Raw genomic sequence first — 55,303 nt, 5'->3', positions numbered from 1 at the left:
GGTTCTCCTCTTGATGTGTTTTCTTTTCCTCGGCCGCTTCTCTCCCCCGACGGGAGAGAAAAGCGGTCAGGCAACAAGCATAGCGGAGTGGACGGTGATCCGCATTTGGCGGGTTCCCGGCTGTTTACTTCACACCCAGCCGCCAGAGCGAGGTTACTTCCGCTGAGCGCGCCGCGTGCAGCGAGTCGGCAGCGTCTGTAGCGCGCGGGTGCCGCGGGCGGATGTCCGAGCGGTCCAGCACCTGCAGTCCGGCCGCGTCGATCCAGCCGAGCAGTTGCTCGCGCGAACGCAGCCCGAGGTGTTCGGCGAGGTCGGACAGTAGCAGCCAGCCTTCGCCGCCGGGTTCGAGGTGCGCGGCCAGCCCGTCCAGGAAGCCGCGCAGCATGGCGCTGTCGGGGTCGTAGACCGCACGTTCCACGGGCGAGCTCGGCCGTGCCGGCACCCAGGGCGGGTTGCACACGACCAGCGGCGCGCGTCCCGGCGGGAACAGGTCGGCTTCCAGGATTTCCACCTGGCCGGCCACGCCAAGCTGTTCGATGTTCTCGCGTGCGCAAGCCAGTGCGCGGGGATCCTGGTCGGTGGCCACCACGTGCTGCACACCGCGTCGGGCCAGCACGGCCGACAGCACGCCGGTACCGGTGCCGATGTCGAAGGCAAGCGTCTTCGCCGGCAGCGGCTCGTTGGCGACGAGGTCCACGTACTCGCCGCGTACCGGCGAGAACACGCCATACCACGGGTGGATGCGCGCGCCCAGCGCGGGAATCTCCACGCCTTTGCGGCGCCATTCGTAGGCGCCGATCATGCCGAGCAGCTCGCGCATCGACGCCACGTAGGGTTCGCCGGCGTCGCCGTAGACCTGCTCGCACGCCTGGCTGACGTCCGGCGCGCGGCGTAGCGGTACGGTGTGGCCGGCCTCGAACGGCAGCAACAGCATGCCCAGCGTGCGTGCGCGCTGCGACTGGGCCAGCCGGTGCTGGTGGAATGCCTCCATCGTCGACTCGGGCGCGGCGGGTTTGTGCCCCGGCCGGCTCTTCTTCTTCGGTTTGCGCTCGGTGCGGCGGGCCATGGCCTGCAGCAGCTGGCGTGCGTTCTGGAAATCGCCGCGCCACAGCAGCGCGGTGCCTTCGCAGGCCAGGCGGTAGGCGGTATCGGCGGAGGTGGTGTCATCGGCCACCACCACGCGGCGCGGCGGCGGCAGGCCGGCTTCCGAGCGCCAGCGCGCACTGTGTTCCGCGCCGTCCTCGGTCCAGTGGATCTGCGGGAATTCGCTCACGGGCGGGCCTCCGGCTGCGGGTGGCACGGGCGTGCCAGGGAAAGGTGCATGAATAGTGTCCTGCTTATATAGAAAGGGAGGGCGGAGGTGCCGGGGCTCAGAGTTCGTAGGCCTCGTGCTCGCCCGACATGGCCTGCTCCACCAGCTTGCGGTTCAGCGTCGGTGAGAACAGTTCGATGAAGGTATAGACGAAGCTGCGCAGGTAGGCGCCCTGCTTGACGGCCAGATGCGTCACATTGGTGCCGAACAGGTGGCCGGCGGGAATGCCGCGCAGGTTGCGGTCGCGCTCGGCATCGTAGGCAAGGCCCGCGACAATGCCGATGCCGAGCCCGATTTCCACGTAAGTCTTGATCACGTCGGCGTCAATGGCCTCCAGGATGATGTCCGGCTCCAGGTGGCGCAGCGCGAAGGCCTTGTCGATCTTGGGTCGACCGGCGAAGTTCGGGTCATAGGTAATGAGCGGGTAGCCCTTCAGGTCTTCCAGCGCCAGGTGCTTTTTTTCCAGCAGTGGATGGTCTGGTGGCGTAATCACCACATGTTGCCACTGGTAGCCGGGCAGCGAGACGAGGGTCTTTTCGTCGGAAATGCCTTCGGTGGCGATGCCGATGTCCGCCTGGTCATGAAGCAGCATGTCGGCAATCTGTGCCGGGTTGCCCTGCTGGATCGACAGCCGCACCTTCGGGTAGCGCTTGGTGAACTCGCTAATGACCCGCGGCAGGGCATAGCGTGCCTGCGTGTGAGTGGTGGCAATGGTGAAGTTGCCCTGATCCTGTGCGGCGTAATCCATGCCCACGCGCTTCAGGCTTTCCACCTCCTGCAGGATCTTTTCCACCGAGTTGAGGATGCGCCTCCCGGGCTCGGTCAGGCTGCGGATGCGCTTGCCATGGCGCGTGAAGATATCGACACCCAGCTCTTCTTCCAGCTCGATGATGGCCTTGGATACACCCGGTTGTGATGTATAGAGCGCTTTTGCGGCTTCCGTCAGATTGTAGTTCTGGCGTACCGCTTCACGCACAAAACGAAACTGGTGCAGGTTCATATAACTTCGATCGTATAAACAAACAACTTCTTATTAGTTTGAGGTATGAGGCCAGTTTATTACGATTCTCGAACTTTGTTAATGAATGGCCAGCCCGCATTGCGCCCGCAGTTGCCACCCTGAAAGTGGCGCCGGCAAGACGGACTGGCTCAGCCGAGCCTTCCCCATGTCCCTTGCCTATACCGTTTCTGGTTTGCTGGTAGGCGTCCTCGTCGGTCTGACCGGTGTGGGCGGGGGCTCGCTCATGACGCCGCTGCTGACGCTGCTGTTCGGTTTCTCGCCGGCCACCGCCGTGGGCACCGACCTCGCCTTCGCGGCCATCACCAAGGGCTTCGGCACCCTTGCGCACCGTGCGCACGGGCATGTGCAGTGGCAGGTCGTGCGTCGCCTGTGCATCGGCAGCCTGCCTGCCGCGGCCATCGCCATCCTCATCCTCAAGAGCGCCGGCGAACTCGATGCCCAGTGGCTGCATGCCATCCGCGTGACGATCGGCGTGTCGGTGCTGCTGACCGTGCTGTCGCTGCTGTTCCGCAAGCAGATGCTGGCCTGGCTCGGGCGCAACCCGCGCTTCCAGCTGCATGGCCGCGCACAGGTGATTGCCACCATCGTGGTCGGCGCCGTGATCGGGGCGCTGGTCACGGTGTCGTCGATCGGTGCCGGCGCGGTTGGCGCCACGCTGATCCTGCTGCTGTATCCCCATATGAAGCCGGCCGAGGTGGCCGGCACCGACATCGCCTACGCCGTCCCGCTGACGGCGCTGGCCGGGCTGGGCCACGTGTGGCTCGGCACCGTCGACTGGAATCTGCTGCTGGCGCTGCTGGTGGGCTCGATCCCCGGCATCTGGCTGGGTGCTCAGCTCTCCCGCGCGCTGCCCGAGCGCCTGGTGCGCGCGGCCCTGGCCACCACGCTGACCCTGGTCGCCATCAAGCTCGTCTCCTGAATTCAACGAATACTGAACGGACCCCGCCATGTATCAGTACGACCAATATGACCAGCGTATCGTCAAAGAGCGCGTCGCCCAGTTCCGTGACCAGGTGCGCCGCCGCCTGTCGGACGAACTGACCGAGGAAGAATTCCTGCCGCTGCGCCTGCAGAACGGCCTGTACATGCAGCGCCACGCCTACATGCTGCGCGTGGCGATCCCGTACGGCCTGCTGGCGTCGAAGCAGCTGCGCAAGCTGGCGCACATCGCGCGCGAATACGACCGCGGCTACGGCCACTTCTCGACCCGCCAGAACATCCAGTACAACTGGATGGAGCTGGAGCGCGTGCCCGATGCGCTGGCCGAGCTGGCCAGCGTGGAAATGCACGCCATCCAGACCTCCGGCAACTGCGTGCGCAACATCACCACCGACCACTTCGCCGGCGTCGCGCCGGACGAGAGCGTGGACCCGCGCGTGCTGGCCGAGCTGCTGCGCCAGTGGAGCACGTTCCAGCCGGAATTCGCGTTCCTGCCGCGCAAGTTCAAGATCGCCATCTCGGCCTCGAAGGACGACCGCGCCGTGGTGCAGATGCACGACATCGGCATCTACGCCTACAAGAACGACGCCGGCGAGACCCGCATCCGCGTGCTGGCTGGCGGCGGCCTGGGCCGCACCCCGATCCTCGGCACGATCATCAAGGACGACCTGCCCTGGCAGCACATGCTGACCTACGTCGAGTCCGCCATCCGCGTGTACAACCGCTATGGCCGCCGCGACAACAAGTACAAGGCGCGCATCAAGATCCTGGTCAAGGCCATCGGCGCCGAGAAGTTCGCGCAGGAAGTCGAAGAGGAATGGCAGTACAGCAAGGACGGCCCCGGCACGCTGACGCAGGACGAATTCGACCGCGTGGCGCAGTACTTCACGCCGCCGGCCTATGAAAAGCTGGCCGACACCGACGCTTCGTACGAGAAGCACCTGCTGGAAGACAAGGCTTTCGCCCGCTGGGTGAGCCGCAGCGTGCACGGCCACAAGGTGCCCGGCTACGCAGCCGTGACGCTGTCGACCAAGCCGGGTCCGGTCTCGCCCCCGGGCGACGCCACGGCCGAGCAGATGGAAACCGTGGCCGAGCTGGCCGACCGCTTCGGCTTCGGCGAACTGCGTGTCGCGCACGAGCAGAACCTGGTGCTGCCGGACGTGAAGAAGCACGACCTGTACGACCTGTGGCAACTCGCGAAGAAGGCTGGCCTGGCCACTGCCAACATCGGCCTGCTGACCGACATCATCGCCTGCCCGGGCGGCGACTTCTGCTCGCTGGCCAATGCCAAGTCGATCCCGATCGCGCTGGCCATCCAGGAGCGTTTCGACAACCTGGACTTTGTCCATGACCTGGGCGAGGTGTCGCTGAATATCTCGGGCTGCATCAACGCCTGCGGCCACCACCACGTCGGCAATATCGGCATCCTCGGCGTCGACAAGGATGGTTCCGAGTGGTACCAGGTCACGCTGGGCGGTGCCCAGGGCAACAACACCGCGCTGGGCAAGGTCATCGGCCCGTCGTTCAGCGCGGAGGAAATGCCCGACGTGATCTCGCGCATTATCGAGACCTTCGTGGCCAACCGCATCGAAGACGAACGCTTCATCGAGACCGTGAACCGGATCGGCATTGCTCCGTTCAAGGAGCGCGTCTATGCCGACAAGCAGCCGCGCGAGCGCGCCGAAGCCTGAGGACCGGAGAAAGACACATGGCAAAGATCATTCAACTGCAACGTACTGCCGACGCAGTCACCCCGGTCATCGTCGAAGACAGCTGGACCGTGCTGCGCGGCGCCGAAGGCCAGCCGCTGACCGACGAGCTGATCACCGCCGCGGTGCAAAGCCAGGATGCCGTCCTGTTCCCGTTGACGGTGTGGAAGTCGCATGAAGGCCTGCTGGCCGGCCGCGCGCGCGAGCGCACCGGCGTGTGGCTCGCACCCGAAGACGAGCCGGGCGATGTCCAGCCGCTGTTCGACGGCGTGGCCGTGGTCGCGGTGGATTTCCCGGTGTTCCGCGATGGCCGCGGCTTTTCCACGGCTTACCTGCTGCGCAGCCGCTACCAGTGGAAGGGCCAGCTGCGCGCCATCGGCGACGTGCTGCGCGACCAGCTCAACTTCATGAAGCGCTGCGGCTTCGACACCTTCGCGGTGCGCGCCGACAAGAACATCGACGATGCGATCAAGGGCTTCACCGAATTCACCGTGACGTACCAGGCTTCGGTCGACGAGCCGCTGCCGCTGTTCCGCCGCGCGCGCGCCGAGGTTGGCGCAAGGGAATCGGCATGACCAGCGCATTGAGCGATATCGCGGTGGTGGATGCCGGCGCACCGGCATCGGCGCTGCGTCCCGCGCTGTGGACCATGCCCGAGTACACGGGCAGCCTGGCGGCGCTGGAAGAGAAGGAGCGTGAGCTGGCGACCCGCCTGGCGGGCATTGCCGGGCGTTTCTTCCGCGCGCGCTTCGCCACCAGCCTCGCAGCCGAGGACATGGTGCTGACCGACGCGATCCTGCGCGGCACGCAGGCGGTGCGCACCGGCATCCGTGTGTTCACGCTGAACACCGGCCGCCTGCATGCGGAGACGCTGGCCGTGCTGGACCAGGTGACCGACCACTACGGCTACACCATCGAGCAATACACGCCGGATTCCGAGGCAGTGGAAAACTACCTCAAGAAGCACGGACTGAACGCGTTCTACGACAGCGTCGACCTGCGCAAGGAATGCTGCGGCATCCGCAAGGTGGAACCCCTCAACCGAGCGCTGTCGCACGCGGATGCCTGGATGACCGGCCAGCGCCGCGAGCAGGCCGTCACGCGCGCCGAGCTGCCGTTCGAGGAAATGGACGAAGCCCGCGGCATCCCGAAGTTCAATCCGCTGGCGGACTGGACCGAGGCAGAGGTGTGGGCCTACCTGAAGCGCCACAACGTGCCGGTCAACGCGCTGCATGCCAAGGGCTACCCCAGCATTGGCTGCGAACCCTGTACGCGTGCGGTGCGCGCGGGCGAAGACGTGCGCGCCGGGCGCTGGTGGTGGGAGAGCAAGGACTCGAAAGAGTGCGGGCTCCACGAACAGAACATCAAGCATTGACGCATTGAAGCATTCGAGGCCGAACGACATGGGCATCATGAACGACATCGCAAGCGCCGCCAGCAACGTGGCGCACCTGCTGCAGGTACAGAACGACCACCTCGACCGCCTGGAGGCCGAGTCGATCTACATCATCCGTGAAGTGGTGGCCGAGTGCCGCAACCCGGCCCTGCTGTTCTCGGGCGGCAAGGACTCGATCGTCATGCTGCACCTGGCACTGAAGGCCTTCCGCCTGGGCGACCGCAAGATCGAGCTGCCTTTCCCGCTGGTGCACATCGATACCGGCCACAATTACCCGGAAGTGATCGCGTTCCGTGACCAGCGCGTGGCCGAACTCGGTGCGCGCCTGGTGGTGGGGCACGTGGAAGATTCCATCAAGCGCGGCACCGTGCGCCTGCGCAAGGACACCGACTCGCGCAATGCGGCGCAGGCCGTGACGCTGCTGGAAACCATCGCCGAGCACCAGTTCGACGCACTGATGGGGGGGGCCCGCCGCGACGAAGAGAAGGCCCGCGCCAAGGAGCGCATCTTCTCGTTCCGCGACGAGTTCGGCCAGTGGGATCCGAAGGCCCAGCGCCCCGAGCTGTGGAGCCTCTACAACGCGCGCATGGCGCAGGGCGAGCAGATGCGCGTGTTCCCGATCTCGAACTGGACCGAGCTGGACGTGTGGCAGTACATCGCCCGCGAAAAGCTGGCGCTGCCGCCGATCTACTACGCGCACCAGCGCGAAGTGGTGCGCAAGAATGGCCTGCTGGTGCCGGTGACGCCGATCACGCCGAAGCAGGACGGCGACGTCAGCGAAACGCTGTCGGTCCGCTTCCGTACTGTCGGCGACATCAGCTGCACCTGCCCGGTGGCCAGCGAAGCCGATTCGCCCGAAGCGATCATCGCCGAAACCGCGGTGACCGAAATCACCGAGCGCGGCGCCACGCGCATGGACGACCAGACCAGCGAGGCGTCGATGGAACGCCGCAAGAAGGAAGGCTATTTCTAAGCCGACGCAGCCAAGGATCCAGACATGACTCACCAATCTACCCACCAGGGCCTGCTGCGTTTCATCACCGCGGGCTCCGTCGACGACGGCAAGAGCACGCTGATCGGCCGCCTGCTGTTCGACAGCAAGGCCGTGCTGTCCGACCAGCTGACCGCGCTGGCCAATGCCAAGAACAAGCGCACCGCGGGCGAGGAGATCGACTTCTCGTTGCTGACCGACGGCCTCGAAGCCGAGCGCGAGCAGGGCATCACCATCGACGTGGCATACCGCTATTTCTCGACGGCGCGCCGCAAGTTCATCATCGCCGACACGCCGGGCCACGAGCAGTACACGCGCAACATGGTGACGGGCGCCTCGACGGCGCACGCGGCCATCGTGCTGGTGGATGCCACCCGCGTGACGGTCAAGGACGGCCGCGCCGAACTGCTCGCGCAGACCAAGCGCCATTCGGCCATCCTGAAGCTGCTGGAGCTGCAGCACGTGATCGTGGCCATCAACAAGATGGACCTGGTCGACTACAGCGAGCAACGCTTCAACGAGATCCGCGCCGCCTACGCCGAACTGGCTGAACAGCTCGGCCTCAAGGACGTGCGCTACGTGCCCGTGTCCGCGCTGCGCGGCGACAACATCGTGCACGCCAGCGACGCCATGCCCTGGTACCAGGGCGAGCCGCTGCTGCCGCTACTCGAAGAGCTGCCGGTCGAAGAAGTCGCGCCCGAGGGTGATGCCGCACTGCGCTTCCCGGTGCAGCTGGTGATCCGCCAGGATGGCTCGCAGTCTGACGATTTCCGCGGCTACGCCGGCCGCGTCGAGGCAGGCACCGTGCGTGTCGGCCAGAAGCTGCGCGTGCTGCCCGCCAACCGCGAAGCAGTGGTGGCCGAGGTGCTGACGCCGAACGGCGCTGCAGATTCCGCCAGCGCAGGCGATACCGTGACGGTGCGCCTGTCCGAGGACGTCGATGTATCACGCGGTGACATGTTCGTCGCCGCCGACGCGGCGGCTGCCTCCGCCAAGAAGCTGCAGGCGGACCTGTGCTGGTTTGACGACGAATCGCTGAACCCTTCGCGCAAGTACGTGCTCAAGCACACTACGGCCAGCGTGTTCGCGCGCGTGTCGGCTGTGGATCGCGTGCTGGATGTGCATACGCTGTCGCACGAGACCGGCCGCCACGACATCCGCCTGAACGACATCGGCTCGGTGCATCTCTCGCTGCAGAAGCCGATCGTGTGCGACACCTATGGTGACAACCCGGCGACCGGCGCGTTCGTGCTGATCGACGAGGCGACCAACCACACGGTGGCCGCGGGCATGATCCGTGCATACTCCTGAGCGTCACGACGTACCGTCAAACGCACAGGCAAGGGGCTGAGGATGAGCAAGGCAGGCAAACCGACCGGCAAGGTCTACCTGATCGGGGCAGGTCCCGGTGCGGCGGACCTCATTACGGTGCGTGGTGCACGATTGTTGGGCGAAGCCCAGGTCGTGCTGCACGATGCGCTGGTGTCGCCGGAGATGCTGGCCTGGTGTCCGCAGGCCAAGCTGGTGGAAGTGGGCAAGCGCTGCGGCAAGCGTTCCACGGCGCAGCTGTTCATCAACCGCCAGATTGTCGACATGGCCACCAAGTACGAACGCGTGGTGCGCCTGAAGGGCGGCGACCCGATGCTGTTCGGCCGCGCCGATGAAGAGCTGCAGGCGCTGGAAGCGGCCGGCATCGCGTACGAGGTGGTGCCGGGCATTACTGCTGCGCTGGCCGCCGCGTCGGCCATCGCCAAGCCGCTGACCAAGCGCGGCGTGTCGCGCAGCGTCGCCTTTGCCACACAGGCCAAGGCGGCGGATGGCACGGAAGTGCCGGCTGCGGCAGCGGACATCGAAGCCGATGTGCGCGCCGACACGCTGGTCTACTACATGGGGCGCGACCAGGCCGCGGCCATCGCGGCACAGCTGATCGCGCACGGCAAGGCGCCGTCGACGCCGGCGTGGGTGGTGGAAGCGGTCAGCACCCCCAACCAGCGCAGCCACGCGTTCACGCTGCAGCAGATGGCAGCGGGCGATGCCGCCGGCTGGATCGATCCGGCGCGACCCAGCCTGCTGATGATTGGTGCGGCGCTGGCCCAGCGGGCGACGGAGGCGGTGTGTGATGTGACGACGGTGCCGGTCGCGGCGAAGGCGGCCTGAAGTGGCCTGACGCGGCGTCGCCAGATGGAAGAAACCGGGCAGCTGCCCGGTTTTTTTACGCTCAGGCGCTACCCGCCGCGGCAGGAGGGAGCGCCGCCACGCAGTACGCGGCAATCGCATCCAGCACGCTGTCCGCTTCCCCAACCGCCGCCGCGCAGCGAATCGACAGGGCAGGGTATTGCTGACGACAGGTATCAACCAACGCCGGCAGGTCGCGCCGCAGGTGGCCACCCTGGCCGAAGAACACCGGCACCACGGTGACCTCGCCAATGCCGGCGGCAGCCAGCTCGCCCAGCGCATCCGGCAGCTGCGGCGACATCAGTTCCAGGAAGGCAAGCCGCACCGGCGTACCGGGCAGGGCAGCGGAGAGCTTTTGCGCCAGCCGGTCGAACGGTTCACGCCAACGCGCATCACGCGCGCCATGGGCAAACAGGACAAGGGCCTGGCGGCCCGGCGTGGCAGCAGTCGGCGGCATGGCGGTGTTCCTTGCGTCTGTGTCAGTGACGATCCACCCAGCGCAGCGCCGTCAGCGCAAACAGCAGGTATAGCGTGCCGGGCACGAGCGCCGACAGGATCGGCGGCCACGTATGCAGCAGCCCCACGTGCGAAAACAGCGTATTCGACAAGTGGAACGACAGCCCCAGCATGATGCCGCCAAACACCTTGACGCCCACCGCACCGGCACGGGCATGCAGGTAAGCGAACGGCAGGGCCAGCGCCATCATGACGAACAGCGTCAGCGGATAGACCACTTTCTTCCAGAACGCGATCTCGTAGCGCTGCGTGTCCTGCTTGTTGTCACGCAGGTGGCGGATATAGCGGAACAGGTCCAGCGTAGACATGCGCTCGGGCGTGACCAGCAGCACGGACAGGATCTGCGGGGTCAGTTCGGAATGCATGGTGACGGTCGGGAACCGTACCTGTTCGGCGCGGAATTCCGGCGCCAGGCCGTCGCGCCGCGTGTTGGACGGCTGGTTCAGATCGGAAAAGCGGGTCTCGTTGACATCGCTCAGCAGCCACGACTGGGCACCCTGGTACCGGCCTTCCTTGACCACGCGGATGACCCGCAGGCGGTACTTGTCGTCGAACTCGTAGACCGTGATGCCCGTGATGGTCTGATCCGGCCGCAGCCCGGCCACATTGACGAAGCGCGTGATCTCTCCGCCGCCGTCCGGATCCTTGTCGCGGTCCTTGACCCAGACGCCGGAGCGGAAGCCCGATGAGACCGTGGCGCCAATGGCCTCCAGCTTGATCTTCTGCGCGAACTGCTCGGCGCGCGGCCCGATGAATTCGCCGAAGATGAAGGTAATGATGGCCAGCGGCACCGCCAGCTTGAACAGCGAGAACAGCGCCTGTCGCGTATTCAGCCCTGCCACCCGGAAGATGGTGTACTCCGACTGGCTGGCCAGCTGCGAGAAGACATAGATCGCGCTGATCAGCACCGCGATCGGCAACACCTCATAGATCCGCGTGGGCGCCTGCAGCAGGACGTGGAAGAACGCGATCAGCGAGGTGTACTTGCCGTTGACGTTCTCCAGTTCGTTGAGCAGGTCGAAGAAGACGAACAGCGACAGCACCGCGAACAGGATGAAGATGAACACCCCGTAGACCTGGCGCGCGAAGTAGCGCTCATAGACGCGAAGGAGCCTCATGCCGTGCCCCCCTTGGCGGGTGCCGGCCGGCGCCCGAACACGGCACGCCAGCCGCCCAGGCTGCGGTTCTGCCGGTAGCGGAACATCAGCAGCGCGGCCAGGAATACCACCAGGTGGATCGGCCACCAGGCCAGCCAGAACGGGATCGAGCCGGAGCGCACCCACGACTGGGCCAGGTTGATCATATTGCTGTAGGTCAGGTAGATCAGCACCGCGAAGACCAGCGGCGTGTAGCGCCCGAGGCGCGGGTTCACGTACGCCAGCGGGATGGCGATCATGACGAAATTGAAGGCCAGGATCGGCAGCGAAATGCGCCAGAGCAGTTCGCCGAGGTTCTCGCGCGTGGGATCGCGCAGCAGGTCGATGGTGTCGCGGCTCTTGGGCGGCTGTGCGTTCTGGCTCTCGGGTGGCTTGTTGTCCACCTTGACCGCGTAGCGCTCGAATTCGACGATGCGGTAATCGACCTGGCCCGGGGTGCCGGCATAGCGGCGGCCGTTCTCCATGACCACCAGGCGGTCGCCGTTGGGCATGGTTTCAAACGTGCCCTGGTGGGCCAGCGCGACCCCGACCTTGTTGGCCTCGGCATTGGCCACGAAGACGTTGCGGGCGTACTTCATGTCGCCGTCGATGCCTTCGATGAACAGCACGTAATTGGCGTTGGATGGCTCGATGAAGCGCCCCGCGGCAATCATCGACAGCACGCCGCGCTGCTCGAAGCGGTCGCGGAACAGCGCGCTCTGCTGGTTGGCCCACGGCCATGCGAACATGCCCAGCAGCAGTGCCAGCACGATGAAGGGGGCGGCGAACTGCAGCACCGGCTTGACCAGGTCGCGCAGCGAGATGCCGGCCGAGAACCAGACCACCATCTCGGAGTCCTTGTACCAGCGCGTGAGCACGATCAGCGTCGAGATGAACAGCGTCGCCGAGAGCAGGATGGACAGGTAGCCGATGGTGGCCAGGCCGATCAGGATCAGCACGTCGTTCGGGCTGGCCTTGCCGTTGGCGGCCATGCCCAGGATACGGATCACTAGCGACGTGAGCATGAAGGTCAGCATCACCAGGAACACCGCGCCGGCGGTGTAGGCGAGCTCGCGTCGCAGGGCTTGTTGAAAGATCATGCGGTGTCGGTTCCGGGCTGCCGGCCGGCGCGGGCGATGTGCCGTGGGCGAAGTGCCTCGCAGGACAGCGGGCTGGCGGCGGGGCGGATCGGCAGCGGCAGGTCGCGGATAAAAATCGCGGATAATGGAGGCTTTCGTGTCTACGAGCCCCTGGAAGGAAGCGCGATGGAATTTAGCACAAAAGCCCTGGATTGGAGTAAAGCCGGCCAAAATGGTTTCCTGGCAACCAAGACCGACTGCCTTGTGGTCGGCGTGTTCGAAGGGCAGAACCTGGCCGGCGTGGCCAAGGCTCTCGACGTGGCAACCAAGGGCTTGGTCGCGCGGTTGCTGAAGCAGGGCGACTTCGAAGGCAAGCGGGGCACGCAGCTGGCGCTGCACGAAGTGGCCGGCGTGGGCGCCGCCCGGGTGCTGCTGGTCGGCCTGGGCAAGGAGGCGGACTTCAGCGACAAGGCCTTTGCCGAAGCCGTGCGCACGGCCGTGCGTGCCTTGTCGGCCACGCGTGCCGCCTCGGCACTGTGGTGCCTGTCGCAGCAGCCGCCGCAGCAGCGCGACATTGGCTGGGCCGTCATCACCACCATTACGCTGGTGCGCGACGCGGGCTACCGCCTGCTGGAGCGCCATCCGGGCCTGAAGCGTGCCAACGGCAAGGCCGGCGCCAATGACAAGCCGTCGCTGCGCAAGGTCGTGCTGGCTGTGGACAGCGCCGATGCCAAGGCCGCGACCCAGGCCGTGGTGCGCGGCACCGCCATTGCCAACGGCATGGAGCTGACCCGCGACCTCGGCAACCTGCCGTCCAATATCTGCACCCCGACCTACCTGGCCAACACGGCGCGCGCCATTGCCAAGCGCCACAAGCTCAAGGTGGAAGTGCTAGGCCGCAAGCAGATCGAGGCACTGAACATGGGCTCGTTCCTGGCCGTGACCAAGGGCAGCGTCGAGCCGCCGCAGTTCATCGTGCTGCGCTATGACGGCGCCGGCGCCAAGCAGGCGCCGGTGGTGCTGGTGGGCAAGGGTATCACCTTCGATACCGGCGGCATCTCGCTCAAGCCGGGCGAGGGCATGGATGAAATGAAGTACGACATGTGCGGTGCCGCCTCGGTGCTGGGCACGCTGCAGGCCGTGGCCGAGATGGGCCTGAAGCTCAATGTGATCGCCGTGGTGCCGACCTGCGAGAACATGCCCAGCGGCGTGGCCACCAAGCCCGGCGACGTGGTGACGAGCATGTCGGGCCAGACCATCGAGATCCTGAACACGGACGCCGAAGGCCGCCTGATCCTGTGCGACGCGCTGACCTATGTCGAGCGCTTCAAGCCGGCCGCGGTGGTGGATGTCGCGACGCTGACCGGCGCCTGCATCATCGCGCTCGGGCACATCAACACTGGCCTGTACGCGCGCAGCGACGCGCTGGCCGACCAGTTGCTGCAGGCCGGCCGCAAGTCCATGGACACCGCCTGGCGCATGCCGCTGGACGACGAATACCAGGACCAGCTCAAGTCGAACTTCGCCGACATGGCCAATATCGGTGGCCGCCCGGCAGGCAGTGTGACTGCTGCCTGCTTCCTGGCGCGCTTCACCGAGAAGTACGACTGGGCCCACCTGGACATCGCCGGTACGGCCTGGAAGAGCGGCGCGGCCAAGGGCGCAACCGGCCGCCCGGTGCCGCTGCTGGCGCAGTTCCTGATGGACCGCGCCGCCTGATCGGCGCAAGGGGCAGGCAGTCATGACGCGCATCGATTTCCACAGCAACGTGCCGGACAAGCTGGGCTATGTCTGCCGGCTGGTCCGCAAGGCGTACGGCGCTGGCCAGAAGGTGGTGGTGCACGGCCAGCCGACGCAGCTCGCGGAACTCGACGCGCGCCTGTGGACGTTCTCGCCACTGGATTTCCTGCCGCACTGCGGCGTGGACAGTCCCAACGCGGCCGTCACGCCAATCGTGCTGGCCGCCAGCCTGGACGGCGTGCCGCATCACCAGTTGCTGATCAACCTGGATGCGCAGGCACCAGCGCAGTTCGCCAGCTTTGAACGCCTGATCGAAGTGGTCGGCGCCGGCGCCGAAGATCGCGAGGCCGGGCGCGAGCGCTACCGCTTCTACCGTGAGCGCGGCTATCCGCTGACGCACCACGACCTGAGCCAGCCACGGGGAGATTCCGCATGAGCGATCGCACGACGTCGCGGGTGATCCCGCGGCTGGGGCCCAACGACAGCATCCCGCTGCTGACCGAGGTGGTGGACTTGCCGGATGCCGCCGCGGCTCCATCGGATGACGGTGTCATCGATACGGCCGGCATGACGGAATCTGGCGTGGTGACATACGTTGGCGACACTGGCGAGCCGGATGCGCTGGCAATACCGGTGCTGGCCGATGAGCTCGACGACGGCGACACCGCCTTGCCGGTGACCGAGCCGGAGGACATCGCCGCGGCCAGCCGCTACCTGTCGGATGCGCCCGGCGAGGACGACTTGCGCGCGATGCGTACTGAGCTGCTGACACGCGTCATGATGCGGTTCCGCACCGAGTGGCCGCAGGTCGTGGAGGCGCATACCGAGGCCACGCTGCGTGCGCGGCTGGCGCCGTTGACGGCGCAGCTGGCGGCTGAATTGACGCAGGCGCTGGAGGCGCGGCTGGTCGAGTGGCTCGATGCGACGCTGGAGGAGATTGAGAGGGATCCGGGGGGGATGTGAATGTTTGGAAGGGGGGGGCAACCCAATCATTCACCGCAGAACCCCGCCGGCCACGCCGGCGAAACAACAGCGTTTGCCAAGTACGAGGAGGCCATCCGAACAGATCCAGGCAACCCTCCCCTCAATCCGTCACCGCCCCCTTGCTCGCCGTCGACGCCAGCTTCGAGAACTTCGCCAGCACTCCCCGCGTATAGCGCGGCGCCGGCTGCTTCCAGTTGGCCCGTCGCCGCGCCAGCTCTTCATCCGACACATTCACCTGCAGCAGCAGCTTGTGTGCGTCGATCGTGATCGAATCCCCTTCCTGCACCAGCGCGATATTGCCGCCCACGTACGCTTCGGGCGCCACGTGGCCAACCACCATGCCCCAGGTGCCGCCAGAGAAGCGGCCGTCGGTGATGAAGCCCACCGATTCGCCAAGGCCCTTGCCGATGATGGCCGAGGTCGGAGCCAGCATTTCCGGCATGCCCGGGCCACCCTTGGGGCCGAGGTAGCGCAGCACCAGAACATCGCCGGCATGGATCTTGTCGGCCAGGATGGCTTCCATGGCGCTCTGCTCATCTTCGAACACGCGTGCCGGGCCGGTGATGACCGGGTTCTTCAGCCCGGTGATCTTGGCCACTGCGCCTTCCCCGGCCAGGTTGCCCTTCAGGATGGCCAGATGGCCTTCGGCGTAAAGCGCCTTCCCGATTGGCATGATTACGTCCTGGTCGGCACGCGGCTGGTCGGGCACGTGCTCCAGTTCCTCGGCCAGCGTGCGGCCGGTGATGGTCAGGCAATCGCCATGCAGCAGCCCGGCGTTCAGCAGGATCTTCATGACCTGCGGGATGCCCCCGGCCCTGTGCAGATCGGTGGCCACGTACTGGCCCGACGGCTTCAGGTTGCAGATCACGGGCACCTTGCGGCGGATGCGCTCGAAGTCGTCGATGGTCCATTCGACTTCGGCCGAGTGGGCGATCGCCAGGTAATGCAGCACGGCGTTGGTCGAGCCGCCGGTAGCCATGATCAGGCTGACCGCGTTCTCGATTGACTTGCGCGTGATGATGTCGCGCGGCTTGATGTCCTTCTTGATGGCCTCGACCAGCACGCGGGCGGATTCTGCCGCGCTGTCGACCTTCTCCTGATCGGGGTTGGCCATGGTCGACGAATACAGCAGCGACATGCCGAGCGCCTCGAATGACGAACTCATCGTATTGGCGGTGTACATGCCGCCGCAGGAGCCCGTGGACGGGCAGGCGTTCTTTTCCACGCCCTCGAAGTCTTCCTCGCTCATGCGGCCGGCGGTGAATTCGCCCACGGCCTCGAACGACGATACGATGGTCAGGTCCTTGCCCTTCCAGTTGCCTGGCTTGATCGTGCCGCCATAGACATAGATGCCAGGCACATTGGTGCGCGCCAGCGCGATCATGCCGCCCGGCATGTTCTTGTCGCAGCCGCCGATCACGACCACGCCGTCCATCCACTGGCCCTGCGCGGCCGTCTCGATGCAGTCGGCGATGACCTCGCGCGAGATCAGCGAGTACTTCATGCCCTCGGTGCCCATCGACATGCCGTCGGAGATGGTCGGCGTGCCGAACACCTGTGGGTTGGCGCCCGAGGCCTTCACGGCATCGATGGCGGCATCGGCCAGGCGCTGCAGGCCGGCATTGCACGGCGTGATCGTCGAATGGCCGTTGGCGATGCCGACCATTGGCTTGTCGAAGTCCTCTTTCTTGTAGCCAAGGGCGTAGTACATCGAGCGGTTCGGGGAACGCGCCACGCCTTGCGTGATGTTCTGGGAGCGCTTGTTGAATGCCATGGTGGGGGTCTCCGGGGATGTTTCTCGCCGTGCGGACGCAGGCGGGGCGATGTTGTGCCGAAAGAATGCGACTTGCGTTTTGGTGTGTCAAATATATTATTTGACCTTTATTGAGTCGGAAAACATATCAGGAGCGCCATTGGACCTGCGCCAGCTGCGGTATTTCGTCACGGTGGCGGAAGAGTTGCATTTCGGGCGGGCGGCCACGCGGCTGGCCATGACGCAGCCGCCGCTTTCGCAGCAGATCCAGGCGCTGGAGGAGGAAATCGGCGTGCAGTTGTTTGCGCGCACGCGCCGCTCGGTGATGCTGACGCCGGCAGGGCAGCAGTGGCTGCCCGAAGTCCGTCGCGTGCTCGCGGACGCGGCTGCACTGCCGGGGCTCGCCCAGCGGTTCGCGCGCGGCGAGATCGGTTCGCTTGCGCTGGCGTTCGTCAGCACGGCCGACTACGGCATCCTGCCCGACCTGCTGCGGCGTTTTCGTGCGCAGCATCCGGAGGTCCAGCTCCAGTTGCGCGAGGCCACCAGCGATGTCCAGCTCGAGGCGCTGATCGAAGGCAGCATCGACGCCGGGCTCGTGATCTGCCCGCAATTGCCGGCCATGCCGCATGGGCTGTCCTACCTGCCGCTGGTGCGCGAACCACTGGTGCTGGCCGTCCCCGACGGCTGGCGGCCCGCGCGCGGCGTCGCCCCGTCGGATGGCAAGGTCTCGCTGCGCGATGCCGCGCACGAACCGCTGATCATCTTCCCGCGCCGAAGCGCGCCGGTGTTTTATGACATCATTACAGGCTACTATGCGCGCGACGGCTCGTCGCCGGTAATCGCGCAGGAAGCCATCCAGATGCAGACCATCGTGAGCCTAGTGTCTGCGGGCATGGGGGTGGCGCTGGTGCCGGCCTCGCTCTGCAACCTTCGCCGCACCGGCGTGTCGTACCTCGCGTTGCGCGAGGCGGGGCCGCAGATCGAGACCGGACTGGTCTGGCGCGAGGGCGCCGCCGGCGTCGCGCCGGCGCTGCGTTCCCTGATCGACATCGCGAGCGGGCTGGCATCTACGGGAACTGTGGTATCCGCAGATGCCGGGCCTTTATAACTTCCACCCACCTCACCATGCTGATTCATCCTCAATTCGATCCGGTCGCCATCCATCTTGGCCCGCTTGCCATCCGCTGGTACGGGCTGATGTACCTGGCCGGGTTCATCATGTTCCTGTGGTTCGGCCGCCTGCGCATCCACCAGCCGCATATGGCGGCGAAGGGCTGGGTGACGCGCGACCTCGACGACATGCTGTTCTTCGGCGTGCTGGGCGTGATACTGGGCGGGCGGCTGGGCTACGTGCTGTTCTACAAGCCGTCGTACTACCTGGCGCATCCGCTGGAGATCTTCAAGGTGTGGGAGGGCGGCATGGCCTTCCACGGCGGCTTTCTCGGCGTGCTGGTCGCGATGTGGCTGTTCGCGCGGCTGCGCAAGCGGCACTGGCTGGAGGTCACCGACTTCATCGCGCCGATGATCCCGTGCGGGCTGGCCGCCGGCCGCATCGGCAACTTCATCAACGGCGAACTGTGGGGCCGGCCCACGGACCTGCCGTGGGGCATGATCTTCCCGCAGGCGGGCGACAACATTCCGCGTCACCCGTCGCAGCTCTACCAGTTCGCGGGCGAAGGCGTGGCGCTGTTCATCATCCTCTGGCTGTTCGCACGCAAGCCGCGGCCGATGGGCGCGGTGTCCGGCGTGTTCCTGATCGGCTATGGCTGCTTCCGCTTTGCCGTCGAATTCGCGCGCGAGCCGGACAGCTTCCTGGGCCTGCTGGCGCTGCGCCTATCCATGGGCCAGTGGCTGAGCCTGCCGATGATCCTGATCGGTATTGCGATGGTGGTGTGGGCGTATCGCCGGCAGGCGCGTTCCGCCGAAGAGCAGCCCGCGGCGGGATCGGGCGCCTGACCGGACGCCCGCACGCTGTCAGGAGCCCGCCGCGCGAAGGGCCTCGATCCGTTCGCGTGTGTGCGGGTGCGTGGAGAGGAAATCGTCCAGCACAGGCTCTTGCGCATTGGCGCGCGGTGCCGGTTCGTTCTTTTGCGCACTGCGGTTCTGGTTCTCGAGTGCGAGCAGGACATCGGCGAGCGCTGACGGCGGCAAATGGTTGCGCTGCATGATCGCGATGGCATAGGCATCGGCCTCGCGTTCGTGCTCGCGCGAATAGCGCAGCGTCAGCATGGCGGCGGGGACGCCTGCCAGCACCGAAGAAAAGTCGCCGAACATATAGGCCGTCAACGCGCCAACGGCGGATGCCTGGATGATCTGCTGCAGGCCGTGGCGTTGCGCGATGTGTCCGGCTTCATGCGCCAGTACGCCCAGCATGCCGGGGCCCGTGCCGGCCAGCCCGACCAGTTCGTCCGTCACCACGATGGTGCCGCCGGGCAGGGCCAGCGCGTTCGCGCCCAGGCGTCCGCCACGGCGGAAGACGATCTGGTAGTCGTGGCCGGGATCATCCGGCCGTTTCAGCGCCGTGAAGCCTGTGCGGATGCGGGCCTGTTCGGCCGGTGGCAGACGCGTGGGCTCGACCAGGCCGTTGTCCAGGCTGGCGAGTGTGGCGCGGCCCAGCTGTGCCTCGAGCGCCGGAGGTACAGCCCGGGCGATGTGCGACGCCCCCCATGGCAGCAGCACGTAGTAGCCGAGCACGAGCACGGCTACCAGCGCAGCGACGGCCATGCCCGCCATGCGCCAGCTGTTCTGCGCCTTGGCCACCCAGCCTTCCTGATGACCCGTCTCGGCGAGCAGCCTGTCGAAGGCGGTGTGGTCGCTGACCTGGCAGAAGGCGCCGTCCGCGAACGTGACCAGGCGCGGTGCGCGCCGTACCCGCTCCGATACCCGCAGCGACGACAGCGCCGCGCGCCGCAGTTCCGCGCCATCGGCATCGCGCAGCACGGCCTGCCCGGCGTCGACGGCCAGTGTGGCCGGGTGCGCGCGCGACGAGCGGCCGTCGAAGTAGGTGACAGGAATCATCGGCGCAATTTCATCGGTGAGTCATTTCGAACCAGGTGGCGCACGCGGGTCAGAGCGCAATGTCGATGTCGTACCAGTCCGCCGCGGCATCGCCGAGCGCTCCTACGCTCTCGGCCTGGCCCGCGACGAAAGCGTCCAGCGGGGCGCGTGCCATCAGGGTCATGCATTCCACGCGGTAGCGTGCAGACCTTACCCTTGCAAACGGCAGGAACAGGCCAAGCGTCAGCGCGGTGCCAAGCATGTTCGTCAGGAAAATATAGAACAGGCGGCCCGCCTTCACCTCGCTGCGGAAGCTGTGCGGGGCCAGCGTGGTGTGGTTCCACACGAGGTTCTGGAGCGCGGCGTTGAAGTACGGACCAACGGCCAGCAAGGCGACGTACATGCCGATCATGCCGAGCATGCCCGCAAAGACCGCGGCACCGCGGCCCGAACCGGCGCTGATGCCCAGCGCAATGCCGCCGGCCGCAGCGACCAGCACGACCACGACCGTCATGGCGAACGTGCGCAGGTACACGCCGTAGAACGCGCCTGCCGACGCATCGAACGCGAATGGCGCGGTGCCGAAACGCGTATGGTTGTGCTGGTAGTGCTTCAGGCGCTGGTGCGTGAGCGGCGCCAGCGCACCGAGCGTGAACACCGTGAGGAGCGGCCATAGCACGAACACCTTGTACGCTTCGGCATCGCCACCCGTGAAGGCGAAGCGCAGGCCGCGGTAGCTGGAGTTTGCCATGCGGAAGCGCAGCGACCGGACCAGCAGGAGCGGGAACACCGCGGCCAGCGCCAGGGCCAGCAGAACTGCCAGCAGCGGCGACACCTTGCCGGCAAGCTGGAACGCCAGTGCCAGCACGAACACGATGGCGCGCCCCTTGAGGATCGCCTCCGGCCTGCCGTGGTAGTCGAAGGTGGCGCCGTCCAGGCTGGTGTTGCGATAGAAGTACTGCATCGTGCGGACCTTGGCCCAGGCGGAGTAGATGCCAAATGTGACGATGGTCAGCAGCGTGTTGACGATCCAGATGCGGAAATACTCGGATCCCGTGCCAGTGAAGGCGAGCCGCAGGGCGCTGGGCCTGGCCGGACGTGTCGCCAGAGCCTGTTCGTTGTCAGGCGTTTCGGGATAAGCGGGGGCTGCGCTGGTGTCGCCGGTTTGCATTATCAGGATTCCCGTCTGGTCGGATTGCGGGCGTAGGGCCGCGTTGTTTCATCCGCGCAACCAATTTGCGCGGGTCGATTGTGCCTTACTCTGCATACTGCTGCTGCCGGAACTGGCAAATTCGCCACAAATATCAATGTCTGCGGGGAAACACCCAAATCGCGGACATGCTGCAAATACAACGTCAGTCGTAACAAGTGAGATACATTCTGTTACACCAATGCGGTCTTGTAACAAGTTTCTCATTCTCAACGTCAATAAAAACAACGATTTATCGTTCGTGGCATGATCCTCGCTAACTCATCTGTTACAAGAAAGCGGGCCATGCCGAAGCCCGCCAGGCCGGCGCCAGGGAGGACCTGCGGGACAGGCAGGGGGCACCGAACGACAAATGACGGCAGACGGGAAAATCTGCGCACACGCAAGTGTGCGCCATCAGGGGGGGGCGCAGGGTCAGCGCCGGAAGTTAATGACCCACGCAGGACGATGCCATCCAGGCAGCGACCGGCGATGACATAGTCCGCAGCTGTTCTTTCAGGCGCGGGCGGATGCTGGCGGGGAGGCCTGGCATCTGCCCGCCGCACCTCTGGCTGTTCCGCACTCCGCACTTGCAGTCACACATCTGTTGCGCAACGCAGCATCGAAATGCCTTGCGTGAGACTTCCGGTTATTCATAATTATGAATTATGGGGTTGCCGGCACATGCCGCGAGAGCCCGAACCGATCCAGGCCGAGGCTCATGCGTATCGTCCAGCAGGCGCTGTACCTTGAGGTGGCGAACCGCATGCGCGGCATGATCGACGCGCATGCGCTCGTGCCCGGGGCTTGGATCGACGAAAGCACGCTGGCCGCGCAGCTCGGCATTTCGCGCACGCCGCTGCGCGAAGCGCTCAAGGTGCTGGCCGCCGAAGGCCTCGTGCGCCTCGAGCCCAGGCGCGGCTGCTTCGTCAACGAGCTGTCCGAACGCGATCTCGACGAGATCTTCCCGCTCATGGCGCTGCTCGAAGGACGCTGTGCCTATGAGGCGGCGCGCAATGCCACCGCGCAGGACCTCGAGGCGCTGGAAGGACTGCATGCCGAACTCGCGCGGCATGCTGGCACAGGCGATATCGACGCCTACTACGAGACCAATTTCCGGATCCACGAAGCCATCCAGCGCCTGGCCGGCAACCGCTGGCTGTCGGGGCTGATCAGCGACCTGCGCAAGGTGCTGCGCCTGTCGCGGCACAAGAGCCTGAAGCTGCCCGGGCGCATTCAGGAATCCTGTGCCGAACACCTGAGCATCTTCTCCGCGCTCAAGGCGCATGACCCCGAAGGCGCCGAAGCCCTGATGAAGACCCATCTGCTGCGCCAGCGTGCCGCGCTCACGGCGCTGGGCCGCACCGCCCGGGCCGAAGCGGCGGCGCCACATGTGTTCCCAAACGTTTCATCACGCACCAAGGCAGGTACCCCATGAGCTCCCTCGACTCCGGCGACCGGAAGATCAGCGCCCCGCTGGGCGTCAGCGAACCGTCAGGCCCCAACCTGTTGTCGAGGATCGGGCGCTGGTGGGGCCGCAAGGGCGATGCCGAGCCGCCCCCCGCACGGGCGAAGGATGCCGAGCCGGCGCCATTGCCCGCGCGCGTGGCGCGGCGCCAGCGTGAACAACTGCGGCTGTGCCTCGATGCGCGGCTGACCGACAGCAATGCCAATGCCGCCGCGCAGGCCTGGCAGGCCGAGTACGAAGCCGCAGACGAAGGCATGCGCGGCGGCATGCTCGAGGTGCTGGCAGAGGTGGCCGGCAGTACCGGTGACGAAGAGGGCGCTGCGGATGCCGACAAGTCCGGCAAGCCGGCGCGCGGCGGCTCCGGCCTGAGCCAGGCAATGTCCAATGCGCGCATCCGTTTCTTCAAGCGGCTGGCCGCGCTGCACGGCCAGCGCGGCAACAGCGCCTGTGGGCTGCACTTCCTGATCCACCTGCGTGCCGACATGCTGCGCTGGCAGCGGCGCATAGCCGGCCTGCGCCCGCTGGATGAGGACCTGGAAGCGCTGTTCTCCAACTGGTTCGATGTCGGCCTGCTCGAACTGCAGCCGATCACCTGGGACTCGCCCGCCTCGCTGCTCGAGAAGCTGATCCGCTACGAGGCCGTGCACGAGATCTCGTCGTGGACCGACCTGCGCAACCGTCTCGACTCCGATCGGCGCTGCTATGCATTCTTCCATCCGCGCATCCCGCGCGAGCCGCTGATCTTCGTGGAGGTGGCCTTCGTGCCGGAGATGGCGGCCAACGTACAGGCCCTGCTGGATGAGGCTGCACCGCTGGAAGACCTGCGCCGCGTGAAGTGGGCCATCTTCTATTCGATATCGAGTACGCAGGCCGGGCTACGCGGCGTCAGCTTCGGCAACTTCCTGCTCAAGCGCGTGATCGAGGAGCTGCAGCGCGAGTTTCCCAAGGTCAGGCAGTTCGCCACGCTGTCGCCAATCCCGGGGTTTGCCGACTGGCTGCGCAAGCAGGACAGCGCTGCGGTGGCCAATGCACTTGGCGAGAAGCGGCTGGCGCGCTGGCAGGACCGGCACGGGCCGGCGCCGGCTGACGGCGCGGCCTGGCTGGAGGCGCTGTCCGCCGATTCGCAGGACCCCGTGGTACGCGACACCGCACTGTCGCTTGCCGCCCACTACCTGGTGCGCGAGCGCAGCCAATCCATGCCGGCAGACCCGGTTGCGCGGTTCCACCTGGGCAACGGCGCCTGCGTGGAGCGGCTGAACTGGGGCGCGGACCTGTCGCGAAAAGGCCGCACACAATCATGCGGCATGATGGTGAATTACCTTTACGCGCCCGAGGCACTGGATGACAATCTAGCGCGCCTTGGCGAAGGCAACCCTCGCATCAGCCGTGCCGTGGGGAAGCTGCTGTGACTCCGGTCAGGTCACGGAAAACATGCCATGGCGCCGCCGTTCCCTGACGCCGGGGGCGGCACATTGTCGGGACATACAACGAGCAGTATCCGGATCAACTTTCCACTTCGAGAGAAAGAGGAGACAAGCAAGATGAATCGTCGTCAGTTCAGCCTGGCCGCGTGCGCGCGCGCCACCACCCTGGTTGCCGGCCTTGCCGCAGGCATGGCATGGCAGGCGCCCTCGGCGCTGGCGGATACCTGGCCATCCAAGCCGGTCACCGTGATCGTGCCGTTCCCTGCAGGCGGCGGCACCGATGCCTTTGCCCGCCCGCTGACTGCACAGCTATCCAAGCAGCTCGGCAAGCAGTTCGTCATCGACAACCGCGGCGGTGCCGGGGGTACGGTGGGCGCGAGCCTGGCGGCCAAGGCCGCCCCGGACGGCTACACGGTCTTCATCGGCGGCGCGCACCACGCGATCGCGCCGTCGTTCTACAAGAAGCTCGACTATGACATCGAGAAGGACTTCATCCCCGTCACCGTGATTGCCCAGCCGCCGCAGGTCATAGTGGTAAACCCGACACGCGTGCAGGCCAATACGCTGAAGGAACTGCTCGACTACGCCCGCAAGAATCCGGGCAAGCTGAACTACGGCTCGGCCGGCAATGGTTCCTCGCACCACCTGGCCGGCGAACTGTTCAAGCTGCAGACCAAGACCTTCATTACGCATATCCCGTACAAGGGTGCAGGCCCCGCACTGTCAGACCTGATTGCAGGCCAGGTTGACCTGATGTTCGACGGGCTCGGTTCATCCGCGCAACACATTCGCGCCGGACGCATCAAGGCCCTTGCGGTGGCATCCGCCAAACGCTCGCCGGCATTCCCGGACGTGCCGACCGCTGCCGAAGCGGGCGTGCCCAACTACGAGGTGTCGACCTGGTACGCGATGTGGGTGCCCAAGGGGACACCCAAGGAAATTGTCGACCGCCTCTACACCGAGACCGAGAAGGCCCTGAGCACGCCGGAGCTCAAGCAGGTCTGGATCAGCAACGGCTCGGAAACACCGCAGTTCACGCCGGAGCAATTCGCCCAGTTCCAGCGCAGCGAGATCAAGCGTTGGGCGCAGGTGGTGAAGCTCTCGGGCGCGGGGATCGACTGAACGATGAGCGGTACTGTCCAGTTCGCCGTCCACGGCACGACGGCCACCGTCACGCTTTCGCATCCCGGCAAGCTCAACGCCATTTCGGCGCAGATGTGGCAAGCGCTGGCCGACGGTTTCACGCGGCTGTCGGCCGAACCCTCGCTGCGCTGCGTGGTGGTGCGCGGCGCTGACGGCAATTTTGCCGCCGGTGCCGACATTGCCGAGTTCCCGGCCGTGCGGGGCGACGAAGCCGCGGTGCGCCGCTATCACATGGAGACCATCGCCCCGGCACTGGCGGCCATAGCCGGCTGCCTGCACCCCACCGTGGCGATGATCGAAGGCGTGTGCGTCGGCGGCGGGCTGGAGATCGCCTGCCATTGCGACCTGCGCATCGCGGCGGACAACAGCCGCTTCGGCGTGCCGATCAACCGGCTCGGTTTCCCGATGGCGCCGGGTGAACTGCAGGGGTTGCTCGCGCTGGCGGGGCGTGCCGTCGCACTGGAGATCCTGCTCGAAGGCCGTGTCTTCGACGCGGCCGAGGCGCGCGACAAGGGCCTGCTGACGCGTGTCGTGCCGGCTGGCGGACTGGCCGCGGAGGTCGATGCCACGGTGCGCCGCATCGCTGCCGGGGCACCGGTCGCGGCGCGCATCAACAAGGCGACGATCCGCCGCCTGTCGCCGCGGCCCGAGCCCTTGTCCGCCGAGGAGCTCGGCGTGCACTTTGCCTATGCCGGAGGCGGCGACCATGCCGAGGGCGTGGCGGCGTTCCTCGCGCGCCGGCCGCCGCAATTCGAAGGGAACTAGCGCATTTTCCCGCCTGGTTTCCCCATTACAATCGTCCATTGCTTTCCACACTAGGATTCCGGAAGTCCTTGTCTTCATCCGCACCATGAACGCCAACCTGTTCGCACTGTTCGAAACCCGCTTTCCCACCGACCGCACCGCCTGCTGCATCGAAACGCACGACGGCCTGTACTACAGCTGGGACGACCTCGACCGCGCCACCGCCAAGCTGGCCAACCTGCTGGCCGGGCTGGGCCTGCCCGAAGGCGCGCGCGTGGCCGTGCAGGTGGAAAAATCCCCCGAGGCGCTGTTCCTGTACCTGGCCACGCTGCGCGCCGGCTATGTCTACCTGCCGCTGAACACGGCCTACCAGGAAGCGGAGATCGACTACTTCATCGGCAATGCCGAGCCGTCGGTCGTGGTGTGCAGCAGCAAGAATTTCGGCTGGGTATCGAAGGTGGCGTTCCGCCACGGCACCAGCTACGTCTTCACGCTCGACGAAGACCGCTCCGGCTCGCTGCTGTCGCGCGCCGCGGCCCGGCCCGATACGTTCGAGACTGTGCAGCGCGCCGAAGATGACCTGGCGGCCATCCTCTATACGTCCGGCACCACCGGCCGCAGCAAGGGCGCGATGCTGACGCACGGCAACCTGGCATCCAACGCGCAGACGCTGCACGAATACTGGGGCTGGCGCAGCGACGACGTGCTGCTGCACATGCTGCCGATCTTCCATGTGCACGGCCTGTTCGTGGCCTCGCACGGCGCGCTGCTGGCAGGCGCCAAGATGATCTGGGCGCCGAAGCTCGACATGGCGCAGGTGCTGAAATTCCTGCCGCGCTCGACTGTGATGATGGGCGTGCCGACCTACTACGTGCGCATGCTGCAGGAGCCTCGCTTCGACGACGACACCTGCCGCCGCATGCGCCTGTTCGTGTCGGGCTCGGCGCCGCTGCTGCTCGAAACGTTCGAGGAATTCCGCAAGCGCACGGGACATACGATCCTCGAGCGCTATGGCATGAGCGAAACTGTGATGCTGGTCTCGAACCCCTACGACAACGCGCTGGGCGAGCGCATCGGCGGTACGGTCGGCATGCCGCTGCCGGGCGTGTCGGTACGCGTGGTCGACGGCGAGGGCAATCCCTGTGCTCCCGGTGAGATCGGCAACGTCGAGGTCAAGGGCCCGAACGTGTTCAAGGGCTACTGGCGCATGCCTGAGAAGACGAAGGAAGAATTCACCGCGGATGGCTGGTTCAAGACCGGCGACGTGGGCCGCTTCGGCGGCGCCATCGTCAGCCAGGCGGGCGAGCGCCCGGTGCCGGACAACTACCTGACCATCGTCGGGCGCAGCAAGGACCTGATCATCTCCGGGGGCTACAACGTCTATCCGAAGGAGATCGAGAGCTTCATCGACGAGATGCCGGGCGTGGCGGAAAGCGCGGTGATCGGCGTGCCGCATGCCGACTTCGGCGAAGCCGTGGTGGCGGTGGTGGTAAAGAAGCCCGGTGCCGACCTCGATGAGACCGAACTGATCGGCACGTTGAAGGACCGCATCGCCAACTTCAAGGTGCCCAAGCGCGTGCACGTGGTGGAAGAGCTGCCGCGCAACACCATGGGCAAGGTGCAGAAGAACGTGCTGCGGCAGCAGTTTGCGGTGCTCTGAGCGGCGGCGGGGCGGCTAGCCTGAGCGCCGGCCGCCGCCGGTTTCTTACTTCAGCATCTGCACCGACCCATTCACCGACACGGTGACCTGCGTCTTCCCGCCCTCAACAGGCACCGGCGCGGCAGCATCAGCCATCATGGCCTTGGCCGCACCGTACATGCGCGGCATCGGCGGCACCACGCCGCTCTCGTTCACGTTCACTTCGCGGATCGTATAGCTGCTGTAGCCGAACAGCTTCGCGGTTGACTGCGCCTTTTCGCGGAATGCGCTGACGGCCTGCTCGGTCAGCTTGCCCTCCGCAGCCTGTCGCGCTTCGCGCGACAGCGAGAACGCAATGCCCTGCACCTGCATCTGGTTGGCTAGTTCACCGGCCAGCTTCGACACCGCGGCGAAATCGCGCGACTGCAGGATGACTTCCGAGCGGCCGCGCCAGGTGCTGATGCGGCCATTGCGGTCGGTGCTCGGGCGGATTGTGAAGCCGCCCGATTCGGCCTGCACGCCAGCTGTGCGCTTGGCCTGGTTGATGACGGCCTGCGTGCGGGTCGAGAGCTGCGAAGAGATTGCGCCGGGCTCCGCGCCTTCCTGCTCTGCCGCCAGCGTCAGGTGCACGACGTCGGTCGGCACTTCCGTCACGGCCTGCGCCGAGAGCGACAGCACGCCGGAATGCGCCTCGGCATGTCCCGGCATGCCCTGCGCGGATGCGGCCAGCGCGGAGGTGCTGAGCAGGGTGGCGGCAAGCAGTTGTTTCATCTTGTTCTCCCGATCAAAGTGATGGGTATGAGACGCAAACTCCTTGCGATCGTTCCCGGCACGGGCAGCGCGCGTTTAGGCGGGCGCTGCCCGCACACGCTTCAGAACGCCTTCCAGGCCTTCCAGAGCATGTAGCTGGCCAGGCAGAGCAGCAATACCGCGAATGCCTTCCTGAGTTGTGCCACGTCCATGCGGTGCGCGGTGCGCGCGCCCAGCGGCGCAGTCAGCACGCTGGCGACGGCAATGGCCACCAGCGCCGGCAGGTAGATGTAGCCGAGCGATTCGGCCGGCAGGCCAGGCTGCTGCCAGCCGCTCCAGATGTAGCCGATCACGCTGGCTACCGCAATTGGGAAGCCCAGCGCGGCCGAGGTGGCCACTGCATTGTGAATGGGCACGTTGCACCAGGTCATGAACGGTACGGAGACAAAGGCGCCGCCGGCCCCGACCAGGCTGGACAGGAAGCCAATCACCGACCCTGCGCCCACCATGCCCGGCACGCCCGGCAACTGGCGGCTGGGCTCCGGGCGCCGGCTGCGCAGCATCTGCAGCGCCGAGAAGCCGACGAAGCAGGCGAACGCCAGTGACAGCCAGCTCGTCTTGAGCGCGGCGAACACCTTGCCGCCGCCGATCATGCCGCCCAGCAGGATCCCCGGCGCCAGCGATAACACGATTGGCCAGCGCACCGCGCCGCGCTTGTGGTGGGCGCGCACCGACGACAGCGAAGTGAACAGGATGGTACCCATCGACGTGGCGATGGCCATATGCACGATGGCCTCGCCGGCAAAGCCGAGGCTTGTGAACAGCAGCGTGAGGAACGGCACCATCATCATGCCGCCGCCCACGCCGAGCAGGCCGGCGCAGAAACCGGTAAAGGCGCCCAGCGCGAGCAGGGCGGGAATCAGGGCAAGGCTCATGGGAAAGAAAAACGCTGCGTCGCTTGTCGTTGTATTTGTTGATGCACCAGCCGCGGAGCGGCGCGCCTAACCCATTAGCCGCGTGGTGATGAAGCGCCATTCGGCCGGCGTCACCGGCGTGATCGACAGCCGGTTGCCGCGCCGTAGCACGACCATATCGGCCAGTTCGTCGTGCGCGCGCAGCTCGGCCAGCGGGATCAGCGCGCTCTTGCGCACGAACTTCACGTCGACCAGTTGCCAGCGCGGTTCGTCGGCCTTGGATGCGGCGTCGTAGTAATCGCTCTTCGGATCGAACTGGGTCGGGTCGGGGTAGGGTTGCGAGCAGACCTCGGCAAGGCCCGCAATGCCGGGTTCCGGGCACGACGAGTGGTAAAACAGCACACCGTCGCCGATGCGCATGACGTCGCGCATGAAATTGCGCGCCTGGTAGTTGCGCACGCCGGTCCACGGCAATGTCCCTTCTTTCGCAAGGGTATCGATGCTGGCTTCGTCCGGCTCGGACTTCATCAGCCAGTACTGGCGGGCACGTGCGGGCGCTTTTTCTGTGCGGCTGTTCTCGGCGCGGCTCATGGCAGTCGGGGTTGCAGGCGTTGGCAACACGCGCTGCACGCGCGACGCGGCAGCGCCCGGCAAGAAAAAAGGCGGTGGTCTGTGAAACCACCGCCTTTTGAGGGGTCCCCGCCTCGGCCGCTGGGTCGGCATCCTGAACCCAAGTGAGGTTCAGAGTGGCTGCGGAAGTCGTATTTCGGGTACATCACCCACTCAGGGAGTCCAAGCCAGGCCCAGACTATGAATGCGGCGACACGCTCGCCCATACGACATGATCCCGCACCATGCGATGCATATCGGTTCAAGGAGTTTATGACCCTCACGAACCAGGCAGGGAAACTGTCAAACGTCTGACGCTCCGGACATCCCGACGTGACCAAAAACCGGACTCGCGGGCGGGATGTCAGACGTTTGCCGTTTCTAACTAGGATGGGATGAGAACGGCGGCCAGGCGCGATAACCCGGCCATTTTGCTGCACGTCTGTGGTGCCTCGTGCAGTCTGGCTACACTATACACCTCGTCGTGTTGCATACCAAGTCCGCCTGACCGCGTCGTTACATTTTGCACAGCAGCGCGGCATCCAGCGCACATGCGCGCGGCTCGCGCTCAGTTTGGCTGTGCCTGCGTGCCGGTGCCGACATGCGCGTATTGCCGCAGGGCCTCGTCGGCGCGCTCATTGAGCTCGCGAATGCGGGCGCGGATGGCATCGACGGGGATCGCGCCGTCCGCCTGCTGCTTGCGCTGCAGGGCCAGCAGGTCGGAGGCGATGCTGATCGCCGCCATGACCGCCACACGCTCCACGCCCTTGGCCGAGGCGTTGTTGCGCAGCTTGTTCATCTGCGTGTCCACCAGGGCCACTGCTTCCAGCAGCGCGGCCTCGTTCTCGGGCGCGATCGCGAAGCGGTAGGGCTGGCCCGCAATGTTCACTTCGACTTGCTTGTTGCTCATGCGTGTTCTCCGGAGGCCTTGTGCGCGGCGCGTTCCTGGGCCGAAGACCCGGCGTCCGCGGCGTCGTCGCCCAGCAGGTCGAGCTGGCGCGAATCGCTCGCGGTGGGCAGCTTGTCCAGGATGGACTGGATGCGCAGCTGCGCTTCCTCGATCTTGATATTGAGCAGTTCGCGGTCGGCGGCCATGGCTTCGCGCTCGCCGCGCAATTGTGCGGCCTCGCCTTGCAGGCGCGCGATTTCGTCGCGCAGCCGCTGGTTCTCCGCCGCCAGGGTGTCAGCGTGATGCAGCACGCGTCCGATCTTGGCGGCCAGCTGTTCGAGTTCGTTAAGCATAGGGCCTGTCATGGTGAAAGGTGTCAGGTATCGGGATTCTAGCCGAAGCGCCGTCGCGCACAATGAGAGGCAAGGCGGGTGTGACTGCCATGGCGCGTGGAAGTTGCACGCTTCTGCTCCGAAAACACCGCTTGTGTACTGCTTGGGCGCCGTCAAGTGCGGTCCCGGGCTGCATTGACTCGGGCTGGGAAACTGCCTACACTCGCGCACGTTCCAGGTGCTCGCCATCCCGCCCACGGCAGGGTGGCAGTTCAACGGGAAACAGGGAGCCGCGGCCGACCGACAGCTCGGCCTGGCCAACCTGTGCTGCCCCCGCAACGGTAAGCGGCCGCGATGCCTGTCCACACGGCATCGCAGGGCTGGCCCATCGCCACTGAACCACAAGCGTTCGGGAAGGCGGCCAGCCTGGCGCCGTCAGCCCGGATACCGGCCTGAACGCGGGCTGCCGCCCACGCGCGGCACGCCTCATCGCCATCTGGCCCGCGGGGGAACGGGTCCGGCCGTCCTACCCATTCCTGCATCATGCGTTCATCGCTCTACAGGTCGAATCGTCCGGCGTTGCCGGCGGTGCGTCCGTCCGTGGCTGCCGTGCTGGCTGCCCTGTCCTCGCTTGTCCTGAATCCTGCCGCGGCCCAGACCGAGACTGCCGTTGCGTCCCAGCCAGCTGCCGGCACCGCTGCGACGCAGCTCGCGCCGGTGGTGGTTACCTCGACCCGCACGGCGCAGCCGCTGACCGATGCACTGCCCCATACCACAGTGGTGACGCAGGAAGACATCGTCAATTCGCAGGCACCCGACCTGCGCACGCTGCTGCGCAACCAGGCTGGCGTGGAACTCACCACTAACGGCGGCATGGGCACGAACACCTCGCTGTTCATGCGCGGTGCCAACTCCAACCAGACGCTGATCCTGATCGATGGCGTGCGTGTGTCGTCCGTGAGCAGCGGCACGGCCCAGCTTGCCAACATCCTGCCCGACCAGATCGACCACATCGAAGTGGTGCGTGGCAACGTGTCGGCGCTGTACGGCTCGGACGCGATCGGCGGCGTGGTGCAGATCTTCACCAAGAGCGGCGCTGGCCAGGCGCCGGCGGCGAACGCGCAGGTCGAATACGGCAGCAACAACACGCGCCAGGGCACGGTCGGCTATGGCGGCCAGATCGGCGATACCTCGTTCAACGTGACCGGCTCCGCGTTCAAGACCGACGGCTTTTCGTCGATCAACACGCAGCAGGCGCCGCGCGCCAACCCGAACGACAACCCGTACGAGAACCAGAGCGTATCGGCGCAGGTGAAGCACCGCTTTACGTCGGACTGGGATGCGGGCGTGGCCGGCTACTACTCGAAGAGCAAGCTGTCGTTCGACAGCAGCTTCGGCCGTCCGACCGACGACAACCGGACCAACAGCGAGCTGTACACCGTATCGGCCTTCGTCAACGGCAAGGTATTGCCGGACTGGTCCACGCACTTCAAGCTCGCGCAGAGCGAAGACCGCGCCGACACCTTCCTCAACGGCGCGAACAACGGCACCTTCAACACGCGCAACCGCCAGTTCAACTGGCAGAACGAATACGCGCTGGCACCGTCGCATACGCTGCTGTTCGGCACCGACTACCTGCAGCAGGAACTCGATTCCAACGCGTATGGCGCGCCTTCGCGCAATGTCTTTTCGGTGTTCGGCGGCTATGACGGGCGCTTCGGCAAGCACCAGCTGCAGCTCAACGGCCGCAACGACCACTATTCGGACTTCGGCAACCAGGGCAGCTTCTTTGCCGGCTATGGCTACAACCTGACCGAGGCGCTCAAGCTGATCGCCAACGTCAGCAACGCGTTCCGCGCGCCGACCTTCAACGAGCTGTACTACCCGGGCTTCGGCAACCCGAACCTGCAGCCCGAGCGCGCCAAGTCAGCCGAAGTCGGCGTACAGTACAACACGCCGCAAGCCGGCCTGCTGCGCGTGACGGCGTTCGAAACGCGCTACGACAACCTGATCGTCAACGTCACGCAGCCCAGCGGCCTGCTCGCGCCGACCAATGCCAACGAGGCCAAGGTGCAGGGCATCGAGGCGTCGTGGCGTGCTACGGTGTGGGGTACCGACCTGGGTGCGAGCGTGACCTTCCAGAACCCCGTGGACGAGCAGACCAACACGCAACTGCTCCGCCGCGCCCGCCGCCATGCCGCCTTCGACGTGGGCCGCAACTTCGGTAACTGGCGCTTCGGCGGCGAATGGCTGCTGTCGTCGTCGCGCCTAGACACGGGCTCGCGCACGCTGGGCGGATACGGTATCGTCAATCTCAACGCGCGCTACAACATCGACAAGCAATGGTTCGTCGCTGCCCGGGTCGAAAACCTCTTCGACAAGAACTACCAGCTGGCTTTCCCCTACAACACGCAGGGCAGGGCCGGCTATTTCACGCTGGGCTGGCGCCAGAAATGACGGGCCGCGTGGCGCGCCATGTCTGATTTCCGGCGCGCCCTCGCGGTGTGGCTCGCGCTCGCGGCGGTGGCGGTGGCGGCGTTCCTGCTGTCGCTGGCGCTTGGCAGCGTGCGCATGGATGCCGGACAACTCTGGCAGGCGCTGACCGGCGCCGATACCGGTACCGCCGGCGCCATCGTGCGCGATCTGCGCCTGCCGCGCGCCGCGGCAGCGTTTGCCTGCGGCGGCCTGCTGGCCCTGTCCGGTGCGCTGATGCAGGTGCTGCTGCGAAATCCGCTGGCCGAGCCCTATGTGCTGGGCGTGTCCGGCGGCGCCGCCACCGGTGCGCTTGGCGCGATGCTGTTGATGTTGCCGCTGTGGGCCGTGCAGGCCGGCGCGGCGGGTGGTGCGCTGCTGTCGATGGTGCTGGTGGCTACGCTGGCGCGGCGCGACCTGCTGCATCCGCAGGTGCAGGGCGGCCACCATGAGGCCGGCGCGCGCCTGTTGCTGACCGGCGTGATCTTGGCCTCGGGCTGGGGCGCGCTGATCACGCTGATCCTCGCCGTTGCGCCGGAAGCGCGGCTGCGCGGCATGCTGTTCTGGCTGACGGGCGACCTGGGCGGCACCGCCGAATACGGTGCAGCAATCGCCATGCTTGTTTTCGCGGTGCTGCTCGCGATGCCGATGGCGCGTTCGCTCAATGTGATGTTGCTCGGCGAAACCGTGGCGCAATCGCTGGGCGTGCGCGTGGGACGCGTGCGCCTGGCCACATTCGTGCTCGCTTCGCTGTCGATCGCCGTGGCCATCACGACCGCTGGCTCGATCGGCTTTGTCGGCCTCGTGGTGCCGCATCTCGTGCGCCTGGCCTGGGGCAACGACCAGCGCCTGCTGTTGCCGGCCTCGGCGTTGCTGGGCGGTGCGCTGCTGATGGCCGCCGACCTGATTGCCCGCACCGTGATCGCGCCCGCACAGCTTCCGGTGGGCGTCATCACCGCGTTGCTGGGCGTGCCCACCTTCCTCTACCTGCTGCTGCGGAGGCCGCGATGACGCCATGGTCCGAGCCCGTGGCCGCGTGCCCGACGCTGGCGCTTCACGACGTGAGCCTGCGCACCGGCACGCGCGTGCTGCTCGAACGCCTGTCGCTGGAGATCGCGCCAGGCCAGCTCTGGTGCGTGGCCGGGCCCAACGGCGTGGGCAAGTCCACGCTGATGGCAGTGCTTTCCGGCCTGCGCCGCGCCGATGGCGGCAGCGCCAGCCTGGACGGCATGCCGCTGGAGTGCCTGTCGCCGGCCGCGCTGGCCCGCCAGCGCGCCTACCTGCCGCAGGCCGTCCATGACACGTTCTCGATGTCCGTGCTGGACGCCGTGCGTGTCGGCCGTCATCCGCACCTGTCCGGCTGGGGCTGGACCGGGCAGGGCGACGATGCCGTGGTGCGCGCCGCCATCCGCGCGATGGATCTCGACACGCTGTCCGCGCGCGACGTGCTGACGCTGTCCGGCGGCGAGCGCCAGCGCGCGGCGCTGGCCGCCGTACTGGCGCAGCAGGCGCCGCTGCTGCTGCTCGATGAACCCGTCTCGCACCTGGACCTGCGCCACCAGATCATGGTGCTTGAGGTGCTGGCGGCGCTGGCGCGCGCCGGCCGCCATGCGATCGTCGTGATCTTGCACGACCTCAACCTGGCCCGGCGCTACGCCACCCATGCGCTGCTGATGGCCGAAGACGGCAGCGCGCTGCATGGCCCGGCACAACAGGTGCTGACGCCTGAACAATGCTCGCGCGCGCTGCGCACGCCGATCGTCAGCGTCACGGACGGCGTGCACACCGCGCTCATTCCAGATGGATTTCCCCGTCCGACGGGGGCATCGCACGACGAACCATGAACGACAACACGACAGAACAGAGCAACGGCCAGGACGATGCCGGCCGCGACGCGCGCCACAAGGCGCGCATGGTCCGCAAGAAAGAGGTGGTGGACGCAAAGATCGCCGCCGCGCAGGACGAGCGCGGCGTGATCGTGATCACCACCGGCAATGGCAAGGGCAAGTCCAGCTCGGGCTTCGGCATGGTGGTGCGTGCGCTCGGCCATGGCATGCGGGCCGGCGTGGTGCAGTTCATCAAGGGCGCGCAGCCCACCGGCGAAGAAATGTTCCTGCGCCGCTTCCCTGATGTTTGCGACTTCCATGTGATGGGCGAAGGCTATACCTGGGAAACCCAGGACCGCGCGCGCGACGTGGCCAAGGCCGAAGCGGCCTGGGAAGTGGCCCGCGGCATGCTGCGCGACCCGTCGATCGGCCTCGTGCTGCTCGACGAACTCAACATTGCGCTCAAGCTGCACTATCTTGATGTGGATGGCGTCATTGCCGACCTGCGCGCCCGCCCGCCGATGCAGCACGTGGTTATCACCGGCCGCGGTGCGCCGCCGGCACTGGTGGAAGCGGCCGACACCGTGACCGACATGGTTCCGGTCAAGCATGCGTTCCAGCAGGGCATCAAGGCACAGCGCGGCGTGGAGATGTAGCGATACACAGCCGCCCGACTTTTTCATTCGTATTACTCGTACTCATTGCGCATCATGCTGTTCCCGGAAATCGCCCCTCTCGACGACGCGCTGCGTCCGGCCCTGCGGGCTGCCATCGACGACAAGACCAAGCCGCTCGGCGCGCTTGGCCGGCTGGAAGACCTTGCCATGCAGATCGGCCTGATCTGCGGCACCACGCAGCCTGCACTGAAACGCCCCACCGTGATCGTCTTCGCCGGCGACCACGGCGTGGCTGACGCGGGCGTCAGCGCCTATCCGGCCGAAGTCACTGCGCAGATGGTGCTGAACTTCCTGAAGGGCGGCGCGGCCATCAACGTGTTTTCGCGCCTGCACGGCATTGCGCTGGAAGTGGTCGATGCCGGCGTGCGCGTGCCGCTGCCTGCTTCGCCGGGGCTGGTCAATGGCCGCATTGCGGACGGTACGCAGAACTTCGCCGAAACGCGCGCCATGAGTGCGGAGCAGGCCAGCGCCGCGATGACGGCCGGCATGGCCCGCGTGCTGCGCGCCGCGCAGCAGGGCTGCAACGTGATTGGTTTCGGCGAGATGGGCATCGCCAACACCTCGTCCGCGGCCTGCCTGATGAGCCGGCTCACGGGCCTGCCGCTGGCCGACTGCATCGGCCGCGGCACGGGGCTGGACGACGCCGGCCTCGCGCGCAAGCGCGAGGTGCTCGAGCGCGCGCTTGCGCTGCACGCCGACGCCGTGGCGCCGCTTGATGCGCTGGCCGCGTTCGGCGGCTTCGAGATCGCGATGATGGCCGGTGCCTTCCTGGCCGCGGCGGCCAGCCGCATGGTGATCCTCGTCGACGGATTCATCGCTTCGGCCGCGCTGCTGGTGGCGCAAAGCATCAACGCCGCGGTGCTGCAGTACTGCGTGTTTTCGCACTGCTCGCACGAACGCGGGCACCGCGCGCTGCTCGACCATTTCAAGGCGGAGCCGCTGCTGGCGCTGGACCTGCGCCTGGGCGAGGGCACCGGCGCGGCGCTCGCATGGCCGCTGGTGGCTTCGGCCGCGGCCTTCCTGAACGAGATGGCCACGTTCAGCGGCGCCGGTGTCAGCGGCGCTTCGGCCTGACCACGCGGCATGGCCGACGAACTGCGCTTCTTCCTGACCGCACTCGGCTACTTCACGCGGGTGCCGCTGCCGTCGCCGCTGGCGCGCTGGGTCGGCTACGAGCCGCGCTACCTGAACGCGGCGGCGCGCTACTTTCCGCTCGTGGGACTGATGGTCGGCGGCGTGGCCGCGCTGGTGACGTGGGGCGCGCTGCAGTGGTGGCCGCCGGGCGTGGCGGTACTGCTGGGCATGGCGGCATCCTTGCTGCTGACCGGCGCCTTCCATGAAGACGGGCTGGCCGATTGCGTGGATGCCTTCGGCGGCGCCTGGCGGCGCGAGGACGTGCTGCGCATCATGCACGATTCGCGCATCGGCGCGTTCGGCGCCATCGCCCTGGTCGTGGCGCTCCTGCTCAAGTGGCAGCTGCTCGTCGCCATCGGCGCGCGCAGCGGGCTGCCCGAACTGCTGCTGGTGCTGGTGGCCGCGCATGGCGCGAGCCGCGCCATGGCCGTGAGCTACCTGGCGACGCTGGACTATGTGCGCGACGAAGGCAAAGCCAAGCCTGTGGCGCAGCGGCCTGGCGGTGCGGGGCTGGCATTTGCGCTGCTGTGCGGCGCCGCGCCATTGATGATAGTGTCACCGGCCTTTGCCGGCGTTTCGGTGGCCGCGCTCGCGATCCTGCGCTTGCTGCTGGGCCGCTATTTCGTGCGCCGCATCGGCGGCTATACCGGCGACTGTCTCGGCATGGCCCAGCAATTGGCCGAACTGTTGATCTACCTGGTGGCCGCTGCATGGACGTGGTCCTGATCCGCCACGCGCGCCCCGATGTCGGCGCCGGCATCTGCTATGGCAGCCTGGACCTGTGCCTGGCCACGCCGGTCGCGCCGCCACCGGCTGCCATCGTCGCGGCGTTGCCGCCGCCGCATCGCGTGCTGACGAGCCCGCTGCAGCGCGCCGTGGATACGGCCAGGCTGCTGCTGCAGGCCCTGCCGGCGCACGCGCTGGCGCCCGAAATCGAGCCGCGGCTCGCCGAGATCGACTTCGGCGCGTGGGAAGGACGCGCCTGGGACGATATTGCGCGCAGCGAACTCGATGTGCTCGCACAGGACCTGCTCGATGCCTGCCCGCACGGCGGCGAGACCGCGGCGCAGGCGATGGCGCGCGTGTCCGGCTGGGCCGCGTCGCTGGGGCAGAATGCCTCGCACGATGCCTGCTTGTGGGTCGTCGGCCACGCGGGGCCAATGCGCATGCTGGCCGCGCACTGGCTCGGCTTGCCGCTGGCTACGACGCTAGGCTGGGAACTGGGCTTCGGCGCGAGCTGCCTGTTCCGCCTCGGCAGCGGCACGCCGCAGCTCGCATGGTGGAATCGCAGCGCCGGCTGATCAGCGTGCGGGCCGGCGGCTGCGCGCCGTTTCGAGATCCTTGCAGATCTGCTCGGCCCCCTGTACCACGCGCGGCCCGGCGCGGTTGAGCAGGTCGCCATTGATGGTGAACAGGTTGCCGCGCGCGACCGCGGTGACCTGCTTCCATTTTTCCCACATGGCAAAGTCTGCCAGCGGCCGGTCCGACTGCGTGGCGCCCGTGCCCGCGGTCAGCATGACTTCGGGGTTGCCGGCCACCACGGCCTCCACCGACACGGTGGGCACCAGCGGGGACTCGGCGGCGAAGAGGTTGCGGCCGCCGCATAGCGTGAGCAGGTCGCTCACCAGGTGCTGGCCGTTCAGCGTCATCAGCGGCTGCTGCCAGACCTGGTAGAACACGGTGACGGGCGGCCTGCCGGCGTAGGTCTTGCGAAGTGTCGCCACGCGCTGGCGAAAATCCTCCGCGGCACGGTGGGCCACAGCTTCGGTGCCCAGCAGCGTGCCGAGCTTCTCCAGGTTGTCGGGGATTGCCTCGAGCCGGCGCGGCTCGCTGTAGAACAGCGGCAGGCCCAGCGCGCGCAGGCGGTCGGTCTGCTTCTGCGCATTGCCGTGGCGCCACACGACGATCAGGTCCGGCTTGAGCGCGGCAATGCGCTCCAGGTCCAGCGCCTTGTTGTCGCCCACGCGAGGAATATCGCGTGCCTGCGGCGGGTAGTCGCTGTAGTGAACCGTGCCGACGATGCGCTCGCCGCCACCTGCGGCGTAGAGCAGTTCGGTCACGTGCGGCGCCAGTGACACCACGCGGCGCGCGGGCTGGGCGAGCGTGACGGTCTGGCCGGCGTCATCGACGACGGAAACCGCGGCCGTGGCCTGCGAGGCTGCAATGAGCGATGCGGCAGCAACGACGGTGCGGACGCAGGAAGTACGGTCAGGCATCGGCATGAAGAGAGATTTGCGGTGCGATCGGTTGCGTTCAGGCGCGTACCACGTCGGCCAGCGCGGTTTCCAGGTGCCGCCAGGCTCGCGGCGAATCGGGCGGCAGGCCCAGGCGCAGGCCGGGCGGGCAGGCGCCGGCGGCATCGAAACGGCGGGTCCAGATGCCATGCCGGGCCAGGGCGTCGTGCAGGCGGGCCGCATCTTCATGGGGCACCCAGCAGAACAGCGGTTGCATCACCGGCGCCAGGCCGTGGCGGCGCAGCAGCGCCGACAGGCGCTCGCCCCACGCGGCAAGCCGTTCGCGGTTGGCGCCTTGCCAGCCGGTATCGGCCAGCGCGGCGCGGGCGACCACGCGCGCCGGGCCCGACACGGTCCAGTGGCCCAGGCGCTCGTGCAGCGCATCGAGCAGCATGCGTTCGCCAAGTACGAAGCCGCAGCGTACGCCGGCCAGTCCGTAGAACTTGCCGAGCGAGCGCAGCACTACCAGCCCCGCCAGGCTGCTATGTGCTGCGACGGAGTGTTCGGGCATGCAGTCGATGAAGGCTTCGTCGACAAGCAGCGTGCCGCGACGCGTGGCGAGCGTCGCGTGCCAGCCCAGCAGCGCTTGTGGCGGAAGCAGCCGGCCGGTCGGATTATTCGGGTTGACCACGACCAGGTGGTCCAGGCCATCCGCCAGCGAAGGCTGCGCAAAGTCCGATTCGCCGAGGAGCACGACGTCATGGCCGGCAGCGGCGAATGCGGGTGCGTACTCGCTGTATCCCAGCGCAGCCACGCCGACGCGTCCGCGTGCGAGCAGTTGCGGTAGCGTGCGGATCGCGGCCTGCGATCCTGCGACCGGCAAGGCTTGCTGCGCGCCGAAGGCGTGTGCGGCGATGTCCGCCAAGCCATCGTCGTCCTCGGGCAGGCGCTGCCAGGCTTCGGGCGGAATCGGCGGGGCTGGGTAACCCGCCGGATTGATGCCGGTGGACAGGTCCAGCCATTCGGCGGCAGGCCGTCCGTAGCGGCGCACGGCCGCTTGCAGGTCACCGCCGTGGCGGATGGGAGCCAGTGCGGGTCTCATGTGGATTCATGTCGGTAGCAGGGCGGGAAACGCGAACAAAGCTGCGGCGCTGGCAAGGGCCAGCGCGAGCCAAAGCCACAACGCGCGCTGTACCAGCCGCAGGCAGGCCAGCACATGGGCGGCGTCGGGCCTGGCGCCGGTGCCCAGCGGCGGGCGTGCCTCGAGTTCGCCGTGGTAGCGGGCCGGACCGCCAAGCGCCACGCCTACCGCGCCGGCGCCGGCGGCCATCACCGGGCCCGCGTTCGGGCTCGACCAGGCTGGCGCCTGCGTACGCCAGCAGCGCAGGGCCTGCGCGGTGGCGCCGAGCAGCGCGTAAGACAGCGCGGTCAGCCGCGCGGGCGCGAGGTTGAGCACATCGTCCAGCCGGGCCGCGGCCCAGCCGAAATACCGCAGGCGCGGCGTACGGTAGCCCCACATTGCATCGAGCGTATTGGCCAGGCGGAATGCGATCACCGCGGGCGCACCGCCCGCCAGGAACCAGAACAGCGCGCCGAAGATGGCGTCGTTGCCATTTTCCAGCGCCGATTCGCATGCGGCGCGCGCCAGCGCTTCACTGTCGGCATCGGCTGTATCGCGCGAAACAATGCGAGCGGTCAGGGCGCGCGCCGCATCAAGGTCGGCGCGTGCCAGCGCCTCGGCGATCGGGGTAATGTGCTGGTGCAGGCTGCGCGCGCCCAGCGCGGCATAGAGCGCGACGACGTGCATCATCCAGCCGAGCGATGGGTGCCATCGGGCTGCGGCGTCGGCAAGCAGCCAGGCCAGCGCGGCTGGCACCAGGACCATCAATGACCACGCGGCAAGGCCAGCCAGGCGCTGGCGCCATGCGGGCGTCGTTTGCGGCGACCGGTTGAGGCGGCGTTCCAGTGCACTGGCGAGACGGCCGAACCCCACCAGCGGATGCCAGCGCTTCGGTTCGCCCAGCCACTGGTCCAGCAATACGCCAGCCAGCGCAGCGGCCGCGCACGCCGGCCAGGACAACATCATCATGCCGGGTCGGGGCCTTTGACGGCAACGGGGATGCCGGCGACCAGCAGCCGAACGCAATCGGCCGCCGCGGCCAGCTTCTGGTTCAGGCGGCCGAGTTCATCGACATAGAAGCGGGTGATCGCGCCCATCGGCACCACGCCGAAGCCGATCTCGTTCGAGACCAGGATCACGTGGCCGGGCAGCGTGGGCAGCGCGTTGAGCAGCGCTTCGATTTCTTCGGTGAAGACATCGGGCGGCGTGATGACGCCGTGCTCGGGGTAGGCGCGGTCTTTCGGGAACAGCAGGTTGTTGAGCCACAGCGTGACGCAGTCCACCAGGATGCAGCCGTCGTGGCGCGCATGCGCGTAGAGCGCGTCGGCCAGGCGTACCGGTTCTTCCACCAGGCGCCAGTCGGCGGGCCGGCGGGCGCGATGCAGCGCAATGCGCAGTTCCAGCTCCTCGTCGGCCTGGTCCGGATCCTGGCGCGCGGTCGCAATGTAGGTGACCGGCCCGCCCTTGATGGTGGCGTGGTCGGTGGCCAGTTGCTCGGCGTAATGGCTCTTGCCGGAGCGCGCGCCGCCCAGCACCAGCGTGAGCTGGCGCGGGCCGTGGCCGTTCTCGGCCCGGCGGGGCTCCGCGGCCGTGGCGGGCGCGGTATCGGTAGCCGGTGTTTCCATCCGGGTATTGTAGCGGTCGCATCCGGTCGTCGCACGGACGGGTGAGATAATCGACCGCTATGCAATGTGATGCTTCTGAAACTACGGACACGAGCGGCCTGGGTGCCTTGCGCGGTACGCTGATGGTCCAGGGCACGACTTCCGATGCAGGGAAGAGTACGGTCGTCGCGGGCCTGTGCCGCGTGCTGGCGCGCACCGGCACGCGCGTGGCGCCGTTCAAGCCGCAGAACATGGCGCTGAACAGCGCCGTGACGGCCGACGGCGGCGAGATTGGCCGCGCCCAGGCGCTGCAGGCGCTGGCTGCGGGGGTGGCACCGCATACCGACATGAATCCGGTGCTGCTCAAGCCGAGCAGCGACACCGGCGCGCAGGTCATCATCCACGGCCAGGCCCGGCTGGACCTGGATGCGCGCGCCTATCACGCCTACAAGCCCGAGGCGATGAAGGCCGTGCTGGCTTCGCATGCGCGGCTGATGCGGGCCTACGACGTGGTGGTCGTGGAAGGCGCCGGCAGCCCCGCCGAAATCAACCTGCGTGACCGCGATATCGCCAACATGGGGTTTGCCGAGCGCGTGGATTGCCCGGTGGTGCTGGTGGCCGACATTGACCGCGGCGGCGTCTTCGCCCATCTGGTGGGCACGCTGGACTGCCTGTCGGATAGCGAACGCGCGCGTGTCACCGGTTTCATCATCAACCGCTTCCGCGGCGATATCAGCCTGTTGCAGCCGGGGCTGGACTGGCTGGAGGCGCGCACCGGCAAGCCGGTATTCGGCGTGCTGCCCTACCTGCACGGCCTGCACCTTGATGCGGAAGACGCCATCGTCGGCACGCAGTCGGCCAAGCGCGGCGCACCCGACACGCTGCTGCGCGTGATCGTGCCGGTGCTGCCGCGCATTTCCAACCATACGGACTTCGATGCGCTGCGCGCCCACCCGCAGGTGGACCTGCGCTTTATCGGGCCCGGCATGCCCGTGCCGCCGGCGGACCTTGTGATCCTGCCCGGCAGCAAGAGCGTGCGTGCCGACCTGGCTTTCCTGCGCGCCAATGGCTGGGAGCCGGCGCTGCGGCGGCACCTGCGCTACGGCGGCAAAGTGATCGGCATCTGCGGCGGCATGCAGATGCTGGGCCGGCAGATCCACGATCCCGCCGGGCATGAAGGGCCGGCCGGCAGCAGCGCCGGTTTCGGCTGGCTCGACTACGAGACGACGCTCGCGCCGCACAAGCAGCTGCGCCGTGTCAGCGGCCGGCTGTCGGACTCGGAAGCCGAAGTCTGCGGCTATGAAATTCACATGGGCGTGAGCACGGGCGCGGCGCTCGAGCGGCCGGCGCTGTGGCTGGATGAGGGCGATGGCACGGCACGTGCCGATGGCGCCTGTTCCGAAGACGGCCAGGTGCTGGCGACCTACGTGCACGGCCTGTTCGACGAGCCGGCTGCATGCCAGGCCTTGCTGCGCTGGGCCGGGCTTGAGGGGGCGCACGGGATCGACCTGGCCGCTTTGCGCGAGGCGTCGATCGGGCGGCTGGCCGATAACCTGGCCAGCCACCTGGACCTTGGCGCCATGCTGGCGCCGCTGCGGCGCTAGCGCTTTTCGGGCGTCAGGCGGGCGAGCAGTGCCGGCACGTCAGGCCAGGTCACCCGCCGTACCGCCACGATGATGTCCGCGCCGGGAAACCGGTCCTCGAAGCTTGCGGATTCCTGGCCACCCAGCCGCCGGTAGAACTCGCGCGCCTGGGGGTTGCCCTCCAGCACGTACAGGAACAGCGGGCGGCCTGGCCAGCCTGCTGCCACGCGCGCTGTGCAATGGGCCAGCAGGCGCTTGCCCAGTCCGTGTCCGTGGAAGCCAGGCAGCACATGCAGATTGTCCAGGTAGATGCCATAGACGGGTTCTGCGTCGGGCATCAGGCACGCGAAGCCGGCGGGTTCGCCATCCACGCGGGCCAGCGTCACTTCCAGCGGCGCTTCGGCGCCGTCGCACAGGCGCGCGTGCCAGGCCGCGCGGCGCTCGGCCGGCGCGGTTTGCGTCAGGTAGGCATCGGGCAGCAGGCCCGCGTAAGTGCGGCGCCAGCTTTCCGTGTGCATGGCCGCTACCAGGTCGGCGTCGACAGAGGTGGCGGGCGTCAGGGTGATAAGGGGCATGGATCGTCGAAATCAGCGGCGGGGCAGGGTGTCATTCTGCCGCATCGGTGCGCGGCTGCATGCCGGCGGCCCGTGCCCTGATAGAATTGCGAATCTTTCCCATTTGCATTGCTTGGCCCAGGGCGTGCACCATGCGCCTTTCCCGTCGGCTCCGCATTCCCTTCCGTCTGCCCCATGGTCACTGGCCGCCTTCGCGTCGTCATCGTCAAGCTGCACCTGTACATCGGCCTGGTCTTCGGCCTGTTGTTCGTCCTGATGGGGCTCACCGGCACCACCATTGCGTGGCGCGACGAGCTCGACGCGTGGCTGAATCCTGACCTGCTGGTGGCATCGGCGCCGGTGCCGATGCCGGTGTCGCCCGACACGGTGCAGGCGGTCACGGAGCACCTGGCCGGCCCCGGCTATGGCAGGCCCAACCTGCTGATGCTGCCGGTCGAGGAACATGGCGTCTTTGTCGCCTGGTACCCGGTCAAGGGGCCGGACGGCGTGGTGCCCGGGCGCTCGCGACAGGTCATGGTCGATCCGGTCACGCTGGAGGTGAAGGGCGAACGGGTGTGGGGCGAGCCCGGCTTGTCGCGCCAGTTGCTGCTGCCTACGCTGTTCCACCTGCACCGCTACCTGCTCAGCGGCGAAACCGGCAAGACCATCACCGGCGTGGGCGGCATGATGCTGCTGATCACGGTGCTGCTCGGCATCGTGGCGTGGTGGCCGAAGCTGCGGCCGCGTTCGGTGCTGCAGGCGTTCCGCATCGCGCACGGTGGATCGTGGTCGCGCTTCACCTATACGCTGCACCGTGCTGGCGGCATCTTTGCCGCGCCGGTGCTGGCGACCATTGCCTTTTCGGGCTGGTACCTGAACCTGCCGAAATGGGTCACGCCGATCGTGTCCAGCGTGATGACGGTGACGCCGCCGGCGAAGCACGCCTCGGCGCCTGCCGCGCCTGGTGCGCGGCCACTGAGCGCGGCGCAGGTGATGGCTGCAGCCCGGACGGAGTATCCGGATGCCGCCGTGACCCGCATCAGCTTTCCGCGCAAGGCGGGCGATGCCTACGAGGTGCGCCTGCGCCAGCCCGGCGAGGTGCGCAAGGACAGTGGCGCGACGCGGCTGTGGCTCGATGCCTTTACGGGCCGGCGCATCGGCGCACGCGACCCGGCCGATGCGCCGGCCGGCGACACCTTCCTGAACTGGTTGTTCCCGCTGCACACTGGCGAGGCCTTCGGTGTGCCGGGCCGCGTCTTCATCACCGTGTTTGGCCTGACACCGCTGATGTTCGCTATTACTGGCGTGCTGATCTGGTGGAAGCGCCGGCGAGGACACCAGCGCCACGTGGCCAAGGCACAGCAGCGGGCCGGCATGCGTGGCACCGGAAAGGCCGGGGCCTGAAATGCAAAGAGCAAGCGCGCGGGCTTGCTCTTTGTGTCTGCCGGCGCGGCGCGAGGCCGCCGCGTTCAGATTTCGAGGTTGTCGATAAGGCGGGTGGCGCCCAGCTTGGCCGCCGTCAGCACTACCAGCGGTTCGCCAGCGACGAATTCCTCGTGCGTCGGCGCCTGCAGGTTGCTGCGCTTGCGGATCGCCACATAGTCGGGATTCCAGCCGCGCTGTGCAAGGGCGGCGCAGGCGTTGGCCTCGACGGTTGCCAGTTGGGTCGCTGCGCGGTCGCTGCCGAGCACGGTGTCGCGCACATCGTGCAGCGTGCGGTAGAGCATGGGTGCCTCGGCGCGCTCGGCTTCGCTCAGGTAGCGGTTGCGCGACGACAGCGCCAGGCCGTCCTCGGCGCGCACGGTTTCAGCCGGCACGATCTCGATCGGCAGCGCGAACTGCTGGACCATGCGGCGCACGATCATCAATTGCTGGTAGTCCTTCTTGCCGAACACCGCCACGCGCGGCTGCGCGGCCGTGAACAGCTTCATCACCACCGTGCAGACGCCCTTGAAGAAGCCCGGGCGGAACTCGCCTTCCAGGATGTCGCCGAGGTCGTGCGGCGGATCCACGCGGTACTCCTGCGGCTCCGGATACATGTCGCGCTCGCTGGGGGCGAACAGCACGTACACGCCTTCGCTCTGCAGCTTCTCGATGTCGTCCTGCAACGTGCGCGGGTACTTGTCGAAATCCTCGTTCGGGCCGAACTGCAGGCGGTTGACGAAGATGGACGCCACCACCGGGTCGCCGTGCTGGCGCGCCAGGCGCATCAGCGACAGGTGGCCTTCGTGCAGGTTGCCCATGGTCGGGACGAACGCGACCCGGTTTTGCCCGCGCAACTGGTCACGCAGCTCTTGGATGGAGGAAATGACTTTCATGAACGTGGTGTGCTGTCGTGGTATGGGTGACCCTGGCGCCTTCTGGCGGGCGCATCGACAAGTCCCGGCGGGCCTTGTCCGGCCTCTTCGCGGTTGTCGGCGGATTGTAGAACATGTGGCCGCACGGCGGGCGCGGCGCGATGGGGAGGTCAGGTAGGGGTGTACGCCAATCGCACATAAATTGGCGCGAACGGCTCGGCCTGCGTGATCTCCACCAGCGATTCGCGCGACAGCTCCAGCATGGCGATGAAGTTCACGACCACGATGGGCACGCCCTTGCCGGAACGGATCGCGTCCTCGAACAGCTCGGTGAATTCCATGAAGCGCGCGTGCTGCAGCCGGCGCAGGATCTGGCTCATGTGCTCGCGCACCGAGAGTTCCTCGCGCGAAATCTTGTGGTGCTGGTTGAGCTTGGCGCGCTTGAGCACGTCGGCCCAGGCCGACTGCAGGTCGATCGTTTCCACGTCCGGGAAGCGCGGCGCCAGGCTTTGCTCGATGTAGACCTGCGAGCGCAGGAAATCGCGGCCGAGCTGCGGCACGGTGTCGAGGCGCTGCGCGGCCAGCTTCATCTGCTCGTACTCGAGCAGGCGGCGCACCAGCTCGGCCCGCGGATCCTCGGCTTCTTCATCGCTGTCGGCCTTCTTGACCGGCAGCAGCATGCGCGACTTGATCTCGATGAGCATGGCCGCCATCAGCAGGTACTCGGCCGCCAGTTCCAGGTTGGTCTTGCGGATCTGCTCGATGTACGACAGGTATTGCCGCGTGACCTGCGACATCGGGATGTCCAGGACATTGAAGTTCTGCTTGCGGATCAGGTACAGCAGCAGGTCCAGCGGGCCCTCGAAGGCTTCCAGGAAGATCTCGAGCGCATCGGGCGGGATGTACAGGTCCTGCGGCAGCTTGAACAGCGGCTCGCCATACAGGCGCGCGAACGCCATGCCGTCGACCACGTCGGCCGGAGAGCCCTGACCGCCTGATGCGGCCGGCGGCGCAGCGGGCAGTTCCACGGCAAGCTGCAGCTTGTCCTGATCGCTCTGGTTCATGGATGGCGTGCGGTATCCGCCACGTCAGGCCGGGTCAGCTGTCCAGCGAGTAGACGTAGGGCTTTTGCGCCACACGCGAAGCCTGGGCGCGGGCACGTTCCTCGAGGTCGATCGGTTCCTTGTCCCACAGCAGGGCGCGGCCTTCGCGCTGCTCGGCTTCCAGGGAGGGACGTTCCTGCTTGAGCGACTTCAGGAACTGGGTGACTTCCGATTCGTACATGGCCATGGTGGGATTCTGGGTAATGCGCCGCAAGGCGGCTGATGGGTACGGTGCGGCAGGATTTTACAGTATCCGGCCCCTGCTACGGTCCGTTCCACGGGGTAGATGCCGCAGGCACGCGCGCGCCCGACGCGTTGTGGCCCGCCATGGTTCCGGCAGCAGGTGGGGGTGTGGTCAAATACCGACTTTGCGTGCCTGCCGGCACGCGCCATTCCACCCGGCGGGGCAATACCAGCGAATGAGGACTGAATCGGCCCGCGTGGCGGCCACCCCTGACAGGAATGTCCGACCGGATGCGCGGCAACGGATGCCCGCGGCGGCCCTGCCTGCGCGCCTGCGCCGGCTGTTCCTGTTCGCGCTGGCGGCGTTGTGGCTGTTGCCGGCGCATGCTGGCTATAAAGTGGAAATCGAGGCGCCCAAGGCGCTTCGCGAGATCCTGGAAAACCACCTCGACCTGTCCCGCTACAAGGACCGCACCGACCTGTCGTCCGACCAGTTCGACTATATGGTGGAGACCGTGGGTGACCAGGTGCGGCAGTTTGTGTCCACCGAAGGGTATTTCGATCCGGTCACCACTACGCGCGTGGTGGGCGAGGGCGACGAGCGCGTCGTGCACGTGATGGTCGACCCCGGCGCGCGCACGCTCATCCGCAACGTCGACATCAAGGTGGACGGGCCGGCGGCCACGCGTTCGCCCGAGCAGGTGGCCGAGGTGCAGAAGAAGTGGGGCCTGCCCGCCGGTGAACCGTTTCGGCAGGAGGACTGGGACAAGGCCAAGGAAGACGCACTGGTAACGCTGCAAAGCCGCAATTACTATGGGGCGCGGCTGGCCCAGTCCCAGGCGCGGATCGAGCCCGACGAACTGCGCGCGGACCTGTCGGCGCGCTACGACAGCGGACCGGCCTACCTGCTGGGGCCGCTGCGCGTCAGCGGCACGCGCCGCTATCCAGAGCAGATCATCCGCAACGTGAATCCGCTCAACGAAGGCGAGCCCTACCGCGTGGAGCGGCTGCTGGAGCTGCAGCGCGCGATCCAGAACCAGCCTTACTTCTCGAACGTGCAGGTCGACCTGGTGCCGCCAGAGGGGGCGCCGGCCAATCCGCCCGAAGGCGTGATCACGGCACCGGTGGAGGTGAAGGTGCGCGAGTATCCCCAGCACCGGCTCAACAGCGGTGTCGGCTTCACGACCGATACCGGCGCGCAGGTGGAAGGCCGCTATTCGTACTACAACCTGTTCAACCGCGCCTGGGTGTTCGACTCCCAGGCCCGCCTCGAGCAGAAGCGTTCCTACCTGTTCGCCGAAACCGCCATGCCGCCGGACCAAAGAACGTTCCGCAACAGCCTGTACGGCAGCTACGAGCGCACCATCGACCTCGAGAACACCGACACCACGAGTTGGCGCGCAGGCCTGAAGCGCTCGCGTTCGCGCGAGAAGTACGACATCACGCTGTCGCTGGACTTCTACTATGACAACCTGCTGCCGGAAGGCCAGCCTGCGCAGATCAGCAAGGCGCTGGTGCCGGCCTTTGCGTGGACGCGGCGCGACGTGGACAACCCGGTGTTTCCCCGGCGCGGCAACGTGATCAACACCCAGCTCGGCGTGGCGGCCAAGGGGCTGCTCAGCGACGCCACGTTCTTCCGCATGTACGGGCGCATCCGCCAGTACGTGCCGGTAGGCAACCGCGACCTGTTCGTCGCGCGGCTGGAACTGGGCGCCAACATCACGACCGCCGATTCCAGCAATATCCCGGCGACGCTGCGCTTCCGCGCCGGCGGCACCGATTCCATCCGCGGGTACAGCTACCAGTCGATCGGCACGCCGAGCGGCTCGAGCGTGCTGCCGGCCAAGTACCTGGCCACCACGGGGCTGGAATACCAGTACTGGTTCAAGCCCGACTGGGGCGTGGCGGTGTTCTGGGACGCCGGCACGGCAGCCGATGCGCTCAACGACATCAAGATCTATAACGGCGTGGGTATTGGCGCGCGCTGGCGCAGCCCGGTCGGGCCGGTGCAGCTCGACGTGGGCTACGGCATCCAGGAAAAACAGTTCCGTCCGCATATCTCGCTGGGGGTGGCGTTCTGATGAGCCTGGTCGACATGCCTTCCGTACCGGGCCGGGGCAACGGCGCGCCGCCGCCTGACGCGCCACCGCCGCCACGCCGCCGGCGTCTCTGGCGCGTGCTGGCCTGGGTTGCCGCATCGCTGGTGGCCCTGGTGGTGGCTTTGGCCGCCGCCGGCGTGCTGGCGCTGCGCTCCGAAGCGGGCACGCGGCACCTGTGGGCGCTGGCCACGCGGCTATCGGCGGGCATGCTGGCCGGCACGTATGAGGGCGGCACGGTGTTCCAGGGCCTGCGGCTGCGCGACGTGGTGTTCGCGAGCGGCGAAACGCGCGTCACCATCGACCGGGTCGACAGCAGCTGGAACATGGCGTGGTCGCCACGGCGCTGGCATGTGGCCTGGCTGCGCATCGGCAAGGTGGACTTGCGGCTCGGGCCGTCCGAGCCCGATACGACGCCGGCAAAGATGCCGGCATCGCTTGAATTGCCGCTGGCGATCGACGTCGATGTGCTGACCCTGGAGCGGCTGGCTTTGCGCACGGGCCCGGCCCCTGCGGCGGAGCCCATGGTCTTTTCGGGGCTGGCGGGGGCCGTGCATTCCGACGGACAGCGGCACCGCGTCACGGTCGACCGGCTCGAGACGCCCTACGGCAAGCTGGCCGCCAACGCGCAGATTGCGGCAAAGGCGCCGTTCGCGCTGAACGCGCAGGCCTTGCTCGAGGCGAGCTGGCAGAAGGAGGCCTTTACCATCAGCGCCGATGCGCAAGGGTCGCTCGAGGCGTTGCGCGCTGAACTGGAGGCCACTGGCGAGCGCATCCGCGCGCGCGCCAGCGCCGACGTGACGCCGTTCGGCAAGGTGCCGTTCACGCACCTGCTGGTCGACGGCGAGCGAATCAATCCGCGCCTGTTCAGTCCCTCGGCGCCGCAGGCGAATCTTTCGGTCCACGCCGAACTGCGTCCGGTGGACGTGCCCGGTGCGCCGGCGAAACCAGCGGCACCGGCGGCACCGGCGTCGGCACCGGCTTCCGCCGCGACCGTGCCTGCGCCGGCAGCCGCACCGCTTACCGTCGCCGGCGACATCGTGGTGCGCAACCTCGAACCGGGCCTGATCGACGCCGGCAAGCTGCCGGTGCAGTCCGTGCAGGCCCATGTGCAACTCAATGAAAAATCGCAGGCTTTGCGCGATCTGCGCATCGCACTGTCCGGCAAGGCAGAGATCACGGGCAGCGGCACGCTGCAGGACGGCCGCGGTGCCTTCGACCTGGACGTGCACCGGCTCAATCCTGCCGCGCTATACGGTTCGCTGACCGAGGCCAGCCTGTCGGGTCCGCTGGCCGTGCGCCTGGAACCTGGCCGCCAAAGCGTAGCGCTGGACCTCTCCGGCGGCGAGCTCAAGCTGTTTGCCGATGCCAGCATGGACGAGGAAACGCTGACCCTGTCGGCGTTGCGCGCGACGCTCGGCGCGGGCACGCTTACCGCCGATGGCAAGCTCGGCCTCAAGGACCAGCAGGCGTTCGACTTCAAGGGCAAGCTGGCTGCCTTCGACCCGGCGCGCCTGGCCAAGGTCGCCAGTGGCAGCATCAATGCGGATTTCAGCGCGACCGGGACGCTGGCGAAGGAAGTTCGCGCCGCCGTGGATTTCACGGTGCGTGAGAGCGAGTATGCCGGCCTGCCCATGACCGGCTCCGGCAAGATCCGCCTGGCCGGCGAGCGGCTGTTGCCCAGCGAGGCCTCGCTCAGCATGGCCGGCAACCAGGTCGACCTGCGCGGCAGCTTCGGCGCGCGCGGCGACCGCCTGCACGTGGCCGTGGATGCGCCTCAGCTCGAGCGCCTGAAGTTCGGCGTAGCGGGCAAGCTCAAGCTTGACGCGGATGTGAGCGGGACGATCAAGCGGCCCGAGATCGTGGGCGACTACAGCGCGCAGGCGCTGGCCTTCGGCCCGCACAGCGTGGCCACGGCCAGTGGCCATGCCGAGGTGCGTGGCGGCCTGGACGGCACGCTGTCGGTCCAGCTTGCAGCGCGCGGCTACAAGGGGCCGCAGGCGAGCCTGAGCACGCTCGACGCCACGCTCAACGGCACGCAGGCGAACCACACCTTCGATGCCAAGGCGGCCGGCACGCTGCACCAGCGGCCGTTGCAGCTTGCGCTGTCCGGTCAGGGCGCCTGGAAGGGGCCGAAGGACGGCTGGCAGGGCACTATCCGCACGCTGGAGGAACGCAGCACCGTCAACCTGCGGCTGGCCGCGCCGACGCAGCTCACCGTGGCCGACCAGCGATTGCAGCTTGGTTCCACGCGCCTGCTGTTCGACCGAGCCGTGCTGCAGATCGACAGCCTGAACTGGGATCACGGCCGTATCCGCTCGCAAGGCAACCTGGATGGCCTGCAGGTCGGCCACGTGCTGGAACTCGTCGAAACGGTGACCGGCGAGAAGCCGCCGCTGCGTTCCGACCTGGTGCTCGATGGCCGCTGGAACCTGACGCTCGCGGAAACCGCCGCGGGGTTTGCCGAGATTCGCCGCCGCAGCGGCGATGCCTCGGTCAACGCGGGGCGCGGCTTCACGGCGCTGGGGCTGGGCGAAACGTCGCTGCGCGCCGACATCGCGGGCAACCGCATCACGCTGCGCGGCGGCATGGTGGCGGAACGCATCGGCAAGGTCGCGGTGGATGTATCTGCAGGACTGGTGCCGGACCAGGGGCTGCTCAGCGTGGGGCCGGCCTCGACGCTGGGCGGGACGGTGCAGCTCGATGTGCCGCGGCTCAAGGCGCTGGAGTCGCTGAGCGGGCCGCAGTACGCCTTCGCAGGCAGGCTCGCGGCTGCGCTGCGGCTGTCCGGCACGGTCGGGGCACCAGTGTTGACCGGTACCGTCGACGGCGATGGCATCGCGCTGACGATGTATGACCTGGGCATCCGCCTGACCGACGGCATTGTGCGCATCGTCCTTGACCAGAACACGGTGGAGCTGAAGCAGGTGGAATTCCACGGCGGCGACGGCAAGGTGACCGCCACCGGCAGCGTCAAGCTGGGCGAGTCCGACCCGAACCTGACGGCCAGGATCATTGCCGACAAGCTGCAGCTGTTCGCCAGCCCCGAGCGCACGCTGATCCTGTCGGGCGACGCGACCATCGGCAACGAGAACCGGCAGATGGTGATCCGCGGCAAGTTCCGCGTCGATCACGGGCTGTTCGACCTGCCCAAGGCCGGCGCGCCGGTGCTCGGCGACGACGTCGTGGTGGTACGGCGCAAGGACCAGCGCGAGCTGAAGACGGCGGCCACGCCGGCGCCCGAGGCCAAGCCCGCGAGCAAGTTCAGCCCCCTGATCGAGATTGCCGTGGATCTGGGGAACGACTTCCGCTTCCGCGGCGCCGGCGCCGACCTGGAGCTGGCCGGCCAGATGACGGTGCGCAGCGAGCCGCTGGCGCCGATGAAGGCCACCGGCACCGTGCGCGTGACCAAGGGCACCTACGAGGCCTTCGGCCGCAAGCTGAACATCGAACGCGGTACCATCAACTTCAACGGCCCGATCGACAATCCGAACATGTTCATCCGCGCCATGCGCCGTGGGCAGGAAGTGGAGGCCGGCGTGGAGGTGACCGGCACGGTGCGGCTGCCGCGCGTGCGGCTGGTGTCCGAACCCAATGTGCCCGAGGAGGACAAGCTGTCATGGCTGATGTTCGGCTACGGTGCGGAAAGCGCCGCAGCGGGCCAGCAGAAGCAGCTTGGCGGCGCGGCACTGGGTGGCGCCGCGCTCGGCATGATCGGCGGCAAGGCGGGCAAGGGCATCGTGCAGCATTTCGGCATCGACGAGTTTTCCATCGGCCCCTCCACCGCCGGCCTGAACGACCAGCAGGTGGTGAGCGTGGGCAAGGCTGTGACCGAGCAGCTGTCGGTGGGCTACGAGCAGAGCCTGACGTCGGCCTCGAACGTGGTCAAGCTGACCTGGGCGTTCTCGCGGCGCTGGTCGCTGATCGCCAAGGGCGGATCCATCAATGGCCTGTCGGTCTTGTTCAACCGCCGCTTTGACAACTGGGGTGTCCTGTTCTCGGGGGCCTCGAACCGCAGCGGCACCAGAAGGAGCCAGGAGGATGGCAACCCGGAATCCGATAGCGAAAGCGCGGCACAGGCTGCGTCGGCTGCCGCCGCAGAGCCGGTCAAGCGTTGACCGTTACCCGCCAACTCATGCGTCGCCGAGACGCCTTGCCGCCATGGGACTGTTCGCTTCCTTGCTTGCCCTGTTCGGCTGCGACCAGCAGAAGGTCGACGAAGCCATGAAGAAGGCCGGCGATACCGCGCGCGCGACGTGGAACGCGGTCAAGCCGGACAGCCAGCTGTTCAAGGGCATCGAGCCGGGCCAGTCCACCGAGGCCGACGTGCTGCGCCAGGCTGGCAAGCCGGAGATCGTCTGGGAAGAAGAGAACGGCGCGCGGCGGCTGGAGTATCCGCGTGGCCCAGAGGGCGCGACGACGTGGATGGTGACGATCGGCGCCGACGGCAAGGTCGGACGCATCGAACAGGTCCTGACCGCGGAGAACTTCGCGCGCGTGCGGCCCGGCATGAACCAGGACCAGGTCCGGCGCATGCTGGGGAAGCCGACCAAGGTCGAGAAGTTCGTGCTGAAGAAGGAGGAGGTGTGGGGCTACCGGTGGTGGGAGTCGTCGCAGGAGAAGGCTTTCTTCAATGTGCATTTCAACCCCGACGGGGTGGTGACGACGACGTCGCGGAGTGATGATCCTTCGCGGATGCAGGGGGGGTGATTGGGGTTTTGTCGAATTGGGGGACCGTGGGGAGGATTGGGTTATCGTTCTTGGCAGGCGCCGCTGTTTCGCCGGCGTAGCCGGCGAGTTACTTTTCCCCGAGCGGGAAAAGTAACCAAAAGCGCGTTTTCGTGGTTGACGAACGGCTCGATGAGGTGAAGACGGTCCAGGGCATAACCAGACTGCCTGCCGCGTAGATGATTAGGATGGGACAGGGCGTACGAACGAACCCGGATTACGGAGTGGTCCCTCCTAACAGCGATATCGCATGGACGCCTACGGCTGCGCTGCGCGCGGTCAGCAGTCTGGGTTTCCGGGCCGCGGCCCGAACCACGATCTGGTGACGAAGCCCTTGGCGCATGTGCCATGCGCGAAGCAGAGAAAACGAAGAAGGGGAAGCACCGGCGCCAGCGACGTTGATGCCCCTCGCCATGCCGATTATTGAGCTTTCCCTATTTCACGACAACATCAAAGCAACCACAGTCATTCCCGCGAAGGCGGGAATCCAGCGTCTTACAAGTCCCCCGAAGGGGGACAAAAAGTCACTGGGTCCCCGCCTGCGCGGGGACGACGAATATTTCGCGTTGTCATGAATTCTGGAAACATCAATAGTGAGCCGCGCGCAGCGCAGCCGAAGGCGTTGATGCGATACCGCTAGCAGCAGGAGCCACGGACAGTTTCGGGGCTCGTTCAATCAGCGCTTGAAAGCCTACCCACGGCCGCGCACCCAGCGACAGGCAGCCAGAAACACTCTGAAGCCCATACCCGTACAACACCCTCGGCACACTACGATCAATATTCGCCCGTTAGGGATGCTCTGCACAAACGCGAATCGAGTGTGATAGGCCGTTTAGCGGACGCTAAATGCCCCGCGACACCAATCTATCAACCCCAAGCGAAGCTGCCTGGCACTCGCCGAGC

At 67.0% G+C, this 55,303-nt stretch carries 50 protein-coding genes, 1 other RNA gene and 1 riboswitch; of the genes, 29 read left to right on the top strand and 22 right to left on the bottom strand.

The features are described 5' to 3' along the window. Positions 1–124 precede the first annotated feature (124 nt). Positions 125–1,273: a methyltransferase gene (locus LDO29_RS15485; protein WP_224080677.1), complete on the bottom strand. Its 1,149-nt coding sequence runs from the start codon at positions 1,271–1,273 to the stop codon at positions 125–127. Between the two features lie 97 nt (positions 1,274–1,370). After that, a complete protein-coding gene (locus LDO29_RS15480; protein WP_224080676.1) occupies positions 1,371–2,312 on the bottom strand; it encodes a CysB family HTH-type transcriptional regulator in 942 nt (313 codons plus the stop codon). A 166-nt stretch (positions 2,313–2,478) separates the two neighbouring features. On the opposite strand from LDO29_RS15480, the gene LDO29_RS15475 reads away from it, so the two are divergent. From LDO29_RS15475 to cobA, 7 genes are read left to right on the top strand one after another with little or no spacing between them, the layout of a single operon-like run. Beyond that, positions 2,479–3,252, top strand: coding sequence for a sulfite exporter TauE/SafE family protein (locus LDO29_RS15475; protein ID WP_224080675.1), 774 nt, complete (start codon positions 2,479–2,481; stop codon positions 3,250–3,252). 28 nt (positions 3,253–3,280) lie between these two features. Beyond that, complete coding sequence (locus tag LDO29_RS15470; protein ID WP_224080674.1) at positions 3,281–4,963, top strand: nitrite/sulfite reductase; 1,683 nt, start codon at positions 3,281–3,283, stop codon at positions 4,961–4,963. Between the two features lie 17 nt (positions 4,964–4,980). Then, positions 4,981–5,556 (top strand): DUF934 domain-containing protein, encoded by a 576-nt coding sequence (locus LDO29_RS15465; protein ID WP_224080673.1) that lies wholly within the window; start codon positions 4,981–4,983, stop codon positions 5,554–5,556. Further along, positions 5,553–6,356 carry a phosphoadenylyl-sulfate reductase gene (locus LDO29_RS15460; protein ID WP_224080672.1) on the top strand — a complete coding sequence of 268 codons (804 nt, stop codon included), beginning with the start codon at positions 5,553–5,555 and terminating at the stop codon, positions 6,354–6,356. The genes LDO29_RS15465 and LDO29_RS15460 overlap by 4 nt, the downstream gene beginning before the upstream one ends. A 28-nt stretch (positions 6,357–6,384) precedes the next feature. Next, positions 6,385–7,350, top strand: a complete 966-nt coding sequence (gene cysD, locus LDO29_RS15455; protein WP_224080889.1) for a sulfate adenylyltransferase subunit CysD — start codon at positions 6,385–6,387, stop codon at positions 7,348–7,350. Between the two features lie 24 nt (positions 7,351–7,374). Next, positions 7,375–8,679, top strand: coding sequence for a sulfate adenylyltransferase subunit 1 (locus LDO29_RS15450; protein WP_224080671.1), 1,305 nt, complete (start codon positions 7,375–7,377; stop codon positions 8,677–8,679). 42 nt (positions 8,680–8,721) lie between these two features. Then, positions 8,722–9,525 carry a uroporphyrinogen-III C-methyltransferase gene (gene cobA, locus LDO29_RS15445; RefSeq protein WP_224080670.1) on the top strand — a complete coding sequence of 268 codons (804 nt, stop codon included), beginning with the start codon at positions 8,722–8,724 and terminating at the stop codon, positions 9,523–9,525. A 61-nt stretch (positions 9,526–9,586) separates the two neighbouring features. Here the strand turns inward: cobA and LDO29_RS15440 are convergent, their stop codons facing one another. Genes LDO29_RS15440 through lptF form a run of 3 tightly spaced genes read right to left on the bottom strand, consistent with a single transcriptional unit; the run spans position 9,587 to position 12,295 of the window. After that, on the bottom strand, positions 9,587–10,000 hold the full coding sequence (locus tag LDO29_RS15440) for a sirohydrochlorin chelatase (protein WP_224080669.1): 414 nt from the start codon (positions 9,998–10,000) through the stop codon (positions 9,587–9,589). 22 nt (positions 10,001–10,022) lie between these two features. Then, positions 10,023–11,177 (bottom strand): LPS export ABC transporter permease LptG, encoded by a 1,155-nt coding sequence (gene lptG, locus LDO29_RS15435; RefSeq protein WP_224080668.1) that lies wholly within the window; start codon positions 11,175–11,177, stop codon positions 10,023–10,025. Further along, positions 11,174–12,295, bottom strand: a complete 1,122-nt coding sequence (gene lptF / locus LDO29_RS15430; RefSeq protein ID WP_224080667.1) for an LPS export ABC transporter permease LptF — start codon at positions 12,293–12,295, stop codon at positions 11,174–11,176. Before lptF ends, lptG begins: the two co-directional genes overlap by 4 nt. Positions 12,296–12,460: 165 nt before the next feature. On the opposite strand from lptF, the gene LDO29_RS15425 reads away from it, so the two are divergent. From LDO29_RS15425 to LDO29_RS15415, 3 genes are read left to right on the top strand one after another with little or no spacing between them, the layout of a single operon-like run. Beyond that, on the top strand, positions 12,461–13,993 hold the full coding sequence (locus LDO29_RS15425; RefSeq protein ID WP_224080666.1) for a leucyl aminopeptidase: 1,533 nt from the start codon (positions 12,461–12,463) through the stop codon (positions 13,991–13,993). A gap of 22 nt (positions 13,994–14,015) precedes the next feature. Further along, positions 14,016–14,450, top strand: a complete 435-nt coding sequence (locus tag LDO29_RS15420) for a DNA polymerase III subunit chi (protein ID WP_224080665.1) — start codon at positions 14,016–14,018, stop codon at positions 14,448–14,450. Further along, positions 14,447–14,977: a hypothetical protein gene (locus LDO29_RS15415; RefSeq protein WP_224080664.1), complete on the top strand. Its 531-nt coding sequence runs from the start codon at positions 14,447–14,449 to the stop codon at positions 14,975–14,977. Before LDO29_RS15420 ends, LDO29_RS15415 begins: the two co-directional genes overlap by 4 nt. Positions 14,978–15,098: 121 nt before the next feature. Here the strand turns inward: LDO29_RS15415 and ilvD are convergent, their stop codons facing one another. Further along, entirely contained in the window at positions 15,099–16,772 is a 1,674-nt protein-coding gene (gene ilvD / locus LDO29_RS15410) for a dihydroxy-acid dehydratase (protein ID WP_224080663.1), read from the bottom strand. A 139-nt stretch (positions 16,773–16,911) separates the two neighbouring features. Between ilvD and LDO29_RS15405 the strand changes: the two genes are divergently transcribed. Both LDO29_RS15405 and lgt read left to right on the top strand, forming a co-directional pair. Next, a complete protein-coding gene (locus tag LDO29_RS15405; protein WP_224080662.1) occupies positions 16,912–17,859 on the top strand; it encodes a LysR family transcriptional regulator in 948 nt (315 codons plus the stop codon). Between the two features lie 17 nt (positions 17,860–17,876). Continuing rightward, positions 17,877–18,707: a prolipoprotein diacylglyceryl transferase gene (gene lgt / locus LDO29_RS15400; protein ID WP_224080661.1), complete on the top strand. Its 831-nt coding sequence runs from the start codon at positions 17,877–17,879 to the stop codon at positions 18,705–18,707. Between the two features lie 18 nt (positions 18,708–18,725). On the opposite strand, the gene LDO29_RS15395 is transcribed toward lgt, so the two are convergent. Both LDO29_RS15395 and LDO29_RS15390 read right to left on the bottom strand, forming a co-directional pair. Next, positions 18,726–19,769, bottom strand: a complete 1,044-nt coding sequence (locus LDO29_RS15395; protein WP_224080660.1) for a M48 family metallopeptidase — start codon at positions 19,767–19,769, stop codon at positions 18,726–18,728. Between the two features lie 49 nt (positions 19,770–19,818). Continuing rightward, positions 19,819–20,919 carry a YjgN family protein gene (locus tag LDO29_RS15390; protein WP_224080659.1) on the bottom strand — a complete coding sequence of 367 codons (1,101 nt, stop codon included), beginning with the start codon at positions 20,917–20,919 and terminating at the stop codon, positions 19,819–19,821. 739 nt (positions 20,920–21,658) lie between these two features. Here LDO29_RS15390 and LDO29_RS15385 point away from each other — a divergent pair. The 5 genes from LDO29_RS15385 to LDO29_RS15365 all read left to right on the top strand — a co-directional run bounded on the left by LDO29_RS15385 (position 21,659) and on the right by LDO29_RS15365 (position 27,376). Then, entirely contained in the window at positions 21,659–22,375 is a 717-nt protein-coding gene (locus LDO29_RS15385) for a GntR family transcriptional regulator (RefSeq protein WP_224080658.1), read from the top strand. Continuing rightward, positions 22,372–23,814, top strand: coding sequence for a malonyl-CoA decarboxylase domain-containing protein (locus LDO29_RS15380; RefSeq protein WP_224080657.1), 1,443 nt, complete (start codon positions 22,372–22,374; stop codon positions 23,812–23,814). Before LDO29_RS15385 ends, LDO29_RS15380 begins: the two co-directional genes overlap by 4 nt. A 132-nt stretch (positions 23,815–23,946) precedes the next feature. Beyond that, positions 23,947–24,951, top strand: coding sequence for a Bug family tripartite tricarboxylate transporter substrate binding protein (locus tag LDO29_RS15375; protein ID WP_224080656.1), 1,005 nt, complete (start codon positions 23,947–23,949; stop codon positions 24,949–24,951). A gap of 3 nt (positions 24,952–24,954) precedes the next feature. After that, the gene (locus tag LDO29_RS15370; RefSeq protein WP_224080655.1) at positions 24,955–25,737 is read left to right on the top strand and encodes an enoyl-CoA hydratase/isomerase family protein; all 783 of its coding nucleotides are present in this window, start codon (positions 24,955–24,957) and stop codon (positions 25,735–25,737) included. Positions 25,738–25,822: 85 nt separating this feature from the next. After that, entirely contained in the window at positions 25,823–27,376 is a 1,554-nt protein-coding gene (locus tag LDO29_RS15365) for a malonate--CoA ligase (RefSeq protein WP_224080654.1), read from the top strand. A gap of 45 nt (positions 27,377–27,421) precedes the next feature. Here the strand turns inward: LDO29_RS15365 and LDO29_RS15360 are convergent, their stop codons facing one another. The 6 genes from LDO29_RS15360 to LDO29_RS15335 all read right to left on the bottom strand — a co-directional run bounded on the left by LDO29_RS15360 (position 27,422) and on the right by LDO29_RS15335 (position 30,870). Then, entirely contained in the window at positions 27,422–28,126 is a 705-nt protein-coding gene (locus LDO29_RS15360) for an SIMPL domain-containing protein (protein WP_224080653.1), read from the bottom strand. Between the two features lie 101 nt (positions 28,127–28,227). Then, complete coding sequence (locus LDO29_RS15355) at positions 28,228–29,040, bottom strand: sulfite exporter TauE/SafE family protein (protein ID WP_224080652.1); 813 nt, start codon at positions 29,038–29,040, stop codon at positions 28,228–28,230. 66 nt (positions 29,041–29,106) lie between these two features. Then, the gene (locus tag LDO29_RS15350; protein WP_224080651.1) at positions 29,107–29,610 is read right to left on the bottom strand and encodes an EVE domain-containing protein; all 504 of its coding nucleotides are present in this window, start codon (positions 29,608–29,610) and stop codon (positions 29,107–29,109) included. Positions 29,611–29,711: 101 nt separating this feature from the next. Further along, positions 29,712–29,929, bottom strand: a non-coding RNA gene (gene ssrS / locus LDO29_RS15345) — 6S RNA. A 267-nt stretch (positions 29,930–30,196) separates the two neighbouring features. Next, positions 30,197–30,538 carry a cell division protein ZapA gene (locus tag LDO29_RS15340; protein WP_224080650.1) on the bottom strand — a complete coding sequence of 114 codons (342 nt, stop codon included), beginning with the start codon at positions 30,536–30,538 and terminating at the stop codon, positions 30,197–30,199. Then, positions 30,535–30,870, bottom strand: coding sequence for a hypothetical protein (locus LDO29_RS15335; protein WP_224080649.1), 336 nt, complete (start codon positions 30,868–30,870; stop codon positions 30,535–30,537). The genes LDO29_RS15340 and LDO29_RS15335 overlap by 4 nt, the downstream gene beginning before the upstream one ends. 197 nt (positions 30,871–31,067) lie before the next feature. Beyond that, positions 31,068–31,319: riboswitch (cobalamin riboswitch) on the top strand. A gap of 73 nt (positions 31,320–31,392) precedes the next feature. On the opposite strand from LDO29_RS15335, the gene LDO29_RS15330 reads away from it, so the two are divergent. From LDO29_RS15330 to LDO29_RS15300, 7 genes are read left to right on the top strand one after another with little or no spacing between them, the layout of a single operon-like run. Then, positions 31,393–33,306 carry a TonB-dependent receptor domain-containing protein gene (locus LDO29_RS15330; RefSeq protein WP_224080648.1) on the top strand — a complete coding sequence of 638 codons (1,914 nt, stop codon included), beginning with the start codon at positions 31,393–31,395 and terminating at the stop codon, positions 33,304–33,306. Positions 33,307–33,324: 18 nt separating this feature from the next. Beyond that, a complete protein-coding gene (locus tag LDO29_RS15325; RefSeq protein WP_224080647.1) occupies positions 33,325–34,332 on the top strand; it encodes a FecCD family ABC transporter permease in 1,008 nt (335 codons plus the stop codon). Further along, complete coding sequence (locus LDO29_RS15320) at positions 34,329–35,165, top strand: ABC transporter ATP-binding protein (protein ID WP_224080646.1); 837 nt, start codon at positions 34,329–34,331, stop codon at positions 35,163–35,165. Before LDO29_RS15325 ends, LDO29_RS15320 begins: the two co-directional genes overlap by 4 nt. Further along, a complete protein-coding gene (gene cobO / locus LDO29_RS15315) occupies positions 35,162–35,803 on the top strand; it encodes a cob(I)yrinic acid a,c-diamide adenosyltransferase (protein WP_224080645.1) in 642 nt (213 codons plus the stop codon). The genes LDO29_RS15320 and cobO overlap by 4 nt, the downstream gene beginning before the upstream one ends. 54 nt (positions 35,804–35,857) lie before the next feature. Beyond that, positions 35,858–36,898: a nicotinate-nucleotide--dimethylbenzimidazole phosphoribosyltransferase gene (cobT, locus tag LDO29_RS15310; RefSeq protein WP_224080644.1), complete on the top strand. Its 1,041-nt coding sequence runs from the start codon at positions 35,858–35,860 to the stop codon at positions 36,896–36,898. Positions 36,899–36,907: 9 nt separating this feature from the next. Beyond that, a complete protein-coding gene (locus LDO29_RS15305; protein ID WP_224080643.1) occupies positions 36,908–37,684 on the top strand; it encodes an adenosylcobinamide-GDP ribazoletransferase in 777 nt (258 codons plus the stop codon). Continuing rightward, positions 37,669–38,259 (top strand): histidine phosphatase family protein, encoded by a 591-nt coding sequence (locus LDO29_RS15300; RefSeq protein ID WP_224080642.1) that lies wholly within the window; start codon positions 37,669–37,671, stop codon positions 38,257–38,259. Before LDO29_RS15305 ends, LDO29_RS15300 begins: the two co-directional genes overlap by 16 nt. Here LDO29_RS15300 and LDO29_RS15295 read toward each other — a convergent pair whose 3' ends face one another. The 4 genes from LDO29_RS15295 to cobU are packed head-to-tail and all read right to left on the bottom strand — an operon-like array spanning position 38,260 to position 41,877. Next, positions 38,260–39,180, bottom strand: coding sequence for a cobalamin-binding protein (locus LDO29_RS15295; RefSeq protein ID WP_396022673.1), 921 nt, complete (start codon positions 39,178–39,180; stop codon positions 38,260–38,262). 31 nt (positions 39,181–39,211) lie between these two features. Then, positions 39,212–40,234 (bottom strand): threonine-phosphate decarboxylase CobD, encoded by a 1,023-nt coding sequence (gene cobD, locus LDO29_RS15290; RefSeq protein ID WP_224080641.1) that lies wholly within the window; start codon positions 40,232–40,234, stop codon positions 39,212–39,214. Between the two features lie 6 nt (positions 40,235–40,240). Beyond that, positions 40,241–41,221 (bottom strand): adenosylcobinamide-phosphate synthase CbiB, encoded by a 981-nt coding sequence (cbiB, locus tag LDO29_RS15285; protein WP_224080640.1) that lies wholly within the window; start codon positions 41,219–41,221, stop codon positions 40,241–40,243. Further along, positions 41,218–41,877 carry a bifunctional adenosylcobinamide kinase/adenosylcobinamide-phosphate guanylyltransferase gene (gene cobU, locus LDO29_RS15280; RefSeq protein ID WP_224080639.1) on the bottom strand — a complete coding sequence of 220 codons (660 nt, stop codon included), beginning with the start codon at positions 41,875–41,877 and terminating at the stop codon, positions 41,218–41,220. The genes cbiB and cobU overlap by 4 nt, the downstream gene beginning before the upstream one ends. Positions 41,878–41,999: 122 nt before the next feature. On the opposite strand from cobU, the gene LDO29_RS15275 reads away from it, so the two are divergent. Continuing rightward, positions 42,000–43,460, top strand: coding sequence for a cobyric acid synthase (locus LDO29_RS15275; RefSeq protein WP_224080887.1), 1,461 nt, complete (start codon positions 42,000–42,002; stop codon positions 43,458–43,460). Here LDO29_RS15275 and LDO29_RS15270 read toward each other — a convergent pair. Next, complete coding sequence (locus LDO29_RS15270) at positions 43,457–44,014, bottom strand: GNAT family N-acetyltransferase (protein WP_224080638.1); 558 nt, start codon at positions 44,012–44,014, stop codon at positions 43,457–43,459. The genes LDO29_RS15275 and LDO29_RS15270 overlap by 4 nt on opposite strands. A 174-nt stretch (positions 44,015–44,188) precedes the next feature. Between LDO29_RS15270 and LDO29_RS15265 the strand changes: the two genes are divergently transcribed. After that, entirely contained in the window at positions 44,189–45,397 is a 1,209-nt protein-coding gene (locus LDO29_RS15265) for a PepSY-associated TM helix domain-containing protein (RefSeq protein WP_224080637.1), read from the top strand. A gap of 65 nt (positions 45,398–45,462) precedes the next feature. Here LDO29_RS15265 and panC read toward each other — a convergent pair whose 3' ends face one another. From panC to LDO29_RS15250, 3 genes are all read right to left on the bottom strand, one after another. Then, entirely contained in the window at positions 45,463–46,311 is an 849-nt protein-coding gene (gene panC / locus LDO29_RS15260; protein ID WP_224080636.1) for a pantoate--beta-alanine ligase, read from the bottom strand. Positions 46,312–46,460: 149 nt separating this feature from the next. Beyond that, positions 46,461–47,354: a segregation and condensation protein A gene (locus LDO29_RS15255; protein ID WP_224080635.1), complete on the bottom strand. Its 894-nt coding sequence runs from the start codon at positions 47,352–47,354 to the stop codon at positions 46,461–46,463. A gap of 34 nt (positions 47,355–47,388) precedes the next feature. Further along, a complete protein-coding gene (locus LDO29_RS15250; RefSeq protein ID WP_224080634.1) occupies positions 47,389–47,580 on the bottom strand; it encodes a DUF3460 family protein in 192 nt (63 codons plus the stop codon). Positions 47,581–47,881: 301 nt separating this feature from the next. On the opposite strand from LDO29_RS15250, the gene LDO29_RS15245 reads away from it, so the two are divergent. The 3 genes from LDO29_RS15245 to bamE are packed head-to-tail and all read left to right on the top strand — an operon-like array spanning position 47,882 to position 54,382. Next, positions 47,882–49,657, top strand: coding sequence for an autotransporter assembly complex protein TamA (locus LDO29_RS15245; protein WP_396022674.1), 1,776 nt, complete (start codon positions 47,882–47,884; stop codon positions 49,655–49,657). Beyond that, complete coding sequence (locus LDO29_RS15240; protein WP_224080632.1) at positions 49,657–53,790, top strand: translocation/assembly module TamB domain-containing protein; 4,134 nt, start codon at positions 49,657–49,659, stop codon at positions 53,788–53,790. Before LDO29_RS15245 ends, LDO29_RS15240 begins: the two co-directional genes overlap by 1 nt. A 43-nt stretch (positions 53,791–53,833) precedes the next feature. After that, entirely contained in the window at positions 53,834–54,382 is a 549-nt protein-coding gene (gene bamE / locus LDO29_RS15235; protein ID WP_224080631.1) for an outer membrane protein assembly factor BamE domain-containing protein, read from the top strand. The last annotated feature ends 921 nt before the right edge of the window (positions 54,383–55,303 follow it).

The sequence above is a fragment of the Cupriavidus laharis genome (genome assembly GCF_914271435.1).
GTDB classification, from domain to species: Bacteria; Pseudomonadota; Gammaproteobacteria; order Burkholderiales; family Burkholderiaceae; genus Cupriavidus; species Cupriavidus laharis.
The sequence above is the reverse complement of the archived record's forward strand: the minus strand, read 5'-3'. Positions and strand labels throughout refer to the sequence as shown.

What these genes read in the sequence shown, in the direction of transcription:
- LDO29_RS15300 (WP_224080642.1), top strand. Translation starts at nt 37,669, where the DNA reads ATGGACGTGGTCCTGATCCGCCACGCGCGCCCCGATGTCGGCGCCGGC.
- LDO29_RS15320 (WP_224080646.1), top strand. Translation starts at nt 34,329, where the DNA reads ATGACGCCATGGTCCGAGCCCGTGGCCGCGTGCCCGACGCTGGCGCTT.
- LDO29_RS15395 (WP_224080660.1), bottom strand. Translation starts at nt 19,769, where the DNA reads ATGATTCCTGTCACCTACTTCGACGGCCGCTCGTCGCGCGCGCACCCG.
- LDO29_RS15330 (WP_224080648.1), top strand. Translation starts at nt 31,393, where the DNA reads ATGCGTTCATCGCTCTACAGGTCGAATCGTCCGGCGTTGCCGGCGGTG.
- LDO29_RS15340 (WP_224080650.1), bottom strand. Translation starts at nt 30,538, where the DNA reads ATGAGCAACAAGCAAGTCGAAGTGAACATTGCGGGCCAGCCCTACCGC.
- bamE (WP_224080631.1), top strand. Translation starts at nt 53,834, where the DNA reads ATGGGACTGTTCGCTTCCTTGCTTGCCCTGTTCGGCTGCGACCAGCAG.
- LDO29_RS15365 (WP_224080654.1), top strand. Translation starts at nt 25,823, where the DNA reads ATGAACGCCAACCTGTTCGCACTGTTCGAAACCCGCTTTCCCACCGAC.
- LDO29_RS15385 (WP_224080658.1), top strand. Translation starts at nt 21,659, where the DNA reads ATGCGTATCGTCCAGCAGGCGCTGTACCTTGAGGTGGCGAACCGCATG.
- cobO (WP_224080645.1), top strand. Translation starts at nt 35,162, where the DNA reads ATGAACGACAACACGACAGAACAGAGCAACGGCCAGGACGATGCCGGC.
- LDO29_RS15415 (WP_224080664.1), top strand. Translation starts at nt 14,447, where the DNA reads ATGAGCGATCGCACGACGTCGCGGGTGATCCCGCGGCTGGGGCCCAAC.
- cobT (WP_224080644.1), top strand. Translation starts at nt 35,858, where the DNA reads ATGCTGTTCCCGGAAATCGCCCCTCTCGACGACGCGCTGCGTCCGGCC.
- cysD (WP_224080889.1), top strand. Translation starts at nt 6,385, where the DNA reads ATGGGCATCATGAACGACATCGCAAGCGCCGCCAGCAACGTGGCGCAC.
- LDO29_RS15265 (WP_224080637.1), top strand. Translation starts at nt 44,189, where the DNA reads ATGGTCACTGGCCGCCTTCGCGTCGTCATCGTCAAGCTGCACCTGTAC.
- ilvD (WP_224080663.1), bottom strand. Translation starts at nt 16,772, where the DNA reads ATGGCATTCAACAAGCGCTCCCAGAACATCACGCAAGGCGTGGCGCGT.
- LDO29_RS15425 (WP_224080666.1), top strand. Translation starts at nt 12,461, where the DNA reads ATGGAATTTAGCACAAAAGCCCTGGATTGGAGTAAAGCCGGCCAAAAT.
- LDO29_RS15305 (WP_224080643.1), top strand. Translation starts at nt 36,908, where the DNA reads ATGGCCGACGAACTGCGCTTCTTCCTGACCGCACTCGGCTACTTCACG.
- cobD (WP_224080641.1), bottom strand. Translation starts at nt 40,234, where the DNA reads ATGAGACCCGCACTGGCTCCCATCCGCCACGGCGGTGACCTGCAAGCG.
- cobU (WP_224080639.1), bottom strand. Translation starts at nt 41,877, where the DNA reads ATGGAAACACCGGCTACCGATACCGCGCCCGCCACGGCCGCGGAGCCC.
- LDO29_RS15240 (WP_224080632.1), top strand. Translation starts at nt 49,657, where the DNA reads ATGAGCCTGGTCGACATGCCTTCCGTACCGGGCCGGGGCAACGGCGCG.
- LDO29_RS15375 (WP_224080656.1), top strand. Translation starts at nt 23,947, where the DNA reads ATGAATCGTCGTCAGTTCAGCCTGGCCGCGTGCGCGCGCGCCACCACC.
- lptF (WP_224080667.1), bottom strand. Translation starts at nt 12,295, where the DNA reads ATGATCTTTCAACAAGCCCTGCGACGCGAGCTCGCCTACACCGCCGGC.
- lgt (WP_224080661.1), top strand. Translation starts at nt 17,877, where the DNA reads ATGCTGATTCATCCTCAATTCGATCCGGTCGCCATCCATCTTGGCCCG.
- LDO29_RS15275 (WP_224080887.1), top strand. Translation starts at nt 42,000, where the DNA reads ATGGTCCAGGGCACGACTTCCGATGCAGGGAAGAGTACGGTCGTCGCG.
- LDO29_RS15245 (WP_396022674.1), top strand. Translation starts at nt 47,882, where the DNA reads ATGCCCGCGGCGGCCCTGCCTGCGCGCCTGCGCCGGCTGTTCCTGTTC.
- LDO29_RS15335 (WP_224080649.1), bottom strand. Translation starts at nt 30,870, where the DNA reads ATGCTTAACGAACTCGAACAGCTGGCCGCCAAGATCGGACGCGTGCTG.
- LDO29_RS15470 (WP_224080674.1), top strand. Translation starts at nt 3,281, where the DNA reads ATGTATCAGTACGACCAATATGACCAGCGTATCGTCAAAGAGCGCGTC.
- LDO29_RS15325 (WP_224080647.1), top strand. Translation starts at nt 33,325, where the DNA reads ATGTCTGATTTCCGGCGCGCCCTCGCGGTGTGGCTCGCGCTCGCGGCG.
- lptG (WP_224080668.1), bottom strand. Translation starts at nt 11,177, where the DNA reads ATGAGGCTCCTTCGCGTCTATGAGCGCTACTTCGCGCGCCAGGTCTAC.
- LDO29_RS15440 (WP_224080669.1), bottom strand. Translation starts at nt 10,000, where the DNA reads ATGCCGCCGACTGCTGCCACGCCGGGCCGCCAGGCCCTTGTCCTGTTT.
- LDO29_RS15460 (WP_224080672.1), top strand. Translation starts at nt 5,553, where the DNA reads ATGACCAGCGCATTGAGCGATATCGCGGTGGTGGATGCCGGCGCACCG.
- LDO29_RS15270 (WP_224080638.1), bottom strand. Translation starts at nt 44,014, where the DNA reads ATGCCCCTTATCACCCTGACGCCCGCCACCTCTGTCGACGCCGACCTG.
- LDO29_RS15250 (WP_224080634.1), bottom strand. Translation starts at nt 47,580, where the DNA reads ATGGCCATGTACGAATCGGAAGTCACCCAGTTCCTGAAGTCGCTCAAG.
- LDO29_RS15380 (WP_224080657.1), top strand. Translation starts at nt 22,372, where the DNA reads ATGAGCTCCCTCGACTCCGGCGACCGGAAGATCAGCGCCCCGCTGGGC.
- LDO29_RS15355 (WP_224080652.1), bottom strand. Translation starts at nt 29,040, where the DNA reads ATGAGCCTTGCCCTGATTCCCGCCCTGCTCGCGCTGGGCGCCTTTACC.
- LDO29_RS15475 (WP_224080675.1), top strand. Translation starts at nt 2,479, where the DNA reads ATGTCCCTTGCCTATACCGTTTCTGGTTTGCTGGTAGGCGTCCTCGTC.
- LDO29_RS15295 (WP_396022673.1), bottom strand. Translation starts at nt 39,180, where the DNA reads ATGCCGATGCCTGACCGTACTTCCTGCGTCCGCACCGTCGTTGCTGCC.
- LDO29_RS15370 (WP_224080655.1), top strand. Translation starts at nt 24,955, where the DNA reads ATGAGCGGTACTGTCCAGTTCGCCGTCCACGGCACGACGGCCACCGTC.
- LDO29_RS15350 (WP_224080651.1), bottom strand. Translation starts at nt 29,610, where the DNA reads ATGAGCCGCGCCGAGAACAGCCGCACAGAAAAAGCGCCCGCACGTGCC.
- LDO29_RS15420 (WP_224080665.1), top strand. Translation starts at nt 14,016, where the DNA reads ATGACGCGCATCGATTTCCACAGCAACGTGCCGGACAAGCTGGGCTAT.
- LDO29_RS15480 (WP_224080676.1), bottom strand. Translation starts at nt 2,312, where the DNA reads ATGAACCTGCACCAGTTTCGTTTTGTGCGTGAAGCGGTACGCCAGAAC.
- cbiB (WP_224080640.1), bottom strand. Translation starts at nt 41,221, where the DNA reads ATGATGATGTTGTCCTGGCCGGCGTGCGCGGCCGCTGCGCTGGCTGGC.
- LDO29_RS15255 (WP_224080635.1), bottom strand. Translation starts at nt 47,354, where the DNA reads ATGAACCAGAGCGATCAGGACAAGCTGCAGCTTGCCGTGGAACTGCCC.
- LDO29_RS15465 (WP_224080673.1), top strand. Translation starts at nt 4,981, where the DNA reads ATGGCAAAGATCATTCAACTGCAACGTACTGCCGACGCAGTCACCCCG.
- LDO29_RS15450 (WP_224080671.1), top strand. Translation starts at nt 7,375, where the DNA reads ATGACTCACCAATCTACCCACCAGGGCCTGCTGCGTTTCATCACCGCG.
- cobA (WP_224080670.1), top strand. Translation starts at nt 8,722, where the DNA reads ATGAGCAAGGCAGGCAAACCGACCGGCAAGGTCTACCTGATCGGGGCA.
- LDO29_RS15390 (WP_224080659.1), bottom strand. Translation starts at nt 20,919, where the DNA reads ATGCAAACCGGCGACACCAGCGCAGCCCCCGCTTATCCCGAAACGCCT.
- panC (WP_224080636.1), bottom strand. Translation starts at nt 46,311, where the DNA reads ATGAAAGTCATTTCCTCCATCCAAGAGCTGCGTGACCAGTTGCGCGGG.
- LDO29_RS15360 (WP_224080653.1), bottom strand. Translation starts at nt 28,126, where the DNA reads ATGAAACAACTGCTTGCCGCCACCCTGCTCAGCACCTCCGCGCTGGCC.